This window comes from Pseudomonas sp. CDFA 610, from assembly GCF_021147865.1.
Classification (GTDB): domain Bacteria; phylum Pseudomonadota; class Gammaproteobacteria; order Pseudomonadales; family Pseudomonadaceae; genus Aquipseudomonas; species Aquipseudomonas alliivorans.
Genome location: NZ_JAGTPM010000012.1, coordinates 1 through 56,531, shown reverse-complemented (window position 1 = coordinate 56,531; position 56,531 = coordinate 1). Strand labels below are relative to the sequence as shown.

The 56,531-nt window shown below is 61.3% G+C and carries 53 protein-coding genes and 1 tRNA gene (1 of these 54 running past the window's edge); 44 read left to right on the top strand and 10 right to left on the bottom strand.

The window, feature by feature from the left end:
• The 19 genes in view from KDX39_RS21735 to KDX39_RS21645 are tightly spaced (at most 10 nt apart) and all read left to right on the top strand, a layout consistent with a single transcriptional unit that may run on beyond the window.
• Positions 1-558, top strand: partial view of a lysophospholipid acyltransferase family protein gene (locus KDX39_RS21735; protein ID WP_099228736.1) — the 3' portion only. Its footprint begins 255 nt before the window's first position; 558 of the gene's 813 nt are visible here — the last part of the coding sequence; its start codon lies off the left edge, out of view; it ends in the stop codon at positions 556-558.
• Complete coding sequence (locus KDX39_RS21730) at positions 533-793, top strand: phosphopantetheine-binding protein (protein WP_099228737.1); 261 nt, start codon at positions 533-535, stop codon at positions 791-793. The genes KDX39_RS21735 and KDX39_RS21730 overlap by 26 nt, the downstream gene beginning before the upstream one ends.
• A gap of 9 nt (positions 794-802) precedes the next feature.
• Positions 803-1,057 (top strand): acyl carrier protein, encoded by a 255-nt coding sequence (locus KDX39_RS21725; protein ID WP_231661767.1) that lies wholly within the window; start codon positions 803-805, stop codon positions 1,055-1,057.
• The gene (locus tag KDX39_RS21720) at positions 1,054-1,599 is read left to right on the top strand and encodes a hypothetical protein (RefSeq protein ID WP_004880353.1); all 546 of its coding nucleotides are present in this window, start codon (positions 1,054-1,056) and stop codon (positions 1,597-1,599) included. Before KDX39_RS21725 ends, KDX39_RS21720 begins: the two co-directional genes overlap by 4 nt.
• 10 nt (positions 1,600-1,609) lie before the next feature.
• The gene (locus KDX39_RS21715; protein WP_231661766.1) at positions 1,610-3,292 is read left to right on the top strand and encodes an acyl-CoA synthetase family protein; all 1,683 of its coding nucleotides are present in this window, start codon (positions 1,610-1,612) and stop codon (positions 3,290-3,292) included.
• The gene (locus KDX39_RS21710) at positions 3,285-4,019 is read left to right on the top strand and encodes a glycosyltransferase family 2 protein (RefSeq protein WP_231661765.1); all 735 of its coding nucleotides are present in this window, start codon (positions 3,285-3,287) and stop codon (positions 4,017-4,019) included. Before KDX39_RS21715 ends, KDX39_RS21710 begins: the two co-directional genes overlap by 8 nt.
• Positions 4,016-4,963 carry an LpxL/LpxP family acyltransferase gene (locus KDX39_RS21705; protein ID WP_231661764.1) on the top strand — a complete coding sequence of 316 codons (948 nt, stop codon included), beginning with the start codon at positions 4,016-4,018 and terminating at the stop codon, positions 4,961-4,963. The genes KDX39_RS21710 and KDX39_RS21705 overlap by 4 nt, the downstream gene beginning before the upstream one ends.
• Positions 4,944-6,491 carry an HAL/PAL/TAL family ammonia-lyase gene (locus KDX39_RS21700; RefSeq protein WP_231661763.1) on the top strand — a complete coding sequence of 516 codons (1,548 nt, stop codon included), beginning with the start codon at positions 4,944-4,946 and terminating at the stop codon, positions 6,489-6,491. Before KDX39_RS21705 ends, KDX39_RS21700 begins: the two co-directional genes overlap by 20 nt.
• The gene (locus KDX39_RS21695) at positions 6,481-6,906 is read left to right on the top strand and encodes an acyl-CoA thioesterase (RefSeq protein ID WP_184322292.1); all 426 of its coding nucleotides are present in this window, start codon (positions 6,481-6,483) and stop codon (positions 6,904-6,906) included. Before KDX39_RS21700 ends, KDX39_RS21695 begins: the two co-directional genes overlap by 11 nt.
• Complete coding sequence (locus tag KDX39_RS21690) at positions 6,903-7,517, top strand: outer membrane lipoprotein carrier protein LolA (RefSeq protein ID WP_210073868.1); 615 nt, start codon at positions 6,903-6,905, stop codon at positions 7,515-7,517. The genes KDX39_RS21695 and KDX39_RS21690 overlap by 4 nt, the downstream gene beginning before the upstream one ends.
• A complete protein-coding gene (locus KDX39_RS21685) occupies positions 7,501-9,849 on the top strand; it encodes an MMPL family transporter (protein WP_231661762.1) in 2,349 nt (782 codons plus the stop codon). Before KDX39_RS21690 ends, KDX39_RS21685 begins: the two co-directional genes overlap by 17 nt.
• Positions 9,846-11,018 (top strand): sodium:proton antiporter, encoded by a 1,173-nt coding sequence (locus KDX39_RS21680; RefSeq protein ID WP_231661761.1) that lies wholly within the window; start codon positions 9,846-9,848, stop codon positions 11,016-11,018. The genes KDX39_RS21685 and KDX39_RS21680 overlap by 4 nt, the downstream gene beginning before the upstream one ends.
• Positions 11,005-12,252, top strand: a complete 1,248-nt coding sequence (locus KDX39_RS21675; protein WP_231661760.1) for an NAD(P)/FAD-dependent oxidoreductase — start codon at positions 11,005-11,007, stop codon at positions 12,250-12,252. Before KDX39_RS21680 ends, KDX39_RS21675 begins: the two co-directional genes overlap by 14 nt.
• Complete coding sequence (locus KDX39_RS21670; protein ID WP_099228747.1) at positions 12,249-12,983, top strand: class I SAM-dependent methyltransferase; 735 nt, start codon at positions 12,249-12,251, stop codon at positions 12,981-12,983. Before KDX39_RS21675 ends, KDX39_RS21670 begins: the two co-directional genes overlap by 4 nt.
• Positions 12,980-13,462: a hypothetical protein gene (locus KDX39_RS21665; protein ID WP_231661759.1), complete on the top strand. Its 483-nt coding sequence runs from the start codon at positions 12,980-12,982 to the stop codon at positions 13,460-13,462. Before KDX39_RS21670 ends, KDX39_RS21665 begins: the two co-directional genes overlap by 4 nt.
• Positions 13,459-14,655, top strand: a complete 1,197-nt coding sequence (locus tag KDX39_RS21660) for a beta-ketoacyl-[acyl-carrier-protein] synthase family protein (RefSeq protein ID WP_231661758.1) — start codon at positions 13,459-13,461, stop codon at positions 14,653-14,655. Before KDX39_RS21665 ends, KDX39_RS21660 begins: the two co-directional genes overlap by 4 nt.
• Complete coding sequence (locus KDX39_RS21655) at positions 14,652-15,107, top strand: hotdog family protein (RefSeq protein ID WP_231661757.1); 456 nt, start codon at positions 14,652-14,654, stop codon at positions 15,105-15,107. The genes KDX39_RS21660 and KDX39_RS21655 overlap by 4 nt, the downstream gene beginning before the upstream one ends.
• Complete coding sequence (fabG, locus tag KDX39_RS21650) at positions 15,104-15,832, top strand: 3-oxoacyl-ACP reductase FabG (protein ID WP_231661756.1); 729 nt, start codon at positions 15,104-15,106, stop codon at positions 15,830-15,832. Before KDX39_RS21655 ends, fabG begins: the two co-directional genes overlap by 4 nt.
• Positions 15,832-17,058, top strand: a complete 1,227-nt coding sequence (locus tag KDX39_RS21645) for a beta-ketoacyl-ACP synthase (RefSeq protein ID WP_231661755.1) — start codon at positions 15,832-15,834, stop codon at positions 17,056-17,058. Before fabG ends, KDX39_RS21645 begins: the two co-directional genes overlap by 1 nt.
• 74 nt (positions 17,059-17,132) lie before the next feature.
• On the opposite strand, the gene KDX39_RS21640 is transcribed toward KDX39_RS21645, so the two are convergent.
• Positions 17,133-18,017 (bottom strand): LysR family transcriptional regulator, encoded by an 885-nt coding sequence (locus KDX39_RS21640; protein ID WP_210042012.1) that lies wholly within the window; start codon positions 18,015-18,017, stop codon positions 17,133-17,135.
• A 117-nt stretch (positions 18,018-18,134) separates the two neighbouring features.
• Between KDX39_RS21640 and KDX39_RS21635 the strand changes: the two genes are divergently transcribed.
• Positions 18,135-19,403, top strand: a complete 1,269-nt coding sequence (locus KDX39_RS21635) for an MFS transporter (RefSeq protein WP_210042011.1) — start codon at positions 18,135-18,137, stop codon at positions 19,401-19,403.
• Between the two features lie 107 nt (positions 19,404-19,510).
• Here KDX39_RS21635 and KDX39_RS21630 read toward each other — a convergent pair whose 3' ends face one another.
• Positions 19,511-20,875: a formimidoylglutamate deiminase gene (locus KDX39_RS21630; RefSeq protein WP_231661867.1), complete on the bottom strand. Its 1,365-nt coding sequence runs from the start codon at positions 20,873-20,875 to the stop codon at positions 19,511-19,513.
• Between the two features lie 179 nt (positions 20,876-21,054).
• Here KDX39_RS21630 and hutC point away from each other — a divergent pair, with 179 nt between their 5' ends.
• From hutC to KDX39_RS21600, 6 genes are all read left to right on the top strand, one after another.
• Entirely contained in the window at positions 21,055-21,765 is a 711-nt protein-coding gene (gene hutC / locus KDX39_RS21625; RefSeq protein ID WP_184322514.1) for a histidine utilization repressor, read from the top strand.
• Positions 21,762-22,379: a HutD/Ves family protein gene (locus KDX39_RS21620; protein ID WP_231661754.1), complete on the top strand. Its 618-nt coding sequence runs from the start codon at positions 21,762-21,764 to the stop codon at positions 22,377-22,379. The genes hutC and KDX39_RS21620 overlap by 4 nt, the downstream gene beginning before the upstream one ends.
• Positions 22,380-22,406: 27 nt before the next feature.
• Entirely contained in the window at positions 22,407-23,582 is a 1,176-nt protein-coding gene (gene nhaA / locus KDX39_RS21615; protein WP_231661753.1) for a Na+/H+ antiporter NhaA, read from the top strand.
• Positions 23,583-23,686: 104 nt separating this feature from the next.
• The gene (locus tag KDX39_RS21610; protein ID WP_004880392.1) at positions 23,687-24,220 is read left to right on the top strand and encodes a DUF3455 domain-containing protein; all 534 of its coding nucleotides are present in this window, start codon (positions 23,687-23,689) and stop codon (positions 24,218-24,220) included.
• A gap of 99 nt (positions 24,221-24,319) precedes the next feature.
• Positions 24,320-24,886 carry a sigma-70 family RNA polymerase sigma factor gene (locus KDX39_RS21605; protein ID WP_184322305.1) on the top strand — a complete coding sequence of 189 codons (567 nt, stop codon included), beginning with the start codon at positions 24,320-24,322 and terminating at the stop codon, positions 24,884-24,886.
• Positions 24,883-25,587 (top strand): anti-sigma factor, encoded by a 705-nt coding sequence (locus tag KDX39_RS21600; RefSeq protein ID WP_231661752.1) that lies wholly within the window; start codon positions 24,883-24,885, stop codon positions 25,585-25,587. The genes KDX39_RS21605 and KDX39_RS21600 overlap by 4 nt, the downstream gene beginning before the upstream one ends.
• Before the next feature lie 169 nt (positions 25,588-25,756).
• On the opposite strand, the gene KDX39_RS21595 is transcribed toward KDX39_RS21600, so the two are convergent.
• On the bottom strand, positions 25,757-26,689 hold the full coding sequence (locus KDX39_RS21595) for a LysR family transcriptional regulator (protein ID WP_231661751.1): 933 nt from the start codon (positions 26,687-26,689) through the stop codon (positions 25,757-25,759).
• Positions 26,690-26,841: 152 nt separating this feature from the next.
• Between KDX39_RS21595 and KDX39_RS21590 the strand changes: the two genes are divergently transcribed.
• The 6 genes from KDX39_RS21590 to KDX39_RS21565 are packed head-to-tail and all read left to right on the top strand — an operon-like array spanning position 26,842 to position 33,734.
• Positions 26,842-27,453 (top strand): thermostable hemolysin, encoded by a 612-nt coding sequence (locus tag KDX39_RS21590; RefSeq protein WP_099228761.1) that lies wholly within the window; start codon positions 26,842-26,844, stop codon positions 27,451-27,453.
• The gene (locus KDX39_RS21585) at positions 27,450-29,018 is read left to right on the top strand and encodes an AMP-binding protein (RefSeq protein ID WP_231661750.1); all 1,569 of its coding nucleotides are present in this window, start codon (positions 27,450-27,452) and stop codon (positions 29,016-29,018) included. Before KDX39_RS21590 ends, KDX39_RS21585 begins: the two co-directional genes overlap by 4 nt.
• On the top strand, positions 28,993-29,874 hold the full coding sequence (locus KDX39_RS21580) for a TauD/TfdA family dioxygenase (protein ID WP_210042005.1): 882 nt from the start codon (positions 28,993-28,995) through the stop codon (positions 29,872-29,874). The genes KDX39_RS21585 and KDX39_RS21580 overlap by 26 nt, the downstream gene beginning before the upstream one ends.
• Before the next feature lie 9 nt (positions 29,875-29,883).
• Positions 29,884-31,008, top strand: coding sequence for an aminotransferase class III-fold pyridoxal phosphate-dependent enzyme (locus tag KDX39_RS21575; protein WP_231661749.1), 1,125 nt, complete (start codon positions 29,884-29,886; stop codon positions 31,006-31,008).
• Positions 30,986-32,335 carry an aspartate aminotransferase family protein gene (locus KDX39_RS21570; protein WP_231661748.1) on the top strand — a complete coding sequence of 450 codons (1,350 nt, stop codon included), beginning with the start codon at positions 30,986-30,988 and terminating at the stop codon, positions 32,333-32,335. Before KDX39_RS21575 ends, KDX39_RS21570 begins: the two co-directional genes overlap by 23 nt.
• A complete protein-coding gene (locus KDX39_RS21565; RefSeq protein WP_231661747.1) occupies positions 32,328-33,734 on the top strand; it encodes an amidase in 1,407 nt (468 codons plus the stop codon). The genes KDX39_RS21570 and KDX39_RS21565 overlap by 8 nt, the downstream gene beginning before the upstream one ends.
• 2 nt (positions 33,735-33,736) lie before the next feature.
• On the opposite strand, the gene KDX39_RS21560 is transcribed toward KDX39_RS21565, so the two are convergent.
• On the bottom strand, positions 33,737-34,645 hold the full coding sequence (locus KDX39_RS21560) for a DMT family transporter (RefSeq protein ID WP_099228767.1): 909 nt from the start codon (positions 34,643-34,645) through the stop codon (positions 33,737-33,739).
• Positions 34,646-34,750: 105 nt separating this feature from the next.
• Positions 34,751-35,518: an arylamine N-acetyltransferase family protein gene (locus KDX39_RS21555; protein ID WP_231661746.1), complete on the bottom strand. Its 768-nt coding sequence runs from the start codon at positions 35,516-35,518 to the stop codon at positions 34,751-34,753.
• A 426-nt stretch (positions 35,519-35,944) separates the two neighbouring features.
• Between KDX39_RS21555 and hutU the strand changes: the two genes are divergently transcribed.
• The 9 genes from hutU (at position 35,945) to hutG (ending at position 47,214) form a co-directional block, all read left to right on the top strand.
• Entirely contained in the window at positions 35,945-37,663 is a 1,719-nt protein-coding gene (gene hutU / locus KDX39_RS21550; protein WP_231661745.1) for a urocanate hydratase, read from the top strand.
• Positions 37,664-37,775: 112 nt separating this feature from the next.
• Positions 37,776-38,744 carry an ABC transporter substrate-binding protein gene (locus KDX39_RS21545; protein WP_184322315.1) on the top strand — a complete coding sequence of 323 codons (969 nt, stop codon included), beginning with the start codon at positions 37,776-37,778 and terminating at the stop codon, positions 38,742-38,744.
• 78 nt (positions 38,745-38,822) lie between these two features.
• Complete coding sequence (locus KDX39_RS21540; RefSeq protein ID WP_004880400.1) at positions 38,823-39,674, top strand: ABC transporter permease; 852 nt, start codon at positions 38,823-38,825, stop codon at positions 39,672-39,674.
• Positions 39,671-40,501 carry a quaternary amine ABC transporter ATP-binding protein gene (locus tag KDX39_RS21535; RefSeq protein ID WP_099228770.1) on the top strand — a complete coding sequence of 277 codons (831 nt, stop codon included), beginning with the start codon at positions 39,671-39,673 and terminating at the stop codon, positions 40,499-40,501. The genes KDX39_RS21540 and KDX39_RS21535 overlap by 4 nt, the downstream gene beginning before the upstream one ends.
• A gap of 12 nt (positions 40,502-40,513) precedes the next feature.
• Positions 40,514-42,055: an HAL/PAL/TAL family ammonia-lyase gene (locus KDX39_RS21530; protein ID WP_231661744.1), complete on the top strand. Its 1,542-nt coding sequence runs from the start codon at positions 40,514-40,516 to the stop codon at positions 42,053-42,055.
• A gap of 94 nt (positions 42,056-42,149) precedes the next feature.
• On the top strand, positions 42,150-43,697 hold the full coding sequence (hutH, locus tag KDX39_RS21525; RefSeq protein WP_231661743.1) for a histidine ammonia-lyase: 1,548 nt from the start codon (positions 42,150-42,152) through the stop codon (positions 43,695-43,697).
• Positions 43,698-43,800: 103 nt separating this feature from the next.
• Entirely contained in the window at positions 43,801-45,177 is a 1,377-nt protein-coding gene (locus tag KDX39_RS21520; protein ID WP_231661742.1) for an amino acid permease, read from the top strand.
• Positions 45,178-45,193: 16 nt separating this feature from the next.
• Complete coding sequence (gene hutI / locus KDX39_RS21515) at positions 45,194-46,399, top strand: imidazolonepropionase (RefSeq protein ID WP_231661741.1); 1,206 nt, start codon at positions 45,194-45,196, stop codon at positions 46,397-46,399.
• Between the two features lie 11 nt (positions 46,400-46,410).
• Positions 46,411-47,214, top strand: a complete 804-nt coding sequence (hutG, locus tag KDX39_RS21510; protein ID WP_231661740.1) for an N-formylglutamate deformylase — start codon at positions 46,411-46,413, stop codon at positions 47,212-47,214.
• 141 nt (positions 47,215-47,355) lie between these two features.
• Here the strand turns inward: hutG and KDX39_RS21505 are convergent, their stop codons facing one another.
• Positions 47,356-49,593, bottom strand: coding sequence for a heavy metal translocating P-type ATPase (locus tag KDX39_RS21505; RefSeq protein ID WP_231661739.1), 2,238 nt, complete (start codon positions 49,591-49,593; stop codon positions 47,356-47,358).
• Positions 49,594-49,678: 85 nt separating this feature from the next.
• Here KDX39_RS21505 and cadR point away from each other — a divergent pair, with 85 nt between their 5' ends.
• The gene (gene cadR, locus KDX39_RS21500; RefSeq protein ID WP_099228777.1) at positions 49,679-50,125 is read left to right on the top strand and encodes a Cd(II)/Pb(II)-responsive transcriptional regulator; all 447 of its coding nucleotides are present in this window, start codon (positions 49,679-49,681) and stop codon (positions 50,123-50,125) included.
• Between the two features lie 52 nt (positions 50,126-50,177).
• Here the strand turns inward: cadR and KDX39_RS21495 are convergent, their stop codons facing one another.
• The 4 genes from KDX39_RS21495 to gabD all read right to left on the bottom strand — a co-directional run bounded on the left by KDX39_RS21495 (position 50,178) and on the right by gabD (position 55,376).
• The gene (locus KDX39_RS21495) at positions 50,178-50,735 is read right to left on the bottom strand and encodes an HD domain-containing protein (RefSeq protein ID WP_231661738.1); all 558 of its coding nucleotides are present in this window, start codon (positions 50,733-50,735) and stop codon (positions 50,178-50,180) included.
• A 185-nt stretch (positions 50,736-50,920) separates the two neighbouring features.
• Positions 50,921-52,303 carry an HDOD domain-containing protein gene (locus tag KDX39_RS21490; protein WP_231661737.1) on the bottom strand — a complete coding sequence of 461 codons (1,383 nt, stop codon included), beginning with the start codon at positions 52,301-52,303 and terminating at the stop codon, positions 50,921-50,923.
• Positions 52,304-52,463: 160 nt separating this feature from the next.
• Positions 52,464-53,744 (bottom strand): 4-aminobutyrate--2-oxoglutarate transaminase, encoded by a 1,281-nt coding sequence (gene gabT, locus KDX39_RS21485; RefSeq protein ID WP_231661736.1) that lies wholly within the window; start codon positions 53,742-53,744, stop codon positions 52,464-52,466.
• A 189-nt stretch (positions 53,745-53,933) separates the two neighbouring features.
• Entirely contained in the window at positions 53,934-55,376 is a 1,443-nt protein-coding gene (gene gabD, locus KDX39_RS21480; RefSeq protein ID WP_231661735.1) for an NADP-dependent succinate-semialdehyde dehydrogenase, read from the bottom strand.
• A 342-nt stretch (positions 55,377-55,718) separates the two neighbouring features.
• Here gabD and KDX39_RS21475 point away from each other — a divergent pair.
• A tRNA-Arg gene (locus KDX39_RS21475) sits at positions 55,719-55,795 on the top strand.
• Between the two features lie 114 nt (positions 55,796-55,909).
• Positions 55,910-56,473, top strand: coding sequence for a Shufflon-specific DNA recombinase (locus KDX39_RS21470; protein WP_231661734.1), 564 nt, complete (start codon positions 55,910-55,912; stop codon positions 56,471-56,473).
• Positions 56,474-56,531: the final 58 nt, after the last annotated feature.

Genomic DNA, 56,531 nt, shown 5'->3' with positions numbered 1-56,531 from the left:
GCCGAAAAGCTGGGACGCCCAGGCCAGATGATCATCGCCAACCACCCGTCCCTGATCGACGTGGTGTTCCTGATCGGGCTGGTGCGTGACGCCAACTGCGTGGTCAAGCGCAGCCTGTGGGAGAACCCTTTCACGCGCGGTCCGGTGCGTTCCACAGGCTATATCAGCAATGACGGCAGCATGGACATGCTCGATGCCGCTGTGGAACGCCTGCAGGGCGGCCAGACCCTGATCATTTTTCCCGAGGGCACTCGCACCCAGCCCGGCCAGCCGCCTGCCTTTCACCGCGGTGCCGCCGCCATTGCCCTGCGCGGCGCCAGCATGATCACGCCGGTGACCATCAAGGTCAGTCCGACCACGCTGACCAAGGCCGAGCCCTGGTACCGGATTCCACAACGCCGCGTGCATTTCACCCTGCATGTGGGTGCCGACATCGATCCGACAACCTTCAGCGCGCTGGGTCCGCCGCCTTTGGCGTCCCGCAAGCTCAACGATTACCTGCATGACTACTTCATCAAGGAGCTCGCCACAGATGAGCGATCTACACCTGGACATTAAAGTGCTGATCATCGACGCCCTGGGCCTCGAAGACATCACCCCGCAAGACATCGGCAATGACCAGACGCTCTTCGGCGAGGGCCTCGGACTGGATTCGGTCGACGCACTGGAACTGGGCCTGGCCATCCAGAAGCGCTACGGCATCAGGATCGATGCCGACGCCAAGGACACCCGCAACCATTTCGCCAACGTCGACAGCCTTGTGGCGTTCGTCAGCGCCAGACAGCCGGTCTGAGGATTGAACATGCAAACCCGTGAAGACATCTTCCAAACCCTGCGCACGGCCATGGTCGAACTGTTCGAACTGGAACCTGAAAGGGTCATTCCCAAGGCGAACCTCTATCAGGACCTGGAAATCGACAGCATCGACGCTGTCGACCTGATCGACCACATCAAGCGCAAGACCGGCAAGAAAATCGCGGCGGAAGAATTCAAGTCCGTCAGAACCGTCAACGATGTGGTCGAGGCCGTCTACCGACTGGTCAACGCCGCCGAATGAAACGGCTGGTTGGTCTGATCCTGGTGCTGGCCGGTGTTCTGTACCCGTTCGCCGTCTATTGGGGAACCGAGCACTTCGCGCCCTGGCAATTTGCCCTGCTGCTGGGAAGCCTGTGGCTTGCGCGCATCGTGACCGGTGAGCGCAAACCCGGCAGCCTGGCGATGGCCCTTGTGGCGCTGGGGTTCTGCGTGGTGCTTGGGTTACTCGACAGCCATGTGATGCTGCGCTGGTACCCGGTGCTGGTCAGCCTGTTCATGCTTGGCCTGTTCGGCTCGAGCCTGATCTACGGCCCGCCGATCGTCGAGCGCATGGCGCGTATCAACCGGCCTGAGCTCTCTGAATCCGGCATTCGCTACACCCGGCGAGTCACTCAGGTCTGGTGCGTGTTCTTTTTGGGCAACGGCCTTGCTGCGGCCGCACTGACGCTGTGGGCACCGCTGTCATGGTGGACGCTCTACACCGGCCTTGTTTCCTATGGACTGATGGGCCTGCTGTTCGCAGGCGAACTGATCGTCCGCCTGCGCGTCATGGGCGGCCCATGAAATGGATAGCATGAACTTGCTAACTCTCGAAAACCTGCTGCTCGACACCAAGACGGATCGACGGCTGACCACCGCTCCCGAGCTGACGCTCGCCCAATGGCGGGCGCAGGCATTGAGCGTTGCGTGCGGGCTTCAAGCCCGTGGCGTCCGGCAAGTGGCCGTGCACCTCGAAGATGCCGCCGAACTGGGCATCGCGTTGTTCGGCGCCTGGCGTGCCGGGGTAAGCGTGCTGCTGCCTGCCGACCTGCAAGGACAGACCCGCGAGCGCTGGGCCGGTGAGGTGGATCTGTGGATCACCGACCAGCCCGGCGATGTACCACTCAATGAGCTGCACGCAGCCCCCCTGGCACCGGCTGCGCTTGATCTGGACCAGTGCCGCCTGAGTCTGTGCACGTCAGGTTCCAGCGGCGAGCCTAAGCTGATCGAAAAGCGTCTGCGCCAATTGGCCAATGAAGTCACGGCCCTCGAACAGCACTGGGGTGCGGAGCTGGGTCAGGCCTGCATGGTCGGCAGCGTGGCAACCCAGCACATCTACGGCCTGCTGTTCCGGTTGTTGTGGCCGCTGTGCGCGGGGCGTTCATTCGTGCGTCGTCAGTTGCCCTTTTCCGAAGACGTGCAGCGCGCCAGCCTCGAAAACGGGTCGTTCGCCTGGGTTGCAAGCCCGGCCCTGCTCAAGCGCATGGGCGACAACCTCGACTGGCCCAGCCTGAGCGCAGTACGCCGGGTGTTCTCTTCCGGTGGCGTACTGCCGGGCGACGCAGCACAAAGCCTCCATGTGCGGCTGGGGCAATGGCCGACGGAAATCTTCGGCAGTTCGGAAACCGGCGGTATCGCATGGCGTCAGGGCGAACAGCGCTGGCAACCCTTCGAGGGCGTCGAACTGACCCGGGGCGACGACGGTGCCTTGTGCGTCAGTTCGCCCTACCTGCCCACAGGCCATATCGAACACACCGCCGACGCCGTACACATCGACACCGAGGGCCGTTTCGAGCTGCTGGGTCGGCTGGACCGTATCGTCAAACTCGAGGAAAAACGTATCTCGTTGCCCCTGATCGAGCAGGCGCTCATCGCCCATGAATCGGTACGCGAGGCGCGTCTGGGCGTGGTGCAGGAGAACCGTGCCTCACTCGGGGCGCTGGTCGTGCTGAATGACAGTGGCCTGCTTGCACTGCGGACACAGGGCAGACGTGCCCTGACCGAAGCGCTGCGCCAGCACCTGCGCCCGCATTGCGAAGCCCTGGCACTGCCTCGTCGCTGGCGGCTGCTGCGGCAGATGCCGCTCAATGCCCAGGACAAACTGGCTCAGGCCGACGTCGAAGCACTGCTGATGGCCGAGCGCCCGAAACTCCCGGAGCTGCTGGATCAGAAGACCGTCGCTGACGAGTTGCAACTGAATCTGGTGGTTCCGCCCGATCTCGCGTACTTCAGCGGACACTTTCCCAGAGCACCTGTCCTGCCGGGCGTGGTGCAGGTGGAGTGGGCGATGAAGCTGAGCCAGCGTCTGCTGGATCTGCCGCCGCGCTTCGCCGGGATGGAAGTGCTTAAGTTTCAGCAACTGGTGCGTCCCGGCGACTCGCTTACCCTGACCCTGCGCTTCGACGAGCAACGCTCGAAACTGCATTTCGCCTTTCGCACCAGCGAAGGCGCGCCCTGCTCCAGTGGCCGGATCGTGCTGGAGGCTGCGCATGCATAAGCCCTGCGCGATCATTCCGGTGTTCGATCACGAGCTGGCGGTGCCCAACGTGGTCCGTGCCGTCCGTGAAGCAGGGCTGCCTTGCGTGCTGGTGGACGATGCCAGCAGCCCGGCCTGCGCGACGGTGTTACAGCAGCTTGCACAGGCCGAGCAGGTTTATCTGGTGCGCCTGCCGGTCAATCAGGGCAAGGGCGGCGCCGTGATCGCCGGCTTTCGTGAAGCCGCACGACTGGGTTTCAGCCATGCCTTGCAGGTCGATGCCGACGGTCAGCATGACCTGACAGACATCCCGATGTTTCTGCAGCAGTCGCGTGACTATCCCGACGCGCTGATCTGCGGTTATCCACAGTACGACGAGAGTGTTCCGAAAGGACGCCTGTACGCGCGTTACCTGACCCACGTGTGGGTGTGGATCAATACCCTGTCGCTGCAGATTCGCGACTCGATGTGCGGCTTCAGGCTCTATCCGCTGGCGCCCGTGTTGACGCTGATCGACAGCACGCAGATCGGCAGGCGCATGGACTTCGACTCGGAAATCCTGGTGCGCCTGTCATGGCGCAGGCAGGCCATGCGCTGGCTGCCGACCCGCGTTCATTACCCTCAGGACGGCCTTTCGCACTTCCGCCTGTTCCACGACAACGCACTGATCTCGAAAATGCACGCCAAACTGTTCTTCGGCATGCTGATCCGCCTGCCGGTCATCCTCTGGCAACGGTGGCGGGCATGAGCTTGAAACCTGCGTCGAAACAGCATTGGGCCAACCATGAAGAGCGCGGCAGTTTTCTGCTGATGAAGCTCACTGCGTGGGGCGTCAAACTGCTCGGCCGTCGCCTGTTGACGCCGGTGCTGTATGGCATCGTGCTGTATTTTTTCCTGTTCGGCCGCCGCGCCCGGCACAGCATCCACGAGTATCAGCAGCGCCTGTCACAGTGGAGCAACCGGCCCGAACTGCGCCCGACCCAGCGCCGGGTGTTCAGCCAGTTCATGGCCTTCGCCGATGCGCTGCTCGACAAGCTTGACGTGTGGAATGGCAGGCTGGGCATTGACCAGATCGAGATCATAGACCCGGCGCACCTGCGGCAGAACCTGCGCGGATCGCGTGGACAACTGCTGGTCGGCGCGCATCTGGGCAACCTTGAGGTGTGTCGCGCCCTTGCCGAGCTGGGCGAAAAAGTCACCATGAACGTATTGGTGCACACCAAGCACGCGGAACGCTTCAATCGCCTGCTGGGCGAAGCCGGCGCGACCAACCTGCGACTGATACAGGTCAGCGAGCTGGACCCGGCCATCATGCTGCAACTGAACCAGCGCATCGAGGAGGGTGAATGGCTGGCCATCGCCGGTGATCGTGTGCCGCTGCATGGTGGACGCAACGTGCGGGTCGATTTTCTCGGCCAGCCCGCCGCCTTCCCGCAAGGCCCGTGGCTGCTGGGCGGGTTGCTCAAGTGCCCGGTCAACCTGTTCTTCTGTCTCAAGGGCCCGAGCGGCTACCGCGTGATTCTCGAACCCTTTGCCGATGCCATCGAATGGCGGCGCAGCGACCGTGCGCAGGTCATCGAACACTGGGCCAGGCGTTACGCCGAACGTCTCGGCCACTATTGTCTTGAAGCGCCACAGCAGTGGTTCAATTTCTATCCATTCTGGAAGTCCGATGACGAACCACGTTCCTGACACCATCACCTTCGGCGAACGGGCGCTGCGTATTGAAGACGTGCTGGCGTTGGCCAACCGCCAGGCGCCCACTGAATTGCAGAACGATGACGCGTTCCGCGAACGTATTGCCAAAGGTGCACGGTTTCTCGATTCGCTCCTGGACAAGGAAGGCGTGATCTACGGCGTCACTACCGGCTACGGCGATTCGTGCGTGGTCGCCGTTGCGCTGGAACACGTCGAAGCGTTACCGCGTCATCTCTACACCTTCCATGGCTGCGGTCTGGGCAAGCTGCTGGACGCGCAGGCGACCCGCGCCGTGCTCGCGGCTCGGCTGCAGTCGCTGTGTCAGGGCGTTTCGGGGGTGCGTATCGAACTGCTGGAACGTTTGCAGGCGTTCATTGATCAGGACGTACTGCCGCTGATCCCCGAAGAAGGCTCGGTCGGTGCCAGCGGTGATCTGACGCCGCTGTCCTACGTAGCCGCGACGCTCTCGGGCGAGCGTGAAGTGATGTTCCGTGGCGAGCGCCGAGCAGCCGTCGACGTCCACCGCGAACTGGGCTGGACGCCGCTGGTGCTGCGGCCCAAGGAAGCGCTGGCCTTGATGAACGGCACAGCGGTGATGACCGGACTGGCCTGCCTCGCATTCGCGCGGGCGGACTACCTGCTGCAATTGGCGACCCGTATCACGGCAATGAACGTGGTGGCGCTGCAAGGCAACCCGGAACACTTCGACGAGCGCCTGTTCGCCGCCAAGCCGCATCCGGGTCAGACCCAGGTGGCCGCGTGGCTGCGTCAGGATCTGGCCATCGACGCCCCGACCGCGCCGCTGCATCGCCTGCAGGATCGTTACTCATTGCGTTGCGCGCCGCACGTGCTGGGCGTGCTGGCCGACAGCCTGAACTGGCTGCGTTCGTTCATCGAGATCGAACTCAACAGCGCCAACGACAACCCGATCATCGACGCCGAAGCCGAACGCGTGCTGCACGGCGGACACTTCTATGGCGGGCACATCGCTTTCGCCATGGACAGCCTGAAAACGCTGGTCGCCAACGTCGCCGATCTGCTGGACCGGCAACTGGCGCTGCTCGTGGACGAGCGTTACAACCACGGCCTGCCGAGCAATCTGTCGGGCGCCAGCGCCGGACGCGCCATGCTCAACCACGGTTTCAAGGCCGTACAGATTGGCGCCAGTGCCTGGACGGCCGAGGCGTTGAAAAACACGATGCCGGCCAGCGTGTTTTCGCGCTCCACCGAGTGCCACAACCAGGACAAGGTGAGCATGGGCACCATCGCTGCCCGCGACGCGATCCGGGTGCTGGAGCTGACCGAGCAGGTCGCCGCCGCCACCCTGATCGCTGCCAACCAGGGCGTCTGGCTGCGCAGCAAGTCCGCCGATGCCCGCCCGCTGCCACCTGCGTTGGCCGCCATGCATGAACAACTGAGCCAGGACTTCGCCCCCGTCATCGAAGACCGGGCGCTGGAGGCAGAGCTGCGCCTGTGCCTGAAACACATCGCCAACCGACACTGGAGGCTGCATGCGCAGTAAGGGATTTCTGCAGGTCGATACCGAAATCGTGGTGCCGTTTTTTGACGTCGACATGATGAACATCGTCTGGCACGGCCATTACGTCAAATACCTGGAAGTGGCGCGCTGCGCGCTGCTCGACCACATCGGCCACAACTACATGCAGATGCTCGAATCCGGGTATGGTTGGCCGGTGATCGACATCCAGCTGCGTTACGTGCGCAGCGCCGTGTTCGGCCAGAAGCTGAACGTGCGCGCCGATCTGGTGGAATGGGAGAACCGGCTGAAGATCAACTACCTGATCACCGACGCGGTCACCGGCGAACGCCTGACCCGCGCCAGCACTGTTCAGGTCGCCGTCGACAGTCAAACTCACGAGATGCAACTGGCCTCGCCCAGGGTCTTCATCGATGCCGTAGAGAGAGCCTTGCCATGAGCGGTCCGCTTCGAGCGTTATGTGTATTCGGCCTGCTGTGTCTGTCGTCGCTGGCACACGCCTTCGACCTGCAACAACTGAGTGATCAACTGGCCAGGCCTGCGGTGGTGCAAGGGCGTTTCATTCAGGAAAAGCACCTACGCGCGCTGCCGCAGCCGCTGATCAGCAAGGGCCGCTTCGTACTGGCCAGGGACGCCGGACTGCTCTGGCTGCTGGAAACCCCCCTGAAACAGGATTACCGCATCAACGCCAACGGCATTGCGCGCCGGGAAGCCGAAGGCAGCACCAGCGTCTGGAAGCCGGTGCCCAACAAGAACGCAGGTGCCGAGCAGAACCGCCTGTTCCTTGCCGTGCTGCAAGGTGACAGCAGCGGCCTGCAACGGGATTTCGAACTGCAACTCAAAGGCGATGCCAACGCCTGGCACCTGACGCTGACACCCCGCTCGCTGTTGCTGCAGCAGGTGTTCAAGCAGATCAATATCGACGGCGGCGAACTGGTGCAACGCATCGAACTGCTGGAAACCCAGGGCGACAGCACGGTTTTGAAGATGATCGACAGCACCCGCGCAGCCGCGCTGACCGATGCGCAACGCAATGACTTTGCGAACTGAGCGCCTGCTTCCACGCCTGTTCCTGCTGATTCTGGCGGGCGTGCTGGCGCTGGCTGCCTGGCAATGGCACGACCGCTCGCCGCTGTCGGCCAACCTCATGGAACTGGTGCCGGGCACTGATAACGACGCGCTGGTCACCACCGCCGAAAAGCGCATTCAGGAGCCGCTCAACCGCGAAATGCTGGTGCTGGTCGGGCATTCGGACCATCAGCAAGCCATCACTCTGGCCCGCACGCTGGCCGAGCAATGGCAGGCCAGCGGCCTGTTCGAAAAAGTGCAGTGGACGTTACAGGCCGACCTGCCTGCCTTGCGCACACAACTGCTGCAAGGCCGAATCGCGATGCTGCCGGCCGTGGACCGCGCGCAACTGCTCGACGACCCGCAGGCCTTTATCGAGCAGCGAGTGCAAACCCTGTTCGATCCCTTTGCCGGTTTTAGCCTCGTGCCCAGTCAGGATGACTGGCTGGGCCTGACCGGGCGCATCCAGAACGGGTTGCCCCGCCAGGGATCGGTCGAACCGGATCTGGCCAGCGGCGCATTGATCGCCTCGGCCGACGGTAAAAGCTGGGTATTGCTGCGCACGCGCACCGGTAACGACGCCTTCGACATGCACCTGCCCGGCCACGTCGCGGAGCTGCTCGCCACCGCCCGCCAGCAAGCGGGCCAGGCGGGAGGTCAACTGCTGGCGGCCAGCGGCTTGCTGTACGCAGCCGATGGCCAGAAGCAGGCCAGCCGGGAAATGACCTGGGTCGGCGGCGGCGCAACCATTGGCATCCTGTTGCTGCTGTTGCTGGCGTTCAGAAGGTGGAGCGTGCTGCTGGCGTTTGTACCCGTCATCGTCGGCATGCTGTTTGGAGCGGTCGCCTGCGTCGCGGTGTTTGGCAGCATGCATGTCATGACGCTGGTGCTGGGCTCCAGCCTGATCGGCGTGGCCGTCGATTACCCGCTGCACTACCTGTCCAAAAGCTGGAGCATGAAGCCCTGGCGCAGCTGGCCTGCCTTGCGTCTGACGTTGCCGGGGCTGAGCCTGAGCCTGATCACCAGCTGCATCGGTTATCTGGCGCTGGCCTGGACGCCGTTTCCGGCGCTGACCCAGATTGCCGTGTTCTCGGCCGCCGGGCTCGTCGGCGCGTACCTGACAGCGGTATGCCTGTTGCCCGCGCTGCTCGGCAGAATCGAGATTCATCCCGCGCAATGGCCGCTCAAGCTGGCCCAGCAGATGCTCGATTGCCGCGCCGCCTTGCTGCAGCGCGTCAGCACGCCGAGTCTGCTGGTGTTGCTGCTGGCCTTCTGCGGCGGCGGCCTGTGGCACCTGACCACCAAGAACGACATTCGCCAGTGGGTCGCGGCCCCGCAGTCGCTGACCGACGAAGCCCAGGCCATCGCACGGATCACCGGCTATCAGCCCACCAGCCAGTTCTTTCTGGTGCGCGGCAAGGATCAGCAGGAATTGCTGGACCGCCAGACCGCGCTCACCCAGCGCCTCGATCAACTGGTGAGCATGGACAAGTTGCAAGGCTACATGGCGGTCAATCAGTTGCTGGACTCGCCTGCCGAACAACAGGCAACCCGCGCAGCCCTGGCGAAACTGCCTCAATACTGGCAGCCGCTGGTGCAGCTCGGCGTTCCGGAAAGTGCCCTGAAGGCCGAGATCGCTCAATTACAGGCACTGCCGACGCAAGACATCGACCTGGCGCTGCAAGGTCCGCTCGCCGAACCCTGGCGCACGCTCTGGCTGGGACCCGATGATGAAGGCGTGGCGAGCATGGTGAGCCTGCGCGGCCTGAACAGTACGGCGTTGCTGCGTATGCAGGCGGGCGGACTGGACGGCGTGCAACTGGTGGACCGTCTGGGCGAACTCAATCAGGTGTTCGCCAGCACACAGGTCAGCGCCGCCGAACTGAAGATGGCCTCCTGCGTGCTGATCGTGCTGTTGCTGATCGTACCGTTCGGCTTCAATGGCGCACTGCGCATCGTCGCGCTGCCGCTGCTCGCCGCGTTGTGCAGCCTCGCCAGCCTGGGCTGGCTCGGCCAGCCGCTGACCCTGTTCAGCCTGTTCGGCCTGCTACTGGTCACCGCAATCAGTGTCGATTACGCCATTCTGATGCGCGAGCAGGTCGGCGGGGCGGCAGTGAGCCTGCTGGGTACGCTGCTGGCCGCCGTCACCACCTGGCTGTCGTTCGGACTGCTGGCGATTTCCGGCACCCCGGCGATCAGCAATTTCGGTCTGTCGGTGAGCCTTGGGCTGGCGTTCAGTTTCCTGCTCGCGCCATGGGCCAGTCCGCGTCGGAAGGCTCACCCGCCTGCCGGATCGTCGGAGCCACAGCCATGATGGTCCTGGCGTTCTGGGCCATGGCGTTGAGTCTGTTCGCGCTGGCTACATGGGCTGGCCAGCGGCTGGGGCTGATTCTCATCGTCAGCCAATTGCTGCTGGCCACCTTCGGCCTGCCACTGTTGATGTTGCTGTGGATAGAGCCGCACTGGCAGCTCAGCGGCGCACAGCTGGTGTCGCCGGTCTGGCTCAAGAGCCTGTACGGCCTGGCGTTTGCGGTGGTACTGGGGCAGATTCTCAGTGAAGTGATCGACGTAAAACTCGACCGGCAAAGCCTGAAAATCGCCGTCCCGAGCTTTTTCGTTCCCTTCCTGGCAGGCATCGCCTGCGCGATCTGGCTGTTGCCCGAGCAGGCCTGGATCAGTTCGCTGGCCGTGGGGCTGGTGTTTGCCATCACTGCAATTCCGGTTTTGTACCTGTACCTGCACCATATCGATTACCCGCCCGCCGCGACCCGCCGGCTGGTGCAGACCGCGATTCTTATCGACCTGACCTGCTGGAGCCTGTTCGCCCTCGCCCAAGGCAGCCTGCACCTCGGCAGTTTGCTGCTGCCCCTGCTGGGCGCCTGCGTGCCGCTGCTGTTTCGCCTCCTGCGTCTGCGCCAGCCGCTGCTCTATAGCCTGACGTTTTTTGCCCTGCTGATGGTGGCCGAGCATTACCGCCTCAATGCGTTGATATTCGGCATAGGCTATCTGCTGTGCATGTCACGGCTGGGTCAGGCCTGGGTGCCGCCGCTGGACGCGACAACACTGCGCTTCATTCAGAACTGTCTGGCCATCCCGCTGCTGCTGACCTTCGGCATTGTGCAGATCGATGTACACAGCGCGCTGAACGAGACGGGCTGGCTGCAACTGGGCGCGCTGATCGTACTGCCCATCGCCAGCAAGCTGCTCGGCAACTGGATCGGTTTGCACTGGGCAACACCATCGTTCGTCGGGGCCAGTCGCTGGCGCGAAAGCGTGCTGCTGAATATTCGTGGCCTGAGCGAAATCGTGTTTCTCAACCTGCTGCTGCAACAACAACTGATCAGCCCGGCGCTGTACTTCGCCTTGATGCTGATGGGCCTGATTGCGACACTCATGCCGGCATTGACAGGCATGGGTCGCCAGCCCTCACGCACTACTCCTTCAATCGAACCCCCGAAAAGGAATACCTGTGCCCACCATTGAAAAGGAAATTCGCCAGGTCGTCGTCATCGGTGCCGGTCCGGCCGGTTCGATTGCTGCGGCGCTGCTCAAACGCCAGGGTCACGATGTGCTGATCGTCGAGCGCCAGGTGTTTCCACGCTTCTCCATCGGCGAAAGCCTGCTTTGCCATTGTCTGGATTTCGTTGAAGAAGCCGGCATGCTCGAAGCGGTGCAGGCCGCCGGGTTCCAGCAGAAGAATGGCGCAGCGTTCGCGCGTGGCGAGCAGTACAGCGATTTCGACTTCGGTGACACGTTCACCAACGGCAAGCCGACCACCTTTCAGGTGCAGCGCGCCGAGTTCGACAAGCTGCTGGCCGACCAGGCTGAGTTGCAAGGCGTCGAAATCCGCTATGAACAGGAGATCATCAGCGCCGATTTCGACGGCCCGCAGCCGGTCTTGCGCGTAAGACATGAAGACGGCAGCGAATACAGTGTGCAGGCCGATTTCGTGCTGGACGCCAGCGGCTACGGCCGCGTGCTGCCGCGCTTGCTGGACCTGGAAGCGCCGTCCGGATTTCCGGTGCGCAAGGCGGTGTTCACCCATATCGAAGACCGCATCGAAAGCCCGCCTTTCGACCGTCAGAAAATCCTTGTCAGCATCCACCCCGAGCACAGCGATGTGTGGTTCTGGACCATCCCGTTCAGCCAGGGGCGCTGTTCGCTGGGCGTTGTGGCATCAGCCGAGCGGTTCGAAGGCAAACCCGAGGACCTGGACGCTTGTCTGCGGGCGTTCGTTGCAGAAACTCCACAGCTGGCCAACGTGTTGAAAAACGCAGTCTGGGACACCCCGGTACGCACCATCGGTGGCTACTCGGCCAACGTCAAGGCTCTGCACGGCAAGGGCTTTGCGCTGCTGGGCAACGCGGCGGAGTTTCTCGACCCGGTGTTTTCTTCGGGCGTCACCATCGCCATGCGCTCGGCCAGTATGGCCGCAGGCGTGTTGAATCGTCAGTTGCGCGGCGAAGCGGTGGATTGGGAAACCGAATTCGCTGTTCCGCTGAAAAAGGGTGTCGATGCGTTCCGCGCTTACGTTGAAGGCTGGTACGACGACACCTTCCAGAATGTCATTTTCTATGAAGGCGGAACGCCTGACATACGCCGCATGATCAGTTCCATTCTGGCCGGCTACGCCTGGGACGAGCGCAACCCGTTCGTCAGCGAACCCAAACGGCGTCTGCGGGTGCTCTCGGAAATCTGCACGAGCGATGATTCATGACCGGACCGTTCCTGAGCGACAGCTACGTCGAAGAAACCCGCTTTGGTCTGTGGTTTCTGCGCAGCGATATCTGGCAATACCGGGTGCTGCGTGTCGCCATTGATGACCTGCGCAGCCTGCTCACAGGTCCGCTGCCTGCCGCACCGGTGTTGCTGGACGCAGGCTGTGGACAGGGCAAATCGTTCCGCCACCTGAGCAAGGTGTTCAGCCCGGCCAGGCTGCTCGGTGTCGATGCCGACCCGGACAGCCTGACACGCAGTCGCGAAGAAGCCGCCGCACTGGGGATCGACGTCGAACTGATCGGCAGCGACTGCGCCGCCCTGCAACTGCCCGACGCCAGCGTCGACCTGCTGTTCTGCCACCAGACCTTTCACCATCTGGTCGAGCAGGAGCAGGCGCTGGCCGAGTTCTATCGCGTGCTCAAGCCGGGCGGCTATCTGCTGTTCGCCGAATCCACCGAGGCCTATATCGACACCTGGGTGATCCGCTGGCTGTTCCGTCACCCCATGCACGTTCAGAAAAGCGCCGCGCAGTACCTGGAGATGATCCGCCAGCAGGGTTTCGAATTCGAGGCCCGCAATGTCTCCTACCCTTACCTGTGGTGGAGCCGCGCCACGGACTTCGGCCTTCTGGAAGCCTTGAAGCTGCGCAAGCCCAAGCCCTTCGGGCAGCGTGAGGAAACACTGGTCAACGTAGTGGCCCGCAAGCCGTTGCAGGGTGAGGAAGCATGATCCGAGCATTGATTTTCTCGCTGTTGCTGCTCACAGGTTGCGCCAGCCAGACGCCGCTGCCGACCACGGCACCCACGCTGGCGTTGCCGATGCAGTTGCACATCGAGCGCAGGCAGGCGGATCAGCGTCAGGACTGGATGTTGATCATCCAGCGTGAGAACAAGGGCCTGCGCTGGTCGATGATGGACCCGCTGGGCATTCCTCAGGCGCGTCAGTTGCTGATCGAGGGCAAGTGGCAGGCAGACGGCTTGTTGCCGCCGAATCCTGAAGCCCGCGAACTCTTCGCCGCGCTGATGTTTGCCATGACCTCGGATCAGGAACTGAACAGCCGTTACCCGACTGCCTATCGCCAGGGCATGCAGCGTCGTCTAGAGAATCGCTGGCTGGTCGAATATCAGTCGGCCAACGCCTTCACCGTCCGTCTCAAGGATGGCTTGAGCTACAAAGTGACCCCGTTGAACAGCGAGACCACGCCATGACCGCCCATCTCAACTCACTGGGGCTGATCTGCGCTCTGGGCAACGGCCCGGAAGAAGTGTCTCGCCGACTGTTCGCCGCCGACTGCTCAGGCATGGTCCTGGAAGACGGCTGGGTCGCAGATCGTGCGCTGCCGGTGGGCGCGGTCAAGGACGTACTGCCTGCGATCCCTGCGCCATTGCAATCGCAAAGCAGCCGCAACAATCAGTTGCTGCTGGCGGCGGCGTTGCAGATCGAGGACGATATTCGTCAGGCCATCGACCGTTACGGCGCGTCGCGTATTGGCGTGATCATCGGCACCAGCACTTCGGGCATCGATGAAGCCAGCAGCAGCATGGTCCAGTGGCTGCGTGAACAGACCTTTCCCGAACACTACGATTATGCGCAGCAGGAACTGGGTGCGCCGGCCAATTTTCTGGCGAGCTGGCTGCAACTGACCGGCCCGGCTTACGTGATTTCCACGGCCTGCACGTCCAGCGCAAGGGCCTTGCTCAGTGCTCGACGGGCGCTGGACATGGGGCTCTGCGACGCGGTGCTGTGCGGAGGTGTGGACAGCCTGTGCAAGCTGACCCTGAACGGGTTTTCCTCGCTGGAAGCCATGTCGCCGACGCTCTGCAATCCGTTTTCCAGCAATCGCAACGGGATCAACATCGGCGAAGCGGCGGTGTTATTTCTCATGACCCGTGAAGCGGGCGGCAAACATTCGATTGCCTTGCTCGGCGCGGGCGCCAGTTGCGATGCGTACCATATCTCGGCCCCGGAACCGACAGGGCGCGGCGCACGCGATGCCATGCAGCAAGCATTGAGCAACGCAGGGCTCGCGCCGGAACAGATCGGTTACCTGAACCTGCACGGCACCGCCACCTTTCACAACGACGCCATGGAAAGCCTGGCGGTGCAGGCCGTGTTTCCGAACGGCGTGCCGTGCTCGTCGACCAAGCCGCTGAGTGGCCATACCCTCGGTGCAGCGGGTGCACTGGAAGCCGCGTTCTGCTGGCTGAGCCTGTCGCCCGACAACCTCGAACACGCTTTGCCACCCCATGTATGGGACGGCGCGGCCGATCCATCCGAACCCGCGCTGCAACTGACTGCACCGGGCGCACGTCTGGCCGCTGGCGACAGCCGCTACATGATGAGTAATTCCTTTGCCTTCGGTGGCAATAACATCAGCCTGATTATCGGAGATGCACCATGATCGATTGGCCGCTCGCCGAACTCATTCCTCACGCTGGCGACATGATCCTCATCGATCAGGTGCTGGCCTTTGACGAAGACCATATCCACACCCGCCTGACCGTGCGCCCCGACGGGCTGTTCAACGAAGCGGACGGCAGCCTGCCCGCCTGGGTCGGCGTGGAGCTGATGGCCCAGAGCGTGGCGGCGTTTGCCGGCTGTCAGGCGCGCAGCAAGGGCGAAGCGGTCAAGCTGGGCTTTCTGCTCGGCAGCCGCAAGTTCGACTGCAATGTCGCGCACTTTCCGGTCGGCAGCGAACTGGACATCCACGCTGTGCGCTCGCTGCAGGACGACAGCGGTATGGGTGTCTTCGAATGCACCCTGACAGGCCCGGACATCAACGCCTTTGCGCGCCTCAATGTATATTGCCCACCCAACACTGCTGACTACCTGGCTGAAGGAGCCCCGGCATGACTGAATCCATACTGGTCACCGGCTCAAGCCGTGGCATCGGCCGCGCCATCGCCCTGCGCCTGGCTCAGGCCGGGTACGACCTGATCCTGCACTGCCGCACGGGCCGCAGCGAAGCCGAAGCGGTACAGGCCGAGATCATTGCGCTGGGTCGCCAGGCCCGTGTCTTGCAATTCGACGTGTCGGACCGTGCCGCCTGCAAGGAAATTCTTGAGCAGGACGTGGAAAACCACGGCGCCTATTACGGCGTGGTGCTCAATGCAGGGCTGACCCGCGACGGTGCTTTTCCGGCGCTCAGCGACGACGACTGGGATCAGGTGCTGCGCACCAACCTGGACGGCTTTTACAACGTGTTGCATCCGCTGACCATGCCGATGATCCGTCGCCGCTCGGCAGGACGCATCGTGTGCATCACCTCGGTGTCCGGCCTGATCGGCAATCGCGGGCAGGTCAATTACAGCGCCTCCAAGGCAGGGTTGATCGGTGCGGCCAAGGCGTTGGCCGTCGAACTGGGCAAACGCAAAATCACGGTCAACTGCGTTGCGCCGGGCCTGATCGACACCGCCATGCTCGACGAGAACGTACCGGTGGATGAGCTGATGAAGATGATCCCGGCCCAGCGCATGGGCACACCTGAAGAAGTGGCGGGTGCGGTGAATTTTCTGATGTCGGCCGAAGCCGCTTACATCACGCGTCAAGTGCTGGCCGTCAATGGAGGCCTGTGTTGATGAAACGCGTGGTGGTCACCGGCATGTCCGGCATTACGTCGATCGGCAGCGACTGGGCAAGCGTCCAGGCGAATTTCACGGCCAATCGCAGCGGTATCCGGCGCATGGACGAATGGAACCGGTTCACGGAACTGAACACTCGGCTGGCCGGACCTATCGATGATTTCGCCGTGCCTGCACACTGGACGCGCAAGCAGTTGCGCAGCATGGGTCGCGTGTCGCGCTTTGCGGTGGGCGCATCGGAGCTGGCGCTGACTGACGCCGGGCTGCTGAACGACCCGATCATTCGCGACGGCCGCATGGGCACGGCTTGCGGTTCGTCCACCGGCAGCACCGACGAGATCAAGGCCTTTGGCGCCATGCTGATCAACTCGGTGGCTGTCGGTCTGAACGCCAACTCCTACGTGCGGATGATGCCGCACACCACGGCTGCAAATATCAGTATTTTCTTCGGTTTGACCGGGCGTCTGATCCCGACCTCGAGCGCCTGCACCAGCGGCAGCCAGGGCATCGGCTACGCCTACGAGGCGATCAAATTCGGGCGCCTGCCGCTGATGCTGGCCGGAGGCGCGGAAGAACTGTGCCCGACCGAAGCGATGGTGTTCGATGCGCTGTATGCCACCAGCCTCAAGAACGACGCACCTCACACCACGCCACGCCCTTACGACACGGGCCGCGACGGGCTGGTGATCGGCGAAGGTGGCGGCATGCTGGTGCTGGAGGAACTGGAGCACGCCAAGGCACGCGGCGCGCATATCTACGCAGAGATCGTCGGTTTCGGCAGCAACGCTGACGGTGCGCACAGTACCCGGCCGGAGCAGATCACCATGCGCCGCGCCATGGAGCTGGCGCTGGAAGACGCCAACCTGCCGCCCGAGGCCATCGGCTACGTGAACGGCCACGGCACGTCGACGGAACAGGGCGACATCGCAGAGACGCTCGCCACCAGCAGCCTGTTCGGCTCGCGCATGCCACTCAGCTCGCAGAAAAGTTTCCTCGGCCACACCCTGGGCGCCTGCGGTGCGCTGGAATCGTGGTTCACCATCGAAATGCTCAACAGTGATCGCTACATCCACACGCTGAACCTTGATGTGATTGATCCGGAATGTGGCGATCTTGACTACATCGTTGGCGAACCCCGACAAATGAGCAACGAATACGCGATGAATAACAACTTCGCATTCGGCGGCGTCAACACGTCGCTGATCTTCAAGCGCTGGGTGTAATCGCAAGGCTAGAAGATCGTGCCCACGCGCAGCGATGGGCACAGCCGGTGTCGGGGGATGCCTGCTCCGGCGCCCTACCCCTTCGTCGCCAGTTCGAAAAACGCTCTGGCCATCGCTGACTGTTCATCCTTGCGTTTCACCAGCCAGACCGGGCTGGTGGCGCCGGGGTCGAGCAGGTTGCGGTAGACCACGCCGTCGATGCGCATCCGGCGGTACGGCGCGGGCAACACCGTGACACCCAGCCCTGCTGCCACAAGACCGATCATGGTCATGGGCTCGCCCGCTTCCTGCGTGATCAACGGGTTGAAACCTGCCGCGCGGGCCAGGCTGAGGATCTGGCCGTAGATCCCGCTGCCGTAGGTCCTTGGAAAGAACACGAATGGCTCGGCCGCCAGCGCCGCCATGTAGATCCCGTCTTCGCTGCCTTGCGCCAACGGATGATCGGCCCGCATGATCGCGATCAAGGGTTCGTTCAACAGCTCGAACACCTCCAGAGAATCAGGCAGTTCCAGCGGTCGCATGATGCCCACCTGAATGCTCTTGTCTTCCAGACCTGCCGCGACCTGCTGGCTGGTCATTTCCGTCAGGTCCAGATGCACCTGCGGGTACGCCTGGCGAAAGGCAAAGATCGCCTCGGGAATATTCGACGTCAGCGGCGCGGAAGACGTAAAGCCGACCTTCAGCTCTCCCAACTGCCCCAGTTGCGCACGCCGGGCCACATCGGCGGCCTTGTCGACCTGCGCCAGCACCAGACGCGCTTCGTCGAGAAACAGTCGGCCGGACTCGCTCAATTCGACACGCCGATTGGTTCGGTCGAACAAACGCGTACCCAGCTCCTGCTCCAACGCCTGAATCTGCTGGCTCAACGGCGGCTGGGAAATGCCCAGCACCTGAGCAGCACGGCCAAAATGCAGCTCTTCGGCAACGGCGATGAAGTAACGCAGATGGCGCAGTTCCATACAGCCTCAATCAAGTCGTTTTACGTATCAAACAGGTCGAACAATATATTGGATTGAATCATTAGCCAGCTATATGATTTTTTCATTGCCTGCCCGAACCGTGCTCCGAGGTTGACCTTGAACCCTGCCGCCGCTCCATCCGCCATCAAGTCAAACACCGTGTCTGCCGAGGCATCTGTCCCGCTGGGTGACAGCTATATCGAGAAAAACACGCCGCTGTTCAAGCGCACCGCGCTGGCCTTGTTCGCCGGCGGATTTTCGACCTTCACCCTGTTGTACTGTGTGCAACCGATGATGCCGATGCTCTCGCAAGAGTTTTCCATCACCGCAGCCCAGAGCAGCCTGATCCTCTCGGTCGCTACGGCCATGCTCGCCATCGGCCTGCTGATCACCGGTCCGGTTTCCGACCGGCTGGGGCGCAAGTCGGTGATGGTCATGGCGCTGTTCTGCGCCTCGCTGTTCACCATCGCCAGTGCGCTGATGCCGAGCTGGGAAGGCGTACTCGTCACACGGGCGCTGGTCGGGCTGTCGCTCAGCGGTCTCGCAGCCGTGGCCATGACCTACCTCAGCGAAGAAATACACCCCACGCACCTGGGACTGGCGATGGGGCTTTACATCGGCGGCAGCGCGGTCGGCGGCATGAGCGGGCGGTTGATCGTCGGGGTAATGATCGATTACGTGAGCTGGCATGCCGCGATGCTGGTGGTCGGCGGTCTGGCGCTGATTGCCGCCGCCGTGTTCTGGAGAATCCTGCCCGAATCACGCAACTTCCGCGCCCGCTCGCTGCACCCGCGCAGCCTGCTGGACGGCTTTGTCGTGCAGTTCCGCGACAAGGGCCTGCCACTGCTGTTTCTGACCGGCTTCCTGCTGATGGGCGCGTTCGTCACGTTGTTCAACTACATCGCCTATCGGTTGCTGAGCGAGCCTTACAACCTGAGTCAGGCCGTGGTGGGTGTGTTCTCGGTGGTGTACCTGTCCGGAATCTACAGTTCGGCAAAGATTGGCTCACTGGCTGACCGACTGGGCCGTCGCCGCGTGCTGTGGGCCGTGATCGTCATGATGCTGTTCGGCCTGAGCCTGACCCTGTTCACGCCATTGGCGGTGGTCATCACGGGCGTGCTGATCTTCACCTTCGGCTTCTTCGGCGCGCACTCGGTGGCCAGCAGTTGGGTCGGCCGCAGGGCTACCGTGGCCAGAGGCCAGGCGACCTCGCTCTATTTGTTCTGCTACTACGCAGGCTCGAGCGTGGCCGGTACCGGCGGCGGCGTGTTCTGGCACTACGCGGGCTGGAACGGCATCGGGCTGTTCATTGGCGTATTGCTGCTGATAGCGTTGGGCGTAGCGTGGCGGCTGGCGAAATTGCAGCCGTTGGCGGGCCGGGGTTGAGCGTTGCAAACACCTGCCGTTCAGTGAACTGCGACGCAACCGGACCAGGTCGAAGACGTGGCGGTTGCTTCTCCCAGAGGTGTTGCGTCGATTCAAGGCTTTATTGACTAGCCCAGCAATGCGCTCAGCACCTGCGCAAACGCTTGTGCACTCTGCTCTTCATCAGCATGCCGTCCTTCGCGAATCACCCAGCGTCCGGCAACAGCCACGTCGCGAATCTGCCGATCACCGCCCGCGAACAGCCAGCGGTTCAGAATGGCGTCACCCGTCGCGGTGGCGATGTACGGGTCTTTACCGTCCAGCACCAGCCAGTCCGCACGTTTGCCGATTTCAAGCGCGCCGATTTCCTGACCCAGCGCCTGGGCGCCACCCGCGAGCGCAGCGTCCATCAAGGTTCGGCCCACCATCGGCTGATCGCTGCGGTACAAACGGTTACGGCGCTGATCGCGCAGCCGCTGGCCGTACTCCAGCCAGCGCAGTTCTTCGACGACGCTGAGCGACACATGGCTGTCCGAGCCAATACCCCAGCGTCCGCCCTGGGCGATGTAATCCACCGCGGGAAAAATACCGTCGCCCAGGTTCGCCTCGGTGGTCAGGCACAAACCGGCCACTGCACCGCTGTTCGCCATGAGCGTCACTTCGTCAGGCTCGGCGTGGGTCGCATGCACCAGACACCAGCGGTTATCCACAGGCGTATTTTCATACAGCCACTGCAAAGGGCGCCGACCGCTCCAGCTCAGGCAGTCGTCGACTTCCTTCTGTTGCTCTGCAATGTGGATATGCACCGGGCAATGCGAGTCGCTGGCGGCCAGCACCGCGCTGATCTGCTCAGGCGTAACGGCGCGTAGCGAGTGAAAGCACAGGCCCAGTCGCTGTGCCGTCTGGCTCGCCACAATCGGCTGCAAACGCGCCTGCAGGTCCAGATAGCTGTCGGTGCTGTGGATAAATCGACGCTGCCCCTCGTTGGGTGCCTGCCCGCCAAAACCTGAATGGCTATAGAGCACCGGCAGCAAGGTAAGGCCGATACCGGCGGAACTCGCCGCCTGACTGATCTGCACCGCCAGCTCGGCGGGATCGGCGTAAGGCTTGCCGGTCACGTCCTGATGCACGTAATGAAATTCAGCGACCGAGGTGTAGCCGCCCTTGAGCATTTCGATATACAGCTGGCGGGCAATAACGCCCAGTTGCTGCGGCGTGATACGCCCGACCAGACGGTACATGAGGTCGCGCCAGGTCCAGAAGCTGTCGTTCGGGTTGCCCGCCACTTCCGCAAGCCCGGCCATGGCACGTTGGAACGCATGCGAGTGCAGGTTCGGCATGCCGGGCAGCAAAGGGCCGCTGACCACGTCAGCACCCTGCCGATCGGCATTGATCTGGATCCGCGTCAATATTCCCTCAGGGCTTACTTCCAGACGTACATCGCTGGCCCAGCCGTCAGGGAGTAACGCGCGCTCGGCAAAGAAGGCTGACATTGACTTCATACCCCATCACTGTAATTTGTATATACATATACAGACGTTTGGCAAGCCGGTAAACCGTCGGCAAACTTGCCGTACCACCGCTTAATGGTTAGCTTGAGCGCCTGAATCATCTCGACAACAAGGACACACACGTGCCGACGCCGCCCGCCTCTTCATCATTGGCAGCCCAGATGGGCGAAAGTCCCGCACCCTTGTACGCCCGCGTCAAACACATGATCGCCCTGCAGATCCAGAACGGCACCTGGCCGCCTCATCATCGCGTGCCGTCGGAAAGCGAGCTGGTGACGCAACTGGGGTTCAGCCGCATGACCATCAACCGCGCCCTTCGCGAACTGACGGCCGAAGGCCTGCTGGTGCGCATGCAGGGTGTCGGCACTTTCGTAGCCGAACCCAAGAGTCAGTCGGCGCTGTTCGAAGTCCACAATATCGCTGACGAGATCGCCGCACGAGGCCATCGTCATTCCTGCAAGGTCATCGTTCTCAAGGAAGAAGCGGCAGGCTCCGAGCGTGCGCTGGCGCTGGACATGCGCGAGGGCCAGCGGGTGTTCCACTCGCTGATCGTGCACTATGAAAACGACATTGCCGTGCAGATCGAAGACCGTTTCGTGAACGCCTTGGTCGCGCCGGATTACCTCAAGCAGGATTTCACTCAACAGACGCCCTACGCCTATCTGTCGCAAGTTGCGCCGTTGACCGAGGGTGAACACGTGGTCGAGGCTATTCTGGCAGAGCCCGACGAGTGCAAGCTGTTGCAGATCGACGCAGGCGAACCCTGCCTGCTGATTCGACGCCGCACCTGGTCGGGCCGCCAGCCAGTGACCGCTGCACGCCTGATCCATCCCGGCTCCCGTCATCGCCTTGAAGGACGTTTCACCAAATGACTCAGACCCGCATCCTGCGTGCCGTCGATTACCCACGCATGCCGTGGAAGAACGGCGGCGGCAGCACCGAAGAAATCGCCCGTGACGCCGGTCAGGATCTGGACGGTTTCGGCTGGCGCCTGTCGATTGCAGACATCGAGAACTCGGGTGGCTTTTCAGTGTTTGCCGGTTATCAGCGAATTATCACGGTTCTGCAGGGCGCGGGCATGACGTTGTCGGTGGATGGCACCACCAGCCGCCCACTGCTGCCCTCCGACCCGTTCGCATTCAGCGGCGACAGTCAGGTCGAGTGCACGCTGCTCGACGGGCCGATCCGGGATTTCAATCTGATCTACGCTGCACATCGGTACAACGCTCGCTTGCAGTGGATCGACGTGCGCCAGCCGCAAAGGCTGTTCAGTTCGGCCAGCACCTTTGTGCTGTTCAGCATGGCCGAGCAGATTGCGCTGAGCGTCAGTGGTCAGCCTTGGGAAATCCTTGGCAAGCACGACTGCGCGCTGGTGGACAATAACGGCGGATTCATGGAGATCGAGCTGCAATCCTCAGGCGCCAGCCGTTGCTGCCTGATTGAGCTGAACGCCCTTGGCAATGAAGGTATCCTGGGCGCCCTATAAAAATCAGCTTCTCGTTCAAGGACGACCATGACTCAATTCCCGACCAAGGAAACACCCCGAGCCGTCGCCATCCTCGCCAGCTTTCTCGCCTCCGAATCGGCAGGCGGCATCGTGTTGATGCTCGCAGCGCTGGCGGCTCTGATCGTCGCCAACTCGCCGCTCTCCGCCGGTTACTTTTCGGTTTTGCACAGCGTATGGCTGGGCCTGTCGGTCGAGCTGTGGATCAACGATGGCCTGATGGCGATCTTCTTTCTGATGGTCGGCCTGGAGATCAAGCGCGAAGTGCTGGCAGGCGGACTCTCGACCTGGGGGCAACGAGCCCTGCCCGGCTTTGCCGCGGCGGGCGGAATGCTGGTCCCGGCGCTGATCTACATCGCCATCAACTGGGGCAACCCGCAGACAATGAGCGGCTGGGCGATTCCTGCGGCCACCGACATCGCTTTCGCTCTGGGTGTGCTGTCGCTGCTGGGCAATCGGGTGCCGACCTCGCTGAAAGTGTTTCTCGCCGCACTGGCCATTCTCGATGACCTGGGCGCGGTCACCATCATTGCGTTCTTCTACAGTTCCGGCCTGAACCTGCCGATGCTGGGCGCCGCCTTCGCCACACTGGCGGTGCTGATCGTGATGAACCGCCTCAACGTCGGTCGACTGCTGCCTTACCTGTTGTTGGGCGCGCTGCTGTGGTTCTTCGTGTTGCAGTCAGGCGTTCATGCCACCCTGGCAGGCGTCGCGCTGGCGTTGTGCATTCCAATGGGCAAGCCTGAAGAGGAAGCCCGCTCGCCGCTGCTGTTCCTTGAAGAGAATATGCATTACTGGGTCGCGTTTGCCGTGGTGCCGATCTTCGGTTTTGCCAACGCGGGTGTTTCGCTGTCCGGTATCTCGATGGAAAACCTCGTCGATCCAGTGCCGCTCGGTGTTGCGCTGGGGCTGTTCGTGGGCAAGCAGATCGGCGTCTTTCTCGCCGCCGTGCTGGCGATTCGTTCAGGGCTCGCAGTGTTGCCGGAAGGCAGCAACTGGGTACAACTGTATGGCGTGGCGATCCTGTGCGGCATCGGTTTCACCATGAGCCTGTTCATCGGCAATCTGGCGTTCCCGGGTCAGCAACACCTGATCGACGAGGTGAAAGTCGGCGTACTGCTGGGTTCCGGTATCGCAGCAATCACCGGAATCATCCTGCTGCGCAGCCGCTTCAGCCGGTCCTGAAAAATATTTTCAAATCACTGCATCCAGATTGTTTCTTCGCGGGTAGTACATACAGCAGCCACTTCGAGTTGCTGAGCGCGGTTAAACCATCTGGAGATTTCTGCATGAACGCAAAACGCTTGCTCTGCCTTGCAGGTAGTACCCTGGCTTTCACTTGCCTGTCGTCCGTCGCCCTGGCCCAGACCGATCTGCCCGAAAGCGTTCGGGTTCCGGCCGGCCACAAGATCAGCATGCAAACCACCGGGGTTGGCGAAATCACCTACGAGTGCCGCGCAAAAGCCAACATGCCCAACGAAATGGAATGGGCGTTCGTCGGTCCCAAGGCCGTGCTCAATGACAAGAGCGGCAAACAGGTCGGCACCTACTACGGCCCACCTGCCACCTGGGAAGCCAAAGACGGCTCGAAAGTGACCGGCACTCAGGTCGCCGTCGCACCTTCGAGCGCAGGCAACCTGCCGTACCAATTGGTCAAGGCCAACCCGGCCGAGGGCAAAGGCGCCATGACCGGTGTTGCCTACATCCAGCGTACCGCGCTGAAAGGCGGCGTGGCACCGACCACTGCCTGTGCAGCCAGCAACAAAGGCGCCAAGGAAGTGGTCAAGTATCAGGCTGACTACCTGTTCTGGGCTGCCAACTGATACAGCCAGGCAATCGGGCACCGCGCAGTCAGTGAGCTATGCTGCTGCGCGGGTCCTCGTGATATCAACGAGGCATTAGTCCATCGATGGCGGATTACCTTGTCCTCACACGAATCCCTCTTTGATTACGAAGGCACGTTGCACGCCTGCGCTCGCGGTGAGCGACAGGCTCTGCAGCGTCTTTATGAACAGGAAAGCGCTCGGCTGCTCGGCGTGGTCGTGCGACTGGTTCGCGACCGGGCACTGGCCGAGGACATCGTGCATGATGCGTTCCTGAAAATCTGGACCCGTGCGGCCAGTTTCGACGCATCACGCGGTTCGGCACGCGGCTGGATATTCAGCGTGACCCGGCATCTGGCGCTCAACAACCTGCGCAATACGGCGCGGGAAGTCCGGGATGACGATGACGGCAGCGAAGATCATCATGAGCAGGCGACGCTGGAAGGCTGGCAGGAAACCGGCGATGCCTTCGACTGGCGAGTCAATCCGGGACGCATCACATCGTGCCTGGAGCAGCTTGAACCCGTGCGGCGCAACTGCGTGTTTCATGCTTATGTAGACGGTTATTCGCATCAGGAAATCGCGCAGAAAATCGGCGCGCCACTGGGTACGGTCAAAGCCTGGATCAAGCGCAGCCTGACGGCTTTGCGGGAGTGCATGGGATGACCCGACCTTCGGACGAAAACATTCACGAGCTGGCAGGCGAGTATGTACTCGGCACCCTGTCCGCCGAACAAAGGCTCGACGTCCAGCGTCGCATGCCCAACGAACCGGATCTGCAGGCCGCGATAGACGCCTGGGATCAACGGCTGTTGCCGTTGACCGAGCTGGCGGATCCTGTCAAGCCATCACTCGGCCTGTGGGAGCGGATCGAACGCAATCTTGTGGATCGGGCAGCCCCCAGGGCACAGCCTGAACAGCGCGTGCGCTGGTGGGACAATCTGGCGATCTGGCGCGGGTTGGCCGGTGCGGGCCTTGCCGCCTCGATGGTGCTGGGCATGACGCTGCTGACCCGCGACCCGGCCCCACCTTCCTATCTGGTGGTACTCGTCGGACCTCAGGACAAATCACCCGGCTGGGTCGTGCAGGCCAGCAATCGGCAGGAAATTCAGCTTATCCCGCTGGGCGCGTTCGAAATACCGGCCGACAAGGCGCTGGAGTTCTGGACCAAGGGTGACGACTGGCAAGGCCCGGTATCACTGGGGCTGGTCAAGCCAGGACAAAGCCTGAACATCCCGTTTGATAAACTGCCGCCGCTGCAGCCCAACCAGTTATTTGAGCTGACGCTGGAAAAGTCCACCGGTTCGCCGATCGGCAAACCAACTGGACCGATTCAGTTCATAGGCCGGGCCGTGAAAGTCATTTGAGGCTGTTTTTTGTCAGACAATCTATTGATAGTTACCAATAATGAAATAGACCCTCTTTCCTGATGCAACAATACAGCGCTGTTACTCATCGCACGAATATAAACAGCGCTGTGTGACACTCAAAAGACAATACGGCCTTTGGTCGAAAGCAAACCTGACTGAACATCATCTAAACCGTGTATTCCACACACGCCTTGACCACCTGTTCCCTGATCCAGGAGTTGGAAGGGTCTTGATCGACGCTCTCACTCCAGACCATATCCAGGGTAAATGTCGGCAAACCTGCCGGAGCATCCGTGGAAAAATGAATATCATTATTAACTATTAATTGCGCCACACGCCTGGGCAGGGTCACCACCATATCGGAACCCGCGATCATGTGCAGCGCAGCGCCGTAGCTGTTGGCCTTGGCCACGATCTGTCGACTGCACCCCTGCTTGCTCAGCCAGCCGTCTACCATGTTGGTTTCAGACGTCCAGGGCGTCGGGTAGACGTGCCTGCGCGCCACAAAGGTTTCAAGTTCGAAGCCTGTTTCGGGCGGTATGAAGTTACGATCCACCACACAGATTAAATCATCGTCCAACAGTATCTGGGATTTTAGTCCGCTGCCCCCACGGTGGTAATTAGGACCGAAACAAATAACCAGATCCAGTGTGCCACCATTCAACTCTTTAACGGGGATATCACGGTTGATCTTTTGAACATTTAACGTGACCGGAACATTATTGGCAGAAAATAACTTCAACAAACCCGGCAAGATTAAAAGCTCGAAATATTCGGGCGCACAGACATTGTAAATTACATCTTTCTGTGGCGGCGACAAGAGTGCGGAACCGGAATAACAGACGTTGATACTTTCCACAATTTTCAAGACATGACTGTACATGGTCGTGGCTTTATACGTGGGTCGCATTCCACTGCGCGTATTGATAAACAACTCGTCTTCAAAGCTGTTACGCAGCTTCTTCAGGCAGTAGCTGACGGTGGATTGGCTAACAAAAAGGGACTCGGAGACCTCGGTGACGCTTGAACTTTCGTAAACCGAAATGAAAATCAACAAGTCCTGCATATCCAACTTTCTGAGCATATTGCTTTTAAGCATATCCATATATTCCAGAAGTCCAATGTGCTCGTGGAGTACCCAGCTATTTAGATATTAACAGACCGTTTTTGTTTTTTAAATGGTGTGTAGGAATTTTCCCAAATACATTCGCAGCACGTTTCAGGATCATCACGAACAATGGAGATGCCATCATGCTTATACGCGTGACCGACTGTGAATCACCGCTGTGGAAGCAGGCTGTCGAAATAGTTAAGAGTAAATTTCAGTCATCATATAAAGCGAACATAGAACCCAATCCACAGTATTTCGCCCTCACTCAGGACGAAGATGAAAGAATCATGTCATGCGCCGGAATTACCTTCGGCGATCACCGCACACTGTTTTCCGAACAGTACCTGCCCCGCCCCATTCATGAAATTCTGTCCGAGCGTCATGGGCAGCAGATCGAACGTGCCTCGATTGCCGAAATCGGCAGCCTGATCTCGCACCACGTCACGGCCGGCGTGATCATGGTCAACATGATCCCACTGCTGGCCTGGTGCATGGGCGCGCAGTACCTGCTTTGCACCGTGACCCCGCGCGTGCGGGAAATGATGGAAAGCTGCCAGATCGTCTTCGAACCACTGCTCACCGCCGACCCCACGCGCCTCTCAGAAGACGGTGGCAAGAACTGGGGTTCTTACTACGCAAAGCGTCCGATCACCGGGTTCATCAAGGTCGACCCGCAACGCTCGCGCTTCGCGGCCATGACACTCGGCACGCTGTTCAATCACCTTCCTGTCCAGACGAGGGTGACGCAATGAGCGCAAACCTGATTGCCCAATTGCGCTCCGCACTGCAGGTTCACGGCGAGAAAGTCTGCGCGGTAGACCACGGAGACAGCGCCAAATCCCTCACTTACCGCGAGCTGCGCCAACAGGCGTTTGCACTGGCTGCTGAGTTGCAGCATCGATTCCAACCCAGGGTGCCAAACGATCCGGTGGTGATCGGCATCGTCACGCGCAATACCAGTCAGTGGCTGATCGCCGACCTGGCCTGTCTGTTCGCTGGCATAACTTCTTTGCCGCTGCCTCTGGCATTCAGTCAGGTCCAGGCGGAAAACCTGGCAGCGCACTGTGACGGTTTTCTCGTTGACTCGGCGGGTCAGAAAACGCTCACCGAGCGCTGGCTTCTGGACCTGCCCGCCAGCAAGGTCCGCCATCTGGATTTACCGGCGATTCCTCAGCCGCTGGCCCAAACGGCGGTGGAGCACGACTGGATCTGCAAGATCATTCACACCTCAGGCACGACCAGTAACCCCAAAGGCGTCCGGCTGTCCTGCGCCGCGATTGGCCAGGTGCTGAATTCGCTGCGATTCAGGATGCCGGCCAATGCCCACCTCCGTTACCTGTCGCTGGTGCCTTTGAGCCTGCTGCTGGAACAGGTCACTGCGTCCTATCTGCCGCTTCTGGCAGGCGGCACGATTCACTTTCTGCCGCAGAGCGAGCCGTTGCTGGGCGAGCCGGGCGCATCGCCTGCGCGCCTGACCGATTGGATTCAACGGGTGAAACCCACCGCGCTCACCGTGCCGCCGGTCATGCTCAACGAATTTCTGCGCAGGCTCCAGGGTGACCGAGAAGCTGCCCAAAGCCTGGCCACGTACCTCAAAGAGCAGGTGCACATCACCTGCGGCGGTGCGGCGGTGGACATCGACATCCTGCGCGCCCTTGAAGCCGAAGGCGTGTCGGTCTTCCAGGGTTACGGGCTGTCTGAAAACGCTTCGGTGGTGAGCGTGAACACCGCCGAACAGCAACGCCTGGGCAGCGTCGGCAAGCCGCTGCCGCACGTTCAGGTTCGCATCGGCCTCGACAAGACCATCGAAGTCAAAAGCACGTCGCTGTTCAGCGGTTATTCCGGCACGGACCCAAGCGCGTGCGCCATGAGCGCCGATGGCTGGATGGACACCGGCGACTTGGGCGCACTGGACAGCGACGGTTACCTGTATGTCCACGGTCGCAAGAAGAATGTGATCTGCCTGGCCAACGGCCGAAACGTGAGCCCGGAGCAGGTCGAACTGGAATACCGCAAATACGACGGCGTTCGCGATGCGGCGGTCTTTCTGGACGAAGACCACGGCCTGATCGCCCTGCTGTGCGTCGAGTCGCAACCGGATCGCGACGATCTAGCGCAGTGGTCGACCAAACGTTTCTCCGACGTGGAACGCCCCAGCAAGCTCTGGCTGCTGGACCTCGCCAATCCCCTGCTTGAACAGCTGTACACCGTGACCGGTCGCCCCAAGCGCGCCGAGATTGCCCAAGCGTTCGCGCACCGTTTTTCACCATCCATGCAAAGGACTTCTGCCGATGAACATGCCTGCCTCTCGCTCTGACAACCCCGAATTCGCGGTGATCGAACCCGCGCAATTCGCCACGCTGACAACCCAGGCGCTCTACGAGTTGCTGGGAACCTATGGCGTGGTGCTCATGCGTGACTGTATTCATGAAGCCGAAACCTTCAGCCGGTTCGTGAAGAACAACAGTTCGCGTCTGAGCCTGGACCCGGCCCGCACAATGGTCGGCGGCGCCGCTCAATTGGTCGATGCCGGCACCCAGGAAATCGGTCTGCACTGCGAGAACGGCAACTCTCCGTTCTGGCCGGACATCACTTGGTTCTACTGTCAGGAAGCGCCCCGCCAGGGTTCGCAGACCACGCTCTGCGACGGTGAAGCCGTGCTGCGCGCATTGTCGGCCGACTGCCGGACCTTCTTCGAGAACAACCCGATTCGCTACAGCCGCACGGTCAGCGCGGACAAATGGCGTCGTCTGGTCTGCCACTACTCGGCCGACAAGAATGATCCGAGCCTCGTCACGCCGGATGACCTGATGCAGATCGTCGGCAACGACCCGCAGACGCGCATCACCTTCAACACCAGCGACGACTCCATTCACTACGCCTTTTCCACTCCGGCCATTCCGGTTTCGCCGATCAGCCAGCGGCCTGCGTTCGCCAACAGCATCCTCGGTCCGTCGTTCAATTACGAGAAGCCGATCATCGACACCGTCTCGGGCGACGCCATTCCCGAGCAGTTCCTGAACGAGATCGAAGAGGTTTCGACCGCCCTGACCTACCCGGTCGGCTGGCGTGACAACGACATGGTGATGATCGATAACCGCCGGGTCATGCACGGACGCCAGGCCATCGTCGACGACCGCCGTCGCATCTTCAACGCCTTGAGCTATCGCTGAGAGCCCCCTATGAAAAACACTAATAAAACAATTGTGGCCGGACTCTACGAGACCTACTCGGACGCACAAGGCCAGGAAATCATCGACCTGTCGGGCGGTTTCGGCTTTCAGGTACCGGAAGTCATCAGCGCCGTCAAAGCCCAGGCCGAGATCATGGGACTGTCCAACCGGGTATTGATGTCCGAACCCTTGATCGCTCTGTGCCGCCGACTCGCCGGGTTGCTGCCGGATCCTCTGGTCAGCTCCTACGTCTGCAGTTCGGGTGACGAAGCCTTCGAAGGCGCGTTGAAACTGTGCAAGGGGCTGAACCCACGTCGCAACACACTGGTGTTCATCAAGGGCGGCGACTACGGCTCACTGACCTATGGTCGCAGCCTGACTCAGCCTGACCGCTACAGCGAAATCCAGCGACTGCTGGGCTTCAGGCGCGTTGCCGTCAGTCATGCCGACGATCTGGCCAAAATCGACTGGAACGATTGCTTCGCGGTCTGTTACACCAGCGTCATCACTGACGAAAAGGGCGTTCTGCGCCTGATCGAGCAGCCCTTGCTCGACCGTCTGTATGCCGCCGCCGGTGACGCAAAGGCACCGGTCATCGCCATGGACGTAGCCACCTGCCTGGGCAGCCTGGGCACCCTGTTCGGCTTCCAGCAGTACACCAACACTCCGGACATTGCGGTGCTGGGCGGTCCGTTGGGAGGCAGCGCAGTACCCATCGGCACCTACACCTGCAGCGAAGAAATGGCCTATACGGTCTATGGCCGCAGTACGCCCGCCAAACATGGCAGCACCACGGCCGGCAACCCGATGGCCTGCGTCGCGGCCCTGACCACGCTTGATTACCTGCATACCCATAATTCGCCTCAGCACTGTACGCACAACGGCCAGTTACTGACCAGCGTACTGACAGACCTGGGCGCCACCGCACTGGGCGGCTGGGTCAGCGTGCCGTTGCACGGTCGCAACGAGGCGCAACTGCGCGAAGCCCTTTACCAGAACGGCGTGTATGCAAGCCCCACGCGCGGCAATGCGCTGGTGCTGCGCTGCCCTGTTACCGCCAGATCCCTGCCTGTCGAACGCGCCGGCCAACGTATCAAGGAGACTTTCAGACATGTCCTCAACCATGCCGCGTGAACAACTGCTGGACGACTGCGAACAGTTCTGGAGCGCTTCGGCCGCCAAGCTCTATCGCATCGGCAAGACCTCGGTGGAAAAAAGCACCGACGGCATTTATGTCACAGACCACACTGGCAAGAAATTCATCGACTGCGCGTGCAGCTACGGTGTGTTCATCGTCGGCCATCGCAACCCGACGGTCCGCGAGCGAGTGCAGGCGCAACTGAGCGAGCTGGCGTGGGTGCCGGAAGGTCGTGAACACCCGACGCAGGCCGTATTGTCGGAGCGCCTGCGCCACCTGATTCCCGGTGACTGGGGCGAGGTGCGTTACATGGTGTCGGGCGCCGAGGCCATCGAGCAGACCATGCGCTACGTGCTGCAGGTTCAGAAGCATCGGCGCGGCATCGTCGTGATGACCGATTCCTATCACGGCAAAACCCTGGCAGCCATGAGCATTCTGGGCCAGCAGCAACACCACAGCAGCTACGGCACCTATTCGGAAGAAGTCACCTACGTGCCGTATGGCGATTTCGCGGCGCTGCAAAAGGCCGTCGGCGAAGGTGTCTGCGCCATCTATGTCGAGCCGATTCTGGGCGGCGCCCACCTGCAGGTTCCGCCCGTCGGCTACATGGCCAATATTCGCGCGCTGTGCGATGCGACCCAGACCCTGCTTATCGCCGACGAAATCCAGACCGGGTTCGGACGCTGCGGCAAGTGGTTCGCGGTTCAGTACGATGACGTGGTGCCGGACATCATGATTCTGTCCAAAGGTCTGACGGGCGGCTACACCTCGTTCGCCTGTGCCGTTTACAGCCAGGCCCTGACCAACCGTTTCCCGCTCGACGAAATCGAACCGGACAACCGCACCACTGGCGGCCATCCACTGGCCTGCTCTGCGGCACTGGCCGCCATCGATTACATCCAGCAGCACAATCTGGTGGAGCTGTCGCGGATCAACGGCGGCCTGCTGCGCAATGGCCTGCAACGGCTGGCGTCCCGCTTCCCGCAGATCATCGAAGATGTACCGGGCGTCGGCCTGATGACCGGCCTGCGCCTGCGAGGTTCGGTGTACGAAGCGTTGATGAGCATGGAACTGGGTAAACGTGGCGTACACGCCGGGCACTCGATGAACGAAAAGGCCGCGCATCCGGTGCTCAGATTTTACCCGCCGCTGAACATCACACCCGAGGCGCTGGACCACGTCCTCAAGATGATCGAGGAATCACTGGAGGTGATTGCCGCCAAGCCGAAGCTGTTCGTGAAAGTGTTTTCGCTGGTGGTGCGCAACATGTACCAGATTCCGAACAAGTGGCTCGGCAGCAAGAAAGGACTCAAGCATGCTTAAACCGGACGAGTTGACGCTCGAAGAAATGGCCAGTCTGATCCGGCGCAGCGTGTTGACCAGCGTTTCGCTGGTCGACTTCTACCTGCGGCGTATCGAGAAACGCAATCCACAGATCAACGCAATCATCCAGCAGGAGCAGCGCGAGAGCCTGTTTCGACAGGCCGAGGAAGCGGACGCCCAGGCACGCAAAGGGCAGTTCAGCGGGCCGTTGCATGGCATTCCGATCACCATCAAGGACGTGTGCCATGTAAAGGGCTTCCGCATGTCCCGGGGCGTAGAGCAGTGGCGCAACGAACCCAGCGCCGTTGACGCTACCGCCGTGGCCCGTTTGAGAAAAGCCGGAGCGATCATTCTCGGCATCACCAACGTGCCAGAACTGTGCATGGCTTTTGAAACCGAGAATCTGCTGTACGGCCGTACGCTCAACCCGCACGACTCAAGTCGTACTGCAGGCGGCAGCAGCGGCGGTGAAGCGGCCGCCATCGCTGCAGGTCTTTCACCGGCAGGTCTGGCCTCCGACGCCTGCGGCAGCGTGCGTATTCCGGCCCATTTCAACGGTATCTGTGGTCTGAAGCTGACCCAGGGCCGCGTCCCGCTGAGCGGGCAATACCCCAACGAACGCTCGGGCCTGTTCCACATCACTTCGGCCTTCGGCGTCATGGGCCGGTATGTCGACGACCTGCGAGTGCTGGGCAAACTCATCAGCGGTGCCGATCAGAAAGACCCGGACACCGTGGACGTACCCTTTGCACCCGGCAAGCCTTTGCAGGATCTGCGAATCGCGGTATCGGGCAAATCGTCCGTCGCCCGCGTGACCCCGGCCGTCCAGAGTGTGCTGGATGCAGTCGCCATCCGCCTGAACGATGTGGTCAGCGCAGTAGAAGACGCACTGCCGCCCCTGCTCGAAGAAGCGTGCGACGTGTTGTGGCGGGTCTTCATCACCGGTGGCGACGGCGGCAAGGGATGGGAAGCGCTGTTCGCTGCCATCGGCAAGCACCAGTTCACCAAGGCAACCGCGCAACTGCTGGAAATGAGCCGTGGCGTCGAGCTGAGCACCGAAGAGCTGAAGCGTGACTGGGTCATGATCGACACGTTCCGCCACCAGCTTGCGCGGTTCTTCACCGACTACGACCTGTTCATTTCTCCGGTATATGGCGATGTCGCGTTTGCCCACGGAGCATCCCTCGAGGACCGGGGCCGCTACGCGTTCGTCTTTCCCTTCAGTCTGTCGGGGTCACCGGCAGCGGTCATCAAGTGTGGCCACGATCCGGAGAACGGCATGCCGATCGGCATTCAGATCGTCGCGCCCCACTGGCAGGAAGAACAACTGCTAAGAGTGGCTTCCTACCTGGAGAGCGAGTTCGAAGGCTGGCAGCCAGCCTTCGTCGAGGCGGGCTGACGTCAGGCTGTGGCAAGCTTGCGCTGGCGGCTCTTGAGCACCAGCGCAACCATGCCGAGCAGGACCAGCAAGGCGCCGGTTACCCCCATCGATACCGGCTGTTCCCCGAGAAACCAGCGAGACAGGGTGACGAACAGCGTGCTCAGGTAGACGTAGGAAATCACCGTCGAAGACCCGATGACCCCGATGGCGCGGTGCAACAGCCAGAACGTCCCGAGTGTGCCGAACAGCGCCAGGTAAAACAGCCAGAAGACGTCGATCGCCACCAGCTCCGCCCCGGTCCGCCAGCCTCCGGTCACAGCGGCAATCAGCAGCAGAAAGAGTGCGCCAAACAACATGTTCCAGAACGTCATCGCGACCGGGCTGGTGTCGCTCAGCGCCTTGAGCTTATAGCGCTGACTCAGTGGGGAATAAAGCGCCATCGCCAGACAGCCCACCCCGTAGACCACCAACGCGTACAGCGAAGGCGTGGCATCGGCATGCGACCCTGCGACGATCAGCAGCACAGCGCCCACGGCAGCGGTCAGCATCGGAAATACCCGGCCTTTGAGAATCATCCCGTGCATCAGCGCCACCTCGAAGCACAGCGTCATCAGCGGCACCAGGGTGTAAAGCGTTGCGGTGTGCACCGCCGAGGTATAGCGCAGGGCTTCGAACAGCGAGCCGAAATAGACCGCCAGCAGCAACCCCAGCACACAGTGACAACGCAGTCGGCTCATGCTCATCGACAGGTTGCCCTTCACCAACAGAATCGGCAGGAACAACAGCGCCGAGAACAGCAGGCGCAGCCCGGTCAGCAGCACCGGATCAACCGCCTGACTCACATAGCCGGCGGCAAAAAACGATGAGGCAATCAAGGCTGCCCAAATAACCATTCCGCCATGGGCGGTTGAAAAACCAGCGTCTTTCATCATGCGCTCCGAAAACAGGATCAGTACGCATGATGGGTAAACAGCACGAAGTACGGGTGCTAGTTTTTAAATAAGTACGCTCAGTTATTCACTTACAGTTATTCGTCAGGCGGCCGGGCGGGCGGCATTGCAGGCAATCTCGAACAGACGCCCGACCTCCGCCGATGTGGGCCTCACGCCAAACTGGCCTTGCAGACAGTTGTCGAACGCCGAGCGTGAATCCAGTAACACCGTCTGCTGCGCTTCATTCACGTAACGCAGATTCAACAGACGTCTGCGCCCACCGCGGGCATAGCGGGTCAATACCAGGTTGTGGCAGAAAATGGAGTCGGGCGAGGTGGCCGAATAGTGGTTGGCCGTGTCGATATGCTCCTGCCGCGAAGGCTCATCGCCCAGCCGGTATAACTCGTCCCACTGGCCCTGCTCGCTGATCCACAAGCCTCTGCCGCTGTCGGATGAACGCACCTGAAACGCCAGCGTGTTCTGCGGCCGCGCGCTGGCGGAGCCCAGTTCGATAGGCCAGAGCAAACCGTTACCAAAACCGGTATCGCACAGCAGCACCCGGCCTGCGACCTGTGTCAGAAGGTAAAGGTGCGAAGGTGGCAGAACACGGTCACCTGTGCGGTAGACCACCCGCGCCAGATAAGGCGTCGCCTCGATACCCTGGCGTTCCAGATGCGCCTTGAAGGCCGAGTTCAGCTCATGGCAATAGCCGCCCCGATACCGCTCCAGCGAGCGCAGCAGTTTATCAGGCGAAAGATCGGGAGGCCCGTTCAGCAAAGCGTTGAGGTTGTTGAAAACGTAGTGTTGCGTCCAGGTGCGATGAAGACCGAACACTTGATACATATGTGGTGAGTGAGCTTGTGCGGCCATGAACACATCCTTTTGCCAGCGTCTGGCAGTTTCGTTACGCCGTCTCTGTCACGCAGCCTGATTCCCTCATCAAACTGGGCAGATTAGGCCGCTTCGCCACCCCCACCACAAACGAAAATCTACCGCTCAACTATCGAGAAATCAGGTTTAACGGACGCACCATCCTGCTGTGCATCATTCTGTTACCTGCCGCCCCAAAACAGCGCAGGAAACGTATCAAGTAACAGATTGGGGACGGAGCAGTGAAACGTCCCGTTATCCGTGCCCTCTCCAGTCCCCCCTTTAAACCGGGCATTTGCGCGGCGGCATACGTCGTCAATTCAAGTTGGCCTTCGGATTGCATATGCTTGTATATACGAGTAGAGACAAGTTGGCCGACTGGCTCCTGCCAGACGGATGCAAGCGCCCTTCACGGGCTGGTTTGGAATGATCGCCGAGGATTTTTTTGTGACCGAGAATAATCAAGACCTGAAGCAGGACTGGACCCGTCACCGCGAAGGCGAGGTGCGTGCTGCACGTGGTACGCATCTGACAGCAAAAAGCTGGCTGACCGAAGCGCCCTTGCGCATGCTGATGAACAACCTGGACCCGGAAGTGGCCGAGAACCCCAATGAACTGGTGGTGTACGGCGGCATCGGGCGGGCGGCGCGCAACTGGGAGTGCTACGACCAGATCGTCGAGAGCCTCACCCACCTGAATGACGACGAGACGTTGCTGGTGCAGTCCGGCAAGCCGGTCGGCGTTTTCAAGACCCACAGCAACGCCCCGCGCGTGCTGATCGCCAACTCCAACCTGGTGCCGCACTGGGCGAACTGGGAGCATTTCAACGAACTGGATGCCAAGGGGCTGGCGATGTATGGCCAGATGACCGCTGGCAGCTGGATCTACATCGGCAGCCAGGGCATCGTGCAAGGCACCTACGAAACCTTCGTCGAAGCCGGTCGCCAGCATTACGACGGCAACCTCAAAGGTCGCTGGGTATTGACCGCAGGCCTGGGCGGCATGGGCGGCGCGCAACCGTTGGCCGCGACACTGGCCGGTGCCTGCTCGCTGAACATCGAATGCCAGCAGAGCCGTATCGATTTCCGCATCAAGACCCGCTACGTCGATGAACAGGCCGTCGATCTGGATGACGCGCTGGCCCGCATCGCCAAATACACCGCCGAAGGCAAGGCCATCTCCATCGCCCTGTGCGGCAACGCGGCCGAAATCCTGCCGGAAATGGTGCGCCGTGGCGTGCGCCCGGACATGGTGACCGACCAGACCAGCGCACACGACCCGCTCAACGGCTACCTGCCAAAAGGCTGGAGCTGGGACGAGTACCGCGCCCGTTCGGTCAGCGAGCCTGCCAATGTGGTCAAGGCCGCCAAGCAATCGATGGCCGAACACGTCGAAGCCATGCTGGCCTTCCAGAAAGCCGGTATTCCGACCTTCGACTACGGCAACAACATCCGCCAGATGGCCAAGGAAGTCGGCGTCAAAGACGCCTTCGATTTCCCCGGCTTCGTTCCGGCCTATATCCGTCCGCTGTTCTGCCGTGGCATCGGCCCGTTCCGCTGGGCCGCGCTGTCGGGTGACCCGCAGGACATCTACAAGACCGACGCCAAGGTCAAGGAACTGATCCCGGACGACGAACACCTGCACAACTGGCTGGACATGGCCCGCGAGCGCATCAGTTTCCAGGGTCTGCCTGCCCGTATCTGCTGGGTCGGTCTGGGCCAGCGCGCAAAGCTCGGCCTGGCGTTCAACGAGATGGTGCGCAGCGGCGAGCTGTCGGCACCGGTCGTGATCGGTCGTGACCACCTGGACTCCGGTTCGGTCGCCAGCCCCAACCGCGAAACCGAAGCCATGCGCGACGGCTCCGACGCCGTGTCCGACTGGCCGTTGCTCAACGCTCTGCTCAACACCGCCAGTGGCGCAACCTGGGTGTCTCTGCACCATGGCGGCGGCGTCGGCATGGGGTTCTCGCAGCACTCGGGCATGGTGATCGTCTGCGACGGCACCGACGAAGCCGCTGCGCGAATCGCCCGTGTGCTGCACAACGACCCGGCCACCGGCGTCATGCGCCACGCCGACGCGGGGTATGACATCGCTATCGAATGTGCCAAAGAGCAGGGCTTGAACCTGCCGATGATCGGACGTTAAGGAACCTGTCGGTCATCACCGACAGCCCTCGGGAACGGGCGTGAAAACGCCCGAAGGCCGGATGCCTGTTTTGAAGCTGCCACCATCCCTTTCAGGCGTAGGAGCATCGACAATGAATATGAAAAAGGCCCTGTTGACCACTCTGGTATCCGCTGGCTTGCTCGCCAGCGCCGGAGCGAGTCAGGCCGCCAACTGGTGTGAATCAGGCAAGCCGGTGAAATTCGCGGGCCTGAACTGGGAAAGCGCCATGCTGTTGACCGACATCCTGCAGATTGTGATGGATAAAGGTTACGGCTGCACCGTGGACGCACTGCCCGGCAACTCCATCGCCATGGAAAACGCCCTGAGCACCAACGACATCCAGATTTTCGCTGAAGAATGGGTGGGTCGCAGCGAAGTGTGGAACAAGGCCGCGGCCGCCGGAAAAGTGGTCGGTGTCGGCGCGCCTATCGTCGGTGCAGTCGAAGGCTGGTACGTGCCGCGTTACGTGATCGAAGGCGATGCCAAGCGCAAGCTGGAAGCCAAGGCGCCGAACCTCAAGTCGATCAGCGATCTGGCGCAGTACTCGGCGGTGTTCAAGGATCAGGAAGAACCCGGCAAGGGCCGTTTCTACAACTGCCCGGCCGGCTGGACCTGCGAGCTGGAAAACAGCGAGATGCTCAAGAGCTACGGTCTGGAGAACAAGTACACCAATTTCCGGCCGGGCACCGGCCCGGCGCTGGACGCGGCTATCCTGTCCAGCTACAAGCGTGGCGAACCGATCCTGACGTATTACTGGTCGCCGACGCCGCTGATGGGCCAGGTGGATCTGGTACGTCTGGAAGAAAAAGCCGGGGTGAACAAGACGATCGATATCAAGGTCGGCGTGTCCAAAGTGTTCCATGATGAAGCGCCTGAACTGGTTGCGATGCTGGAGAAGGTCAATCTGCCGATCGACCTGCTCAACCAGAACCTGGGACGCATGGCCAAGGACCGCATCGAATCGCCGAAGCTTGCCCGGATCTTCCTGAAAGAACATCCGGAAGTCTGGCACCAGTGGGTCAGTGAAGACGCCGCGAAAAAGGTGGACGCCTCGCTGTAAACGACTGGGCAGCCGGCCTGAGAGTACCGGTCCGGTTGCCCGTTCGTGAGTCCGATACACCTTACTTGAGAGCCGCTTATGTTCCCTGAAAGCTTCACTTTCTCGATCGCCAACTGGGTCAATGACGGCGTCGACTCGCTGGTGACCCAATACGGCGACGTGTTCCGCCACATCTCAGACACGCTGCTGTGGGCCATCGTCAATCTGGAAGGCCTGCTGCGCATGGCGCCGTGGTGGCTGATGCTGCTGATCGTCGGCGGCATCGCCTGGCACGCCACGCGCAAGGTCGTTACCACGGTGGTGATCGTCGGCCTGCTGTTTCTGGTCGGCGCGGTCGGGTTATGGGACAAACTGATGCAAACCCTGGCGCTGATGCTGGTCGCCACGATCATTGCCGTACTAATCGGCATCCCGCTGGGCATCCTCTCGGCGCGCAGCAACCGCTTGCGTTCGGTGCTGATGCCACTGCTGGACATCATGCAGACCATGCCCAGCTTCGTTTACCTGATTCCGGTGCTGATGCTGTTCGGTCTGGGCAAGGTTCCAGCGATCTTCGCCACCGTGATCTATGCCGCGCCGCCGCTGATCCGCCTGACTGATCTGGGAATCCGTCAGGTCGATGGCGAAGTCATGGAAGCCATCAACGCGTTTGGTGCCAATCGCTGGCAGCAACTGTTCGGCGTGCAACTGCCGCTGGCGATGCCCAGCATCATGGCCGGGATCAACCAGACCACCATGATGGCGCTGTCGATGGTGGTGATCGCCTCGATGATCGGCGCTCGCGGGCTGGGCGAGGACGTACTGGTCGGCATCCAGACTCTGAACGTCGGACGCGGACTGGAAGCGGGACTGGCAATCGTCATTCTGGCGGTCGTGATCGACCGCATCACGCAGGCCTACGGCCGCCCACGGCATGAGGCGCAGAAATGATGAGTGCGGAACAGAACAAGATAGTCGTACGCAACGTGTTCAAGATTTTCGGCGGTCGCGAAAAGGAAGCGCTGGCGATGGTCCAGCAGAATCAGAGCAAGGATCAGGTGCTGGCCAAAACCGGCTGCGTCGTCGGCGTGAACGATTTGTCGCTGTCGATTGCCAGTGGCGAGATCTTCGTGATCATGGGCCTGTCCGGCTCGGGCAAATCCACACTGGTGCGACACTTCAATCGGTTGATCGACCCTACCAGCGGCGAGATTCTGGTCGATGGCGAAGACATCCTGCGCTACGACATGGAAGCACTGCGCCAGTTTCGCCGACACAAGATCAGCATGGTGTTCCAGAGCTTCGGCCTGCTGCCGCACAAGACTGTGCTCGCCAACGTGGCCTACGGTCTGAAAGTGCGCGGTGAGACCAAGGCGCTGTGCGATGAACGCGCGCGTCACTGGATCACCACGGTCGGCCTGAGCGGCTACGAAAACAAGTACCCGCACCAGCTTTCCGGCGGCATGCGCCAGCGTGTCGGGCTGGCGCGTGCATTGGCGGCCGACACCGACATCATCCTGATGGACGAAGCGTTCAGCGCCCTCGACCCGCTGATCCGCGCCGAAATGCAGGACCAGTTGCTGGAACTGCAGGCCACGCTGCACAAGACCATCGTATTCATTACCCACGATCTGGATGAAGCGGTGCGCATCGGTAACCGGATCGCGATTCTCAAGGACGGGCGGCTGATTCAGGTCGGCACGCCCAAAGAAATCCTTCACTCGCCCGCCGACGATTACGTGGATCGTTTCGTTCAGCGCCGCGTGGCCACTCTTTAAGGATCGTCGCAGATGTCGCGAGCAGAACAGATCGTCATTGGTGACGCCCCGGCGCGCTGGCAGGACGTGGTGGCCGTCGCCCGGCATGGGGCGCAACTGAGGCTGTCCGACGCCGCATGGGCAAGGATCGACAACGCCCAGGCCATCGTCCGGCAGATCGTGGCCAGCGGCGAGCGTGCCTACGGCGTGAACACCGGCCTGGGCGCGTTATGCAATGTGTCGCTGGAAGGCGAGCAGCTCAGTCGCCTGTCGCGCAACACCCTGCTCAGCCATGCCTGCGGCGTCGGCGCACCACTGACCGACGAACAGACCCGCGCGATCATCTGCGCCGCCCTGCTCAATTACAGCCAGGGCAAATCCGGCATTCATCGGCAAGTGGTCGAAGCACTGCTGGCTCTGCTCAACCACGGCATCACGCCTCAGGTCCCGGCGCAGGGTTCGGTGGGTTATCTGACCCACATGGCCCACGTCGGCGTCGCCTTGCTAGGCGTCGGTCAGGTCAGCTATCGCGGGCAGATCGTCTCTGCACAGCAGGCGCTGGATGAGGAGAGTCTCAAACCCGTCATGCTCGGCGCGAAAGACGGATTGTGTCTGGTCAACGGTACGCCTTGCATGACCGGGCTGAGCTGTCTGGCCATCGCCGATGCCGAACGTCTGACCCAATGGGCCGACGTAATCGGTGCCATGACCTTTGAAGCGCTGCGCGGTCAACTGGACGCGTTCGATGAAAGCATTCTTGCGCTCAAGCCGCATCCGGGCATGCAGGTCGTCGGCAACAACCTGCGCAGCCTGTTGGCAGGCAGCGAAGTGCTCGCCGGCAGTCAGGGCATTCGGACTCAGGATGCGCTGAGCATTCGTTCGATTCCGCAGGTGCACGGCGCAACCCGCGATCAACTGGCACATGCCATCCGCCAGATCGAGACAGAACTGAATTCGGTCACCGACAACCCGCTGCTGCTCGGCACACCCGACGCCTTCCGCGTGGTGTCCCAAGCCAATCCGCACGGCCAGTCGGTGGCGATGGCGGCGGACCTTTTGTGCATGGCCGTCGCCGAACTGGGCTCGATTGCCGAGCGTCGTCTGGACCGTCTGATCAATCCGATGGTCAGCGGCCTGCCGGCGTTTCTGGTCAGCCAGCCGGGCGTCAATTCGGGAATGATGATCGTCCAGTACGTCGCCGCCTCGCTGTGCGCAGAAAACCGCCAGATGGCGCAACCGGCGGTTGTGGATAACTACGTCACGTCCGGCCTGCAGGAAGATCACTTGAGCCTGGGCACCAGCGCTGCGCTGAAACTGCACAAGGTGCTGGGCAACGCGACGCAAATCCTCGCCATTGAATACCTGCTGGCGGCGCAGGCCTTCGAGTTTCTCAAGGCCCAGCGCTTTGGCGTCGGGACGAACATGGCCTGGCAGCTATTGCGCGAGCGGGTTCCAGCCTACGACGAAGACCGTTGGCTGGCGCCGGACATCGCCAGCAGCGCGGCACTGATCAACGAACAACAGACGCTGGAAAGGGTTTTCCAGCGCTGCCGCGAACACACGGCAATCCAATAAAAAGCGGTCAAGGCCCGGTGTTATCCACGCCGGGCCGACGGCGGCGCGTTCAAGAAGCGTGCACGCCCGACATCAATCAAGGAGTAGCTGCATCGTGACCACCCCATCTGCCCACGCCTTCAACCTGATTCCCGGCCAACTGACCCTGGCGCAATTGCGCGCCATTTATCAGCGGCCCGTGACCCTGACACTCGATGCCAGCGCAGACCAGCAGATCGACGACAGCGTGGCGTGCGTCGAGCGCATCCTGGCCGAAAACCGCACGGCGTACGGCATCAACACCGGTTTCGGCCTGCTGGCCTCGACGCGTATTGCCAGTGAAGACCTGGAGAACCTGCAGCGTTCGCTGGTGTTGTCCCATGCCGCCGGTGTCGGTCAGCCGATCAGCGACGAACTGGTGCGGGTGATCATGGTGCTCAAGGTCAACAGCCTGAGCCGGGGCTTCTCGGGGATTCGTCGGGTGGCCATCGACGCGCTGATTGCGTTGATCAATGCCGAGGTTTATCCACACATTCCGCTCAAGGGTTCGGTGGGCGCCTCCGGTGACCTCGCGCCGCTGGCGCACATGTCGCTGGTGCTGCTGGGTGAAGGCAAGGCGCGCTACAAGGGTGAATGGCTCACTGCAGTCGATGCCCTGAAAGTCGCAGGACTGACACCGCTGACCCTCGCCGCCAAGGAAGGTCTGGCGCTGCTCAACGGCACGCAGGTCTCGACCGCTTATGCGCTGCGCGGCCTGTTCGAAGGCGAGGACCTGTTCGCCGCCGCACTGACCTGCGGCTCGCTCACGGTCGAAGCGGTGCTGGGGTCGCGCTCGCCGTTCGACGCACGTATTCATGCCGCACGCGGCCAGCGCGGTCAGATCGATTCGGCTGCCTGCTACCGCGACCTGCTGGGTGAAAGCAGCGAAGTGTCCGAGTCGCACCGCAACTGCGACAAGGTTCAGGACCCCTACTCGCTGCGCTGCCAGCCACAAGTCATGGGCGCCTGCCTGACCCAGTTGCGTCAGGCTGCCGAAGTGCTGGAAATCGAAGCCAACGCCGTGTCCGACAACCCGCTGGTGTTCGCCGCCGAAAACGACGTGATCTCCGGCGGCAACTTCCACGCCGAGCCGGTCGCCATGGCAGCGGACAACCTGGCGCTGGCCATTGCCGAAATCGGCTCGCTCAGCGAGCGGCGCATTTCGCTGATGATGGACAAGCACATGTCGCAGCTGCCGCCGTTTCTGGTGGCCAATGGCGGGGTCAATTCCGGGTTCATGATCGCCCAGGTCACTGCCGCCGCATTGGCCAGTGAAAACAAGGCGCTGGCCCACCCGCATAGTGTCGACAGCCTGCCGACATCGGCCAACCAGGAAGACCATGTGTCGATGGCGCCCGCCGCCGGCAAGCGGTTATGGGAAATGGCAGAAAACGTTCGCGGGATTCTTGCCGTAGAATGGCTGGCTGCGTGTCAGGGTCTGGACCTGCGCAATGGTCTGAAAACCTCTCCGAAACTGGAGCAGGCCCGAGCCCTGTTGCGCAGCAAGGTCCCGTCCTACGACAAAGACCGCTTTTTCGCACCGGACATTGAAGCTGCCAGCCAGCTGTTGTCCTCAACTTGCCTGAACCCATTGGTTCCTGCACGTCTGCTACCGAGTCTGTGATGCACCGCGAGCCTGGCAGGGCTCGCCATGGTCTGTCGCTGCGGGAAGCCGGATGCAGGCGTTCTCGCAGCTATAGCCATACCAGTAATGAAATGGACCTGAAATGACGTCACGAGATGGTTTGAAACGCGGGTTATCCGCCCGCCACATTCGCTTCATGGCCCTGGGCTCTGCCATCGGCACAGGGTTGTTCTACGGCTCCGCCTCGGCGATTCAACAGGCGGGGCCTGCGGTATTGCTGGCCTACCTGATCGGCGGTGCCGCCGTGTTCATGGTCATGCGTGCGCTGGGCGAAATGGCCGTGCATCACCCGGTGGCCGGTTCGTTCAGCCACTACGCCACGCGCTATCTCGGCCCGCTGGCAGGCTTCGTACTGGGCTGGACCTACGCGTTCGAGATGATCATCGTCTGCCTCGCCGACGTCACCGCGTTCGGGATCTACATGGGCTTCTGGTTCCCGGAAGTGCCGCGCTGGATCTGGGTGCTGGGCATCGTGTTTCTGATTGCCGCGCTAAACCTGTGCAACGTGAAAGTCTTTGGCGAAACCGAGTTCTGGCTGTCGCTGCTCAAGGTCGGCGCGATCATCGCAATGATTCTGGCGGGCTTCGGCATCATGCTGTTCGGCATCGGCAGCTCGACCACAGGCACAGAGATCGGTATCAGTAACCTGTGGGCGCATGGCGGCTTCATGCCCAATGGCGTCGCGGGTCTGATTGCATCGTTTGCCGTGGTGATGTTTGCCTTTGGCGGTATCGAGGTCATCGGTATTACCGCCGGTGAAGCCAAGGATCCGCAACGCTCGCTGCCCAGTGCGATCAACGCCGTGCCGCTGCGCATCCTGTTGTTCTACGTGCTGACGCTGTTCGTACTGATGTCCATCTATCCATGGCAGCAGATCGGCACACAGGGCAGCCCGTTCGTGCAGATTTTCGACAATCTGGGCATCGCGTCGGCCGCTACCATTCTCAACATCGTGGTGATTTCAGCCGCCGTGTCGGCCATCAACAGCGACATCTTCGGCGCAGGCCGCATGATGTATGGACTGGCTCGCGACGGTCAGGCTCCGGCCAGCTTTGCGCGCCTGTCGCGTCAGGGCGTGCCGTGGATGACTGTGTTGATCATGGGCGTGACGCTGCTGGGCGGCGTGGTGCTCAACTACCTGATCCCCAAAGACGTGTTCCTGCTGATCGCCTCGCTGGCCACCTTCGCCACCGTCTGGGTCTGGCTGATGATCCTGCTGACTCAGGTCGCGATGCGCCGCGCCATGAGCGCCGAAGAAGTCGCCGAGCTGAAATTCCCGGTGCCGTTCTGGCCGTATGCACCTGCCGCCGCCATCGTCTTCATGCTGTTTATCTTCGGCGTGCTGGGCTATTTCCCGGACAACCGCGCCGCGCTGATCGTCGGCGCGATCTGGATCGTGTTGCTGGTCATCGCCTACCGTCTCTGGGTCAAACCCAAATCGCTGATACCTGTCCCCTAGCCTGAGGAGGCCCCGGATGAAAACGCTCTGGAAGAACTGTCACATCGCAACCATGGCACACGGCAAATACTCGATCATCGAGGATGCCGCCATCGTGACTTCCGGAGCGTACATCGAATGGATCGGGCCTCTGGATCAACTGGCAGAACAGGGCGCTGAGAGTTGCGTCGATCTGGGCGGGGCGTGGGTCACGCCGGGTCTGATCGACTGTCACACCCACACCGTGTTCGGCGGCAACCGCAGCGGCGAATTCGAGCAGCGGCTGCAAGGCGTGAGCTACGCCGACATCGCAGCTGCCGGCGGCGGGATCGCCAGCACCGTGCGTGCTACGCGTGCCGCGAGCGAGGACGAGCTGTACATCAGCGCTGAGCGCAGGTTGCGGCATCTGCTCAAGGATGGCGTGACCACCGTCGAGATGAAGTCAGGTTACGGGCTGGATCTGGAGAACGAGCGCAAGTTGTTGCGGGTGATCCGGCGTCTCGGCAATACCCAGCCGGTCACCGTCCGCAGCACCTGTCTGGCCGCGCATGCGCTGCCGCCTGAATACGCCAATCGCGCTGACGATTACATCCATCACATCTGCAACGAAATGCTCCCGGCGCTGGCCGCCGAAGGGCTGGTGGATGCCGTGGACGCGTTCTGTGAATACCTGGCGTTTTCCCCGGCGCAGGTCGAGCAGGTGTTCATCACCGCGGGTCAGCTCGGGCTGCCGGTAAAATTGCACGCCGAACAGCTTTCATCGCTGGGCGGTTCAAGTCTGGCCGCGCGTTACAAGGCCCTGTCAGCGGACCATCTTGAGTTCATGACCGAAGACGACGTCATCGCCATGGCGGCGTCGGGCACCGTCGCAGTCCTGTTGCCGGGCGCCTACTACTTCCTGCGCGAGACGCAACTGCCGCCCATGGATGCGCTGCGCAAACACGGCGTGCCTATCGCGATTTCCACCGACATGAACCCCGGCACCTCACCCGGCCTGTCGCTGCGCCTGATGCTCAACATGGCCTGCACGCTGTTTCGCATGACGCCTGAAGAAGCACTGGCGGGCGTCACGCTCAACGCCGCAAAGGCGCTGGGCATGGGCGACACACACGGTTCTCTGGAAGTCGGCAAGACGGCGGATTTCGTCGCTTGGGACATCGAGCGACCGGCTGACCTGGCGTACTGGCTGGGCGGCGATCTGGACAAACGCATCGTGCGTCATGGCATGGAATCACTGGTTTAAAGGAGAAGATTGTGGACAACGTTCTGACATTCACCCGCGGCCGTATTCCGCTGCTGATCAGCATGCCCCACGCGGGCCTCAAGCTCACGCCCGCCGTGGAAGCGGGGCTCGTAGACGAAGCGCTGAGCCTGCCCGACACCGACTGGCACATTCCGCGTCTGTACGACTTCGCTGCAGAACTGGGCGCCAGCACCCTGGCGGCCGAATATTCGCGTTTTGTGATTGACCTGAATCGCCCTGCTGACGACAAACCGATGTATGCCGGTGCGACCACGGGGCTGTTTCCGTCGATCCTGTTCGACGGCGTGCCTCTGTTCAAGGACGGCCTGGCACCGGGGGATGAAGAGCGTGCGCAGTATCTGGAGCGGATCTGGACGCCGTACCACCAGACACTGGAGCAGGAACTGCAACGGCTGCGCGACGAGTTCGGCTACGCGCTGCTGTTCGACGCGCACTCGATTCGCGGCCACGTTCCGCACCTGTTCGACGGCCGCCTGCCGGACTTCAACCTCGGCACCTTCAACGGCGCCAGCTGCGATGCGGAACTGGCCAGCAGACTGGAACAGGTCTGCGCGGCGGCCAAGGATTACAGCCATGTGCTGAACGGCCGCTTCAAGGGTGGCCACATCACCCGCCATTACGGCGACCCGGCAAACAACATCCACGCCGTGCAACTGGAACTGGCGCAAAGCACCTACATGGAAGAATTCGCCCCGTTCCATTACCGCCCTGACCTTGCCGAACCGACCCGCAACGTCCTGAAACCGTTGCTGGAAACCTTTATTGCCTGGGGCCAGGAGCGGTTTGGCAGGTGAACACACGATTACTGTGGACGGCGGCTTGCCGGCGATACGGACGGTCAGACAACCCTTCGCCACCTGACCTGACGCGATCGCCGGCAAGCCGCCTCCCACACTCTGTTGTCTGCCACACGCAACGGCAGGATCAGCCAGCGCTCACTTCTTGAGCAATCGCAACCCGTTGAACACCACCAGCAAACTGACCCCCATGTCGGCAAACACTGCCATCCACATGGTCGCCAGCCCCGCGAAGGTGATACCGATGAACAGCACTTTGGTGACAATCGCCAGGACGATGTTCTGCTTGAGCACGGTCGAGGTCCGGCGCGACAGGCGAATAAACGCCGGGATCTTGCGCAGATCATCGTCCATCAGCGCAACATCCGCCGTTTCGATCGCCGTATCCGTCCCCGCCGCCGCCATCGCGAAACCGATCTCGGATCGTGCCAGCGCAGGCGCATCGTTGATGCCGTCGCCAACCATCCCGACGCGATGATTCTGCGCGTACAACCCTTCAATCGCCGCCAGCTTGTCCGCAGGAAGCAGGTTGCCCTGCGCCTGATCGATGCCCACCTGATCGGCAATCGCCTTGGCCGTGTGCGGGTTGTCGCCCGTCAGCATCAGGGTCTTGATACCCAGTTCATGCAGCTCGGCGATGGCCTGACGGCTGGTTTCCTTGACCGTATCGGCTACGGCAAACAGCGCCAGCGGACCGGTTGAGTCGAGCAGCAGCACCACGCTCTTGCCCTGCATTTCCAGCGCATCCAGACGTGCCTCCAGTTCAGGCGAGCACAGACCCAGCTCTTCCACCAGACGATGATTGCCCAGATGGTACAGGCGGCCATTGATCTCGCCCTTCACGCCGCGCCCGCCCAGCGCTTCGAAGTTCACCACGTCATGCACGGCAGCGCCCGCTTCGGACGCCTTGGCAATGGCTTGAGAAACCGGATGATCGGAGCGACCGGCAAGGCTTGCGGCGATGGCAGGCGCGGTGTCGGCTGCCTCGTTATGCAGCGCAACATAATCAGTCTGCACCGGCTTGCCATGCGTCAAGGTACCGGTCTTGTCGAGGGCCAGATAATCCAGCTTCTCGCCCATTTCCAGGTACACACCGCCCTTGATCAAAATACCTTTGCGCGCCGCAGCCGCCAGGCCACTGACGATGGTCACAGGCGTGGAGATCACCAGCGCACACGGGCACGCGACGACCAGCAGTACCAGCGCACGGTAGATCCAGTCGAACCACGCGCCGCCAAAGAACAGCGGAGCCACCAGCGCAACCGCCAACGCCACCACGAACACCACCGGCGTGTAGATACGCGAGAAGCTGTCGACGAAGCGCTGGGTCGGCGCACGCGAACCCTGGGCCGCTTCAACGGCATGGATGATCCGCGCCAATGTCGAATTATTCGCCGCCGCCGTGACGCGATACTCCAGCGAACCCGCCTGATTGATGGTCCCCGCAAACACCTTGTCGCCCACGGCCTTCTCAACCGGCAGGCTTTCCCCGGTGATCGAGGCTTGATCGATGGTCGATTGTCCGGACACGACTTCACCGTCCAGCGCGATACGCTCGCCAGGCTTTACCCGCACAATGGCGTCCATTTCAACCGTTTTAGCATCAACTTCCAGCCAAACGCCATCCGACTGGCGAACCGTCGCCATCTCCGGCGTCAACTGCATCAAACCGCTGATTGCGTTACGCGCACGATCCAGCGACTTGGCTTCAATGAGTTCGGCCACCGTGAACAGGAACATCACCATGGCCGCCTCAGGCCATTGCCCGATCAGCACGGCGCCGGTCACGGCGATGCTCATCAGCGCATTGATGTTCAGATTGAAGTTTTTGAGCGCAATCCAGCCTTTTTTGTAGGTCGTGAGGCCGCAACTGAAGATCGACACCAGCGCCAGCAGCGCAACGACCCAGGTCGGACCCAGCGAAGCAAAATGCACCACTTCGGCTGCCAGCGCCGCGACACCGGACAGCGCCAGTGGCCACCAGTGTTTCTTCGGCGCAGGAGCAGCCGCGGCGTCTGAAGTCGCGCCCTCTTCGATCAGGTCGGCCTGCATGCCCAGCGAACCGATGGCCTCGCGAATCGGATCGGTCGACGGCAAGTCATGCCAGACGCCGAGGATGCGATTGATCAGGTTGAATTCCAGTTTCTGCACGCCCGCCAGCTTGCCCAGTTTGTTCTGGATCAGGGTCTGCTCGGTCGGGCAGTCCATTGCTTCGATACGGAAACTGCTCAACCGTGCATCGGCTGACGAGGCGTTATCGAGCGTCACGACGGCGGGCGCTGCCTTGCTGGAACAGCAAGAATGCGCATGTTCTGCGTGCACGTCTTCGTGCTCGTCATGACCGTGTGTCGGGGTAGCTTTGCTGATCGGGCCCATTTGGCGCGCTCCTGGATTCTGCTTGTTGCCAAGTGAACACCCTGTAGCCACTATAGGGTCAAGCACTAAAAACGAGAGGCAGCCCATGAAGATCGGTGAACTGGCGAAGTTGACGGATACGCAGGTCGAAACTGTCCGTTATTACGAACGTGAAGGTCTGCTGCCCGCCCCCGCGCGCAGCGATGGCAATTACCGGCTGTACACTCAGGCTCACGTCGAGCGGCTGTCGTTCATCCGCAATTGCCGCAGCCTGGACATGACGCTGGAAGAGATTCGCAGCCTGCTGAATCTGCGCGACAGCCCGCAGGATCAATGCGAAAGCGTCAATGCGCTGATCGACGAGCACATCGAACACGTCAACGCCCGGGTCGCCAGCCTGCAGGCGCTGCAGCAACAGCTGCTTGATCTGCGCCAACGTTGCGGCAGCGGCGAGGCCGATCACTGCGCGATTCTGGAAAGGCTGGAAGTCACCGGCGCCGTCGCCTCACCCGAAGGCGAGCCCTCGCATGTGGGGCGCAGTCACAGTCATTGAGGCTCAATGCCCGACCGGATCGTGCCGATGCTTCGCGTCATGATCCGGCTGATCACACCGCTTCGAAGCCATCCACATACAGAACCTGATAACGCGCCATGGCGGCGCCAAGCCGTTGCCTCAGGTAGCCGTTCGCATGGCCCAACGCATTCAGGATCTGCTCGGACTCGATCAGGTAGGACGCTCGCTTGGCATGCGTCCATTTGGCAGGCGCTGACTGCAGATTGGTGATGCGGTCGCACAGCTTGACCGCCGCCGCTTCACGGGAATGCTCAGCGATACCCTGAAAATAACGCTCCTCGGAAAACGGCACGATCAGGTTCTTGCTCAGGCATGCAACGGTCGATGCGACCTCTGCGCCAAACGCCTCCTGCAACTGCGCCGTCGTCACATCGGTGTCTTCCACTACGTCATGCAACAACGCAGCAGGCAGGGCAATCTCGAATGCACCCACGGGTTCCTCGCGATGGGCAAAGATCAGCTCATTGGCAACCATCGCCACGTGGGTGGTGTAAGGCAGATCCGAACTGGTCATCGTCTGCCCGACATGAGCTTGAGACGCGAACAGCCAGGCTTTGTTGTAGAGATGTTGCAGGTCGAGGGTGGGCATCAAGTGGTTCCTATGCTGAGGGGGTCAGATCACCCTGTGGGAGGCGGCTTGCCGGCGATGGCGTCAGGTCAGGCAATGGTGGAGCATCGCCGGCAAGCCGCCTCCCACAAGGTTCTGCATTCTTCCAGCGAGAGCTGTGAGTAATGCCGGACACGGATCGTGAGAACCGCTACAACGCATCCAGCTCAAGCCTTCGGGACATCCTCAATGCTTTGCTCGGGCTCGGGCTCTTCGGCCGCTGGCGGCTCGGGTGTCAGGTCCAGGAGGTCTGGCCCGTCATCCTCGGCGCTCTGCTCCTCAGCGGTCTCAGGCTCCACCACCAAGGGCGCCAACAGACTCGGATCGGTCACCCCCGTCAGTTTCTTACGCAGGCGCTGCAAATCCCCGACGCTGAGTTTCAGCAACTTGGCCGACTTGGTCTTGAGCAACTGGGTGACGCTGTCTTCCTCGCCCAACTGCGCCATCTGGCCCGCCAGGTTCATCGCCAGAACCTCGCGCTTGTAGATGCCGGTGTTGTACTGATACACCGCCGCGATCAGCTCGCGCAACTCCAGCGGCAGACGCCAGCGAGTGCGCAGCGCAGAACCGAAGGACGCCGAGTGTTGCTCCAGCGCTTGATCGATTGCCTGTTCATTCAGCTCACCGCCCGCCAGCAACCATTCCTGCAGACAGCCCAGCACCGCCAGATCGCCCAACGATTGCAGCAATCCGGCACAGAAGCAGCGCTCGACATCCAGTTCCAGCATGCCACCCAGAATCCGGGCGTAATCGGCCGTACGTTGCGACAGGGTCCAGAACTGACTGGCCTTGGCCAGCAACGCGTCGCTGGTCAGCACCGCCATGCGCTTTTTGGCCAGACCCGACGCGATGGTAGCCGTCTGCGGTGCGCCCAGCACCGCCATCGCGCCACCCAGCGTCTGCACAGGCTTTCCCAAATGTTGGGCCGCCGTGTTTGCGGCGGCGATCAACACTGCCGTGATGTGCGGATCGTTGCGCAACTCCTGCTCCAGTAGCGTCGCATCCAGCCCGCTTGACCCCTGGCTCAGTTGAATAGCGTTGGGCACATCAACAAACAGCGGCGCGCCATCGGCCACATCGCGACGCTTTTCCAGAAACTTCATCAACGTCAAACCCGGCGTCAGCGCAGGCATGTCGCCCGGTGCAGCCGAACGACGGCCCAGCAGCAACCCTTCCAGACGCTGCTTCAGGCCCACAGTATCCAGGGGTTTGGTCAGATAAGCCGTCGGCGCGAGCGGCAACACCTCACGCACGCTGGCCGCATCACTGCGGTTACTGATCAGAATGAACGGGATCGGCGGCTGACGACGCAGGTTGCGAATGCCGCGCAAGAGGCTCAGCCCATCGATGGCGGGCAGCTCACGTGCAGCAATAACCAGGTCCGGCAGGTGTTTTTTCATCCATTCGATGGCTTGCCTGCCGTCGGTGCACATCTCCAGCTCGATATCACCACGCACACTCAGCACCAGCTCGCTGAGAGTTTCGCGAACCCACGGATCGGACTCAGCAATCAATACGCGAGGTACCGCGGGTAAAACTACAGCAGTCATCAGGACTCTCCGACATCGATGCGTTCACCTTAGCCAAAGCCTTCGCCCGGATATAGCCAAAACAGTGAAATACCTTCGTTCAGACCAAAAAAAACCCGTCGAAACGGGCTTTTTTTGTCTGTTTGGTCACAAATCAACCAATCCGTGACCGCACAGCGGATCAGGCGATTTCAGCGAAACATTCTTCGAGAATGGCCAGACCTTTGGTCAGCAGTTCGTCTTCGGCAGTCAGCGGAACCAGCACGCGCAGGACGTTGCCGTAGGTGCCGCACGACAGCAGAATCAGACCCTTGTCACGTGCCTTGGCCACAACCTGAGCCACGGCCGCTGCGTTCGGCTTGTGCGAGTCGCCGTCTTCGAACAGCTCCAGCGCAATCATCGCGCCCAGCGCACGAACTTCGCCGATGACCGGGTGCTTGGCCTGGATGGCTTTCAGGCCAGTGACCAGACGCTCGCCGACCGCCTTGCAACGCTCCAGCAGGTGCTCTTCTTCGAAGATATCCAGCACGGCCAGCGCCGCCGCACAGGCCACCGGGCTACCGGCATAGGTACCGCCCAGACCGCCCGGCGCGATGGCGTCCATGTACTCGGCCTTGCCGCACACGCCCGCCAGCGGGAAGCCGCCTGCGATGGACTTGGCAAAGGTGGTCAGGTCGGCCGCAACGCCCATCTGCTCCATGGCGAAGAACGTACCGGTACGGCCAGCGCCCGTCTGCACTTCGTCAGCGATCAGCAGAATGCCGTGCTTGTCGCACAGCTCGCGCAGACGCAGCATGAAGGCTTTCGGCGCCACGTAGAAACCACCTTCGCCCTGCACAGGCTCGATGATGATGGCGGCGATGTCTTTCGGCTCGGCGTCGTTCTTGAAGATGCGTTCGATGCTGGCGATGGAATCGTCAACGCTCACGCCATGCAGCTCGCACGGGTACAGCGCACGGAAGATACCGCCTGGCATCAGGCCCATGCCAGCCGAGTACGGCACGACCTTGCCGGTCAGACCCAGGGTCATCATGGTGCGGCCGTGGTAAGCGCCAGTGAAGGCGATCACGCCAGCACGGCCAGTGGCCGCGCGGGCAACCTTGACGGCGTTTTCGACCGCTTCGGAACCGGTCGTCACCAGCAGGGTTTTCTTCTCGAAATCACCCGGCACCTTGGCGTTGATCTTCTCGCACAGCTCGACATACGGTTCGTAAGCCAGCACCTGGAAGCAGGTGTGCGTCAGCTTGGTCAGCTGTTCCTGCACGGCAGCAACGATTTTCGGGTGCAGGTGACCGGTGTTCAGTACCGCAATACCGCCCGCGAAGTCGATGAACTCACGGCCTTCAACGTCGGTAACGGTGGCGTTCCTGGCCGAAGCAGCGAAGATCGGGTGAATCTGACCCACGCCACGCGGGACGGCAGCATGGCGGCGTTGCATCAGGGAGTCGTTTGTCTTGCTCATGTATTCCTCATTCGCCGCTCATCGGTCGGCGTAGCTCAAGGATCAAGCGGGCTGGATCAGTTGCAACAGCATACGATGATCGACTGTCGCAGCCTTCAGGCCACCAATAAGTTTGGGGTGCAGCAAAAGCCGATGACACGTCGCTCTCGCGCGCCATCGGCTGCAATAACTCTGGCCAGACGGTCTGGATCAGACCGACAGGCAGAGGTATTTGATTTCCAGATAATCTTCGATGCCGTATTTGGAGCCTTCACGGCCCAGGCCCGAGGACTTGATGCCGCCGAACGGTGCCAGTTCGTTGGAGATCAGGCCGGTGTTGATACCCACCATGCCGTATTCCAACGCCTCGGCCACGCGGAACACGCGGCTCATGTTCTGAGCATAGAAGTACGACGCCAGACCGAACTCGGTGTCGTTGGCCATTTCGATCACTTCGGCTTCATCCTTGAAACGGAACAGCGGTGCCAGCGGGCCGAAGGTTTCTTCCTTCGCGACGGCGGCATCTTTCGACACGTTGACCAGAATAGTCGGTTCGAAGAACGAGCCTTCCATGCTGTTGCCACCGGTCAGCACTTTAGCGCCCTTGCTCACGGCGTCGGCAATGTGTTCCTTGACCTTGGCCACGGCCTTGTCGTCGATCAGCGGACCGGTGGTGATGCCTTCTTCCAGACCGTTACCGATCTTGAGCTTGGCCACGGCAACCTTGAGCTTCTCGGCGAACGCGTCGTACACCGCATCCTGCACGTAGATACGGTTGGCGCAGACGCAGGTCTGACCGTTGTTGCGGTACTTGGAGATCATCGCGCCTTCAACCGCCTTATCCAGGTCGGCATCGTCGAACACGATGAACGGCGCGTTGCCGCCCAGTTCCAGCGAGACTTTCTTGATGTCCTTGGCGCATTCGGCCATCAGCTGACGACCAATGTCGGTCGAGCCCGTGAAGGACAGCTTGCGCACGATCGGGTTGCCGGTCAGCTCGCTGCCGATATCGCCCGCGCTGCCCGTCACCACACTGAACACGCCCGCCGGAATACCCGCACGCTCGGCCAGTTCAGCCAGCGCCAGTGCAGAGTAAGGCGTCTGCGAAGCAGGCTTGAGCACCATGGTGCAACCCGCCGCCAGCGCAGGACCGGCTTTACGGGTGATCATCGCGGCCGGGAAGTTCCACGGCGTAATCGCAGCGGTCACACCAATCGGCTGCTTGAGCACGATCAGGCGCTTGTCCGGCTGGTGACCGGGAATCACATCGCCGTAGACGCGCTTGGCTTCTTCCGCGAACCACTCAATAAAGGAAGCGGCGTAAGCGATCTCGCCCTTGGCCTCGGCCAGCGGCTTGCCCTGCTCCAGCGTCATCAACAGACCCAGGTCGTCCTGGTTCTCGATCATCAGCTCGAACCAACGACGCAATTTGTTGCCCCGCTCCTTGGCGGTCAACGCACGCCAGGCGGGCAGCGCCTTGTCGGCCGCCTCGATCGCACGACGCGTCTCGGCCGCGCCCATTTTCGGCACAGTCCCGAGGATCTCGTTGGTAGCAGGGTTATTGACCTTGATCGACTGACCACCGTCCGCATCCAGCCACTGGCCGTTGATGTAGGCTTGCTGGCGGAACAGTTTGGAATCTTTGAGCTGCATGTCGGCCTCCTAAACAGCACCGCACAAGGGCGGAGCGAACAAATGAATATCGATGCACCCCCGTTGGAAGTCATCGCCGGGAAAACATTCCATCGGCCTGAGCGATGCGCGGCGCAAGAAAGCGCGAAGACCGAACAAGAACGTTTGAAATCTCAAACGAATCCTAGGGACTGCTGGGGTAAAGGACAATAGCCTGTTCGAAAAAAAGAACGGGGTGTTCAGGTGGGATTGGAGGTTTTGCGTGGTTTTCAGGCACGGGTCGGGTAAAGCGTGCGAAATCGACAACAGCCGCTCGCCAGCATGGACGCCCGCCCATCAGATGAGTATCATGGCGCCCGCGTTGCACCAGTAGCTCAGCTGGATAGAGTACTGCCCTCCGAAGGCAGGGGTCGTGGGTTCGAATCCCGCCTGGTGCGCCATCTTCTATCCCTTGTATTACAAGGGGTTAGCTCCACTGCCAGAAACCTGTCCTAGTCCTGAAAGTCGTTTTTGCCACAAATTTGCCACACCTTAACGTGGCGGCAATAGTCGAAATGGCAACAATCAGGAATCGCGGCCTAGCTGTTAGTAAAGGACAGTGGGAAGCTCAAATTCGCCGTAAGGGCTATCCAGCCCAGCGCAAAACCTTCGAAACCAAATCCGATGCCCAAGCCTGGGCACGCATGATCGAAAGCGAAATCGACAGGGGCATCTTTGTCTCTCGCGTCGAGGCTGAACGCACCGCCTTTCATCAACTCATCGATCGCTACATCTCCGAGATTGCTCCGAAGCACAAGGGCGCGTACTCGGAAATCAAACGCCTGGAAGCGCTCAAGCGTCATCCACTGGCAACGCGCATCGTTGCCACCCTCACCTCTTCAGATTTTGCGCGCTACTGTGACGAGCGCCTGAAGATTCGCAAAGGCAACACGGTGAAGCGTGAGCTTGCGTTGTTTCAGTGTGTGATTGAGGTCGCTCGCCGCGAGTGGGGAATTCACCTTGCCGAGAACCCGGTCAGGATGGTCAGCCGTCCAAGCTACAACGACGAACGCTCGCGACGACTGGACCCCATTGAAGGTAAGCGCTCCATTAACACCACATTCAAAGCGGCCAGATGATCCTGGATGCTGTGCTCCCGATTCCCTCCGGAGCCAGCACCTCATGATGCGACCCGAC

Excerpts from the sequence above, each read along its gene's own strand:
- KDX39_RS21730 (WP_099228737.1), top strand. The coding sequence starts at position 533 with ATGAGCGATCTACACCTGGACATTAAAGTGCTGATCATCGACGCCCTG.
- KDX39_RS21530 (WP_231661744.1), top strand. The coding sequence starts at position 40,514 with ATGTCGCGAGCAGAACAGATCGTCATTGGTGACGCCCCGGCGCGCTGG.
- KDX39_RS21555 (WP_231661746.1), bottom strand. The coding sequence starts at position 35,518 with ATGGCCGCACAAGCTCACTCACCACATATGTATCAAGTGTTCGGTCTT.
- KDX39_RS21490 (WP_231661737.1), bottom strand. The coding sequence starts at position 52,303 with ATGACTGCTGTAGTTTTACCCGCGGTACCTCGCGTATTGATTGCTGAG.
- cadR (WP_099228777.1), top strand. The coding sequence starts at position 49,679 with ATGAAGATCGGTGAACTGGCGAAGTTGACGGATACGCAGGTCGAAACT.
- KDX39_RS21645 (WP_231661755.1), top strand. The coding sequence starts at position 15,832 with ATGAAACGCGTGGTGGTCACCGGCATGTCCGGCATTACGTCGATCGGC.
- KDX39_RS21670 (WP_099228747.1), top strand. The coding sequence starts at position 12,249 with ATGACCGGACCGTTCCTGAGCGACAGCTACGTCGAAGAAACCCGCTTT.
- KDX39_RS21725 (WP_231661767.1), top strand. The coding sequence starts at position 803 with ATGCAAACCCGTGAAGACATCTTCCAAACCCTGCGCACGGCCATGGTC.
- KDX39_RS21590 (WP_099228761.1), top strand. The coding sequence starts at position 26,842 with ATGCTTATACGCGTGACCGACTGTGAATCACCGCTGTGGAAGCAGGCT.
- KDX39_RS21545 (WP_184322315.1), top strand. The coding sequence starts at position 37,776 with ATGAATATGAAAAAGGCCCTGTTGACCACTCTGGTATCCGCTGGCTTG.
- KDX39_RS21610 (WP_004880392.1), top strand. The coding sequence starts at position 23,687 with ATGAACGCAAAACGCTTGCTCTGCCTTGCAGGTAGTACCCTGGCTTTC.
- KDX39_RS21560 (WP_099228767.1), bottom strand. The coding sequence starts at position 34,645 with ATGAAAGACGCTGGTTTTTCAACCGCCCATGGCGGAATGGTTATTTGG.
- KDX39_RS21665 (WP_231661759.1), top strand. The coding sequence starts at position 12,980 with ATGATCCGAGCATTGATTTTCTCGCTGTTGCTGCTCACAGGTTGCGCC.
- KDX39_RS21575 (WP_231661749.1), top strand. The coding sequence starts at position 29,884 with ATGAAAAACACTAATAAAACAATTGTGGCCGGACTCTACGAGACCTAC.
- KDX39_RS21565 (WP_231661747.1), top strand. The coding sequence starts at position 32,328 with ATGCTTAAACCGGACGAGTTGACGCTCGAAGAAATGGCCAGTCTGATC.
- KDX39_RS21695 (WP_184322292.1), top strand. The coding sequence starts at position 6,481 with ATGCGCAGTAAGGGATTTCTGCAGGTCGATACCGAAATCGTGGTGCCG.
- KDX39_RS21505 (WP_231661739.1), bottom strand. The coding sequence starts at position 49,593 with ATGGGCCCGATCAGCAAAGCTACCCCGACACACGGTCATGACGAGCAC.
- KDX39_RS21620 (WP_231661754.1), top strand. The coding sequence starts at position 21,762 with ATGACTCAGACCCGCATCCTGCGTGCCGTCGATTACCCACGCATGCCG.
- KDX39_RS21715 (WP_231661766.1), top strand. The coding sequence starts at position 1,610 with ATGAACTTGCTAACTCTCGAAAACCTGCTGCTCGACACCAAGACGGAT.
- fabG (WP_231661756.1), top strand. The coding sequence starts at position 15,104 with ATGACTGAATCCATACTGGTCACCGGCTCAAGCCGTGGCATCGGCCGC.
- KDX39_RS21685 (WP_231661762.1), top strand. The coding sequence starts at position 7,501 with ATGACTTTGCGAACTGAGCGCCTGCTTCCACGCCTGTTCCTGCTGATT.
- KDX39_RS21595 (WP_231661751.1), bottom strand. The coding sequence starts at position 26,689 with ATGCTTAAAAGCAATATGCTCAGAAAGTTGGATATGCAGGACTTGTTG.
- KDX39_RS21655 (WP_231661757.1), top strand. The coding sequence starts at position 14,652 with ATGATCGATTGGCCGCTCGCCGAACTCATTCCTCACGCTGGCGACATG.
- nhaA (WP_231661753.1), top strand. The coding sequence starts at position 22,407 with ATGACTCAATTCCCGACCAAGGAAACACCCCGAGCCGTCGCCATCCTC.
- KDX39_RS21630 (WP_231661867.1), bottom strand. The coding sequence starts at position 20,875 with ATGTCAGCCTTCTTTGCCGAGCGCGCGTTACTCCCTGACGGCTGGGCC.
- KDX39_RS21705 (WP_231661764.1), top strand. The coding sequence starts at position 4,016 with ATGAGCTTGAAACCTGCGTCGAAACAGCATTGGGCCAACCATGAAGAG.
- KDX39_RS21720 (WP_004880353.1), top strand. The coding sequence starts at position 1,054 with ATGAAACGGCTGGTTGGTCTGATCCTGGTGCTGGCCGGTGTTCTGTAC.
- KDX39_RS21700 (WP_231661763.1), top strand. The coding sequence starts at position 4,944 with ATGACGAACCACGTTCCTGACACCATCACCTTCGGCGAACGGGCGCTG.
- KDX39_RS21710 (WP_231661765.1), top strand. The coding sequence starts at position 3,285 with ATGCATAAGCCCTGCGCGATCATTCCGGTGTTCGATCACGAGCTGGCG.
- hutU (WP_231661745.1), top strand. The coding sequence starts at position 35,945 with ATGATCGCCGAGGATTTTTTTGTGACCGAGAATAATCAAGACCTGAAG.
- hutI (WP_231661741.1), top strand. The coding sequence starts at position 45,194 with ATGAAAACGCTCTGGAAGAACTGTCACATCGCAACCATGGCACACGGC.
- KDX39_RS21660 (WP_231661758.1), top strand. The coding sequence starts at position 13,459 with ATGACCGCCCATCTCAACTCACTGGGGCTGATCTGCGCTCTGGGCAAC.
- KDX39_RS21495 (WP_231661738.1), bottom strand. The coding sequence starts at position 50,735 with ATGCCCACCCTCGACCTGCAACATCTCTACAACAAAGCCTGGCTGTTC.
- KDX39_RS21585 (WP_231661750.1), top strand. The coding sequence starts at position 27,450 with ATGAGCGCAAACCTGATTGCCCAATTGCGCTCCGCACTGCAGGTTCAC.
- KDX39_RS21540 (WP_004880400.1), top strand. The coding sequence starts at position 38,823 with ATGTTCCCTGAAAGCTTCACTTTCTCGATCGCCAACTGGGTCAATGAC.
- KDX39_RS21570 (WP_231661748.1), top strand. The coding sequence starts at position 30,986 with ATGTCCTCAACCATGCCGCGTGAACAACTGCTGGACGACTGCGAACAG.
- gabD (WP_231661735.1), bottom strand. The coding sequence starts at position 55,376 with ATGCAGCTCAAAGATTCCAAACTGTTCCGCCAGCAAGCCTACATCAAC.
- KDX39_RS21520 (WP_231661742.1), top strand. The coding sequence starts at position 43,801 with ATGACGTCACGAGATGGTTTGAAACGCGGGTTATCCGCCCGCCACATT.
- KDX39_RS21600 (WP_231661752.1), top strand. The coding sequence starts at position 24,883 with ATGACCCGACCTTCGGACGAAAACATTCACGAGCTGGCAGGCGAGTAT.
- KDX39_RS21535 (WP_099228770.1), top strand. The coding sequence starts at position 39,671 with ATGATGAGTGCGGAACAGAACAAGATAGTCGTACGCAACGTGTTCAAG.
- gabT (WP_231661736.1), bottom strand. The coding sequence starts at position 53,744 with ATGAGCAAGACAAACGACTCCCTGATGCAACGCCGCCATGCTGCCGTC.
- KDX39_RS21580 (WP_210042005.1), top strand. The coding sequence starts at position 28,993 with ATGAACATGCCTGCCTCTCGCTCTGACAACCCCGAATTCGCGGTGATC.
- hutC (WP_184322514.1), top strand. The coding sequence starts at position 21,055 with ATGGGCGAAAGTCCCGCACCCTTGTACGCCCGCGTCAAACACATGATC.
- KDX39_RS21640 (WP_210042012.1), bottom strand. The coding sequence starts at position 18,017 with ATGGAACTGCGCCATCTGCGTTACTTCATCGCCGTTGCCGAAGAGCTG.
- KDX39_RS21470 (WP_231661734.1), top strand. The coding sequence starts at position 55,910 with ATGGCAACAATCAGGAATCGCGGCCTAGCTGTTAGTAAAGGACAGTGG.
- KDX39_RS21680 (WP_231661761.1), top strand. The coding sequence starts at position 9,846 with ATGATGGTCCTGGCGTTCTGGGCCATGGCGTTGAGTCTGTTCGCGCTG.
- KDX39_RS21690 (WP_210073868.1), top strand. The coding sequence starts at position 6,903 with ATGAGCGGTCCGCTTCGAGCGTTATGTGTATTCGGCCTGCTGTGTCTG.